Origin of the sequence: Streptomyces sp. NPDC052023 (assembly GCF_044548465.1) — a bacterium.
In the GTDB taxonomy this organism is placed as follows: Bacteria; Actinomycetota; Actinomycetes; order Streptomycetales; family Streptomycetaceae; genus Streptomyces.
On sequence record NZ_JBIUBW010000026.1, the window covers coordinates 1 to 56,416 of the forward strand.

Consider the following 56,416-nt stretch of genomic DNA (forward strand, 5'->3'; position numbering starts at 1 on the left):
GCGAGTACGGACTTGGACGTGCCACTTGCTGCTTCCCTCGATTCCTTACAGGACAACCCTATTGGGTCCCTGTCCGGGATCTTCGGGGCCCCTCAGGGGGAGCTGCGGGAGAACCCGATCACGGCCGTGCGCTGGCAGAAACCGAAGGTGTCCAATCAGGTCGATCCGCGGGTGGTTGCCAATCCCGAGCAGGCTCGGAACCTCCTGGCGGCCGTCTCCTACGTCGGCGGGTACCGGCGTGCTCGTGGCCGTCGACTCGTGGGTCTGTTCGCCGCCATGTACTTCGGTGGCCTCCGGCCGGCGGAAGCGGTCGGCCTCGTCGAGACTGATCTGCACCTCCCCGAACACGGCTGGGGCTCGGCACTGCTCCACCGGACCCGTCCGTCCGTCGGCAAGCAGTGGACCGACTCGGGTGAGACCCATGACGACCGCGGACTCAAGAACCGACCGACGGAGGACGTCCGGCGGGTGCCTATTCCGCCTCACCTCGTCGCCGTGCTCCGTGAGCATCTCGCCACCTTCGGCACTGCCCACGATGGGCGGTTGTTCTTCAGCGAGAAGGGATCGGTCGTCCCCTCGTCGACGTACTACCGCGTTTGGCAGGAGGCCCGGCTCGTCGCGCTGCCGCCGGCCGTCGCGGCTTCACCCCTGGCGAGTCGCCCGTACGACCTCCGTCACTCGGCGCTGTCGACGTGGCTCAACGCTGGCGTCGACCCGACTGAGGTGGCCGAGCGCGCCGGCAACAGCGTGGAGGTCCTGCTGACCCGCTACGCGAAGTGTCTTGACGGACGGCAGGACGTCGCCAACCGGCGTATCGAAGACTTACTTCGCGAATACGAGTGACACGGCCTGCCCAGAGATCGAAGCCCCTGGAGTCTCGTCCAGGGGCTTTGCTGTTCCTGGGCCGTCTCAATCGCCAGGAGCACTGCCGGTCCGTCGAAGCCCGTCTCCAGCTGCGCGACACGCCTGCAACTGCTCTCGCTGAAACGTACGGCATTGGCCGACCGAGGCGCTGAAACTTCGAAGGTCCGCACATGCCTCGCCACCACATGCCACGAAGAGACCCGTGGTCGTCATACTGTCGTCAGTCGCTCGATGCTGGGGGAGAGGCGTGTTCCGAATCCTGTTCTACCTTGCTTCATGCACTGCCACTGGCGGCGGTCTCGCAGTCCTGATAGCCAGGGCATCAGGAGCGGCTAACCCGGAAGATACCCCCGCCAGCATCGGGATGGCTGTTGGCTTCCTCGCTGGCCTGGCTTATCTGAAGTTCCGCCACTCGCCGACAGCCACGCTAGCTCGCGCCATGCGCGACGGGGACGGGGCCGCATTTTTGGCCCGCGCACTTGATAGGGGCGCCACCCAACCGATTCCAATGCGGCTCTCCCAACCTTGTGGGCATGGCTCGGACCGCGTCCTGGTTACGACGCGGCTGCTGACGGAGATGCACGACGGGGACATAGCCGTGCAGTCACAGCGGCTGGAGGCTCTGCTGCGGGACGCTGCGAAGGCGGCCCGTGCGGAGAAGGGCTTTGGCGGCTCCACCACCGGGGTGTTCATCTCGCTAGGCTCGTCGGTGACCGTGCCGCTTCGGATCGCCAGCTGGGATGGCTTGGCTGAGGGTCCTGGCGTGATCATCGGGCACGACATGCACTGACGTCTACGGCCATCTCAACCGAGCAACACCACTGTTGCGGGCACCCAGAGTCTCCCCAGCCGTGCTACCAGCACAAGACCTTCTTGCCGGCCTATCCAATGGACTCCCACAGTCCGTCATGCCGATGATCTAAGGAGCGGAGCGCGGCACGATGCCGGGGAGGTCGCCTTCGGCTGCCGTCTCTGGAATCCGACAGTGACCTGCAGTGATGTGCCAAGATCCCGTCCACGCCTCGTCCACAGCCCCCGACATATGCCCGCTCAGAGCGGCATACGGCTGCACATACGCGAAGACCCCGGCCTCAGCGTTTCCGCTGGTGACGGGGTCTTTGGGCACCTCATGAAGGGTGCCCCCGGCAGGATTCGAACCTGCGCACACGGCTCCGGAGGCCGTTGCTCTATCCCCTGAGCTACGGGGGCGTGTTTGTCGCGGTGGTGTGTCTCGCGGCGACGGGTAGAACACTACCAGCTCCGTCGGGGTGTTCATGAACGGGTTTCCTCGTGGTCGTACCGTGGTCAGCGGGGGTGTGGGTCGCCCGGACGGGGTGGAAGTGGGGAAAACCCGGACGCGGTGGCCGGTGCCGACCTACTCTCGAAGTTGTGCCAGGCGCGTCGGGCCGGGTGCTTGTTGTCGACGACAACAAGGTCATCCGGCAGCTGATCAGGGTCAACCTCGAGCTGGAGGGCTTCGAGGTCGTGACCGCGGCCGACGGTGCCGAGTGTCTGGACGTCGTTCATCAGGTGCGGCCCGACGTCGTCACGCTCGACGTCGTGATGCCGCGGTTGGACGGGCTGCGGACCGCCGCCGGGCTGCGGGCGGATCCCCTGACCCGGCATCTGCCCATCGCCATCGTCAGCGCCTGTACGCAATATGAGGTCGACAGCGGTCTTGATCTCGGCGTCGACGCCTTCCTTGCCAAGCCGTTCGAGCCTGCGGAACTGGTCGAGCTTGTGCGGCAGTTGATCGAGCGGGGGGCGGAGCGGCGCCCTGAGGAGGGTGACGCCGGCTTGGGGGAGTGGCTCGGGGCCGCCGAGGCCGGTCGGTCGGGTGGGTGAGGGGTGGGCGGCTCATCCCGGTGCCGAGTCGCCCCTGTGCGATCCCGGTGCCGAGTCGCTCGGGTGCCACCCCGGTGCCGATTCGCCACGGTGCCCATTCGCCCACGTCGACTCACCTCGCCCACGTTCGCCCAAGGTGACGCTCACCCACGGTGGCGCTCTCCCGCGGTGACGTTCACGCACGCTGACACTCACCCACGCTGACGCTCACCCGAGGTGACGTCCCTCCGTCGTGACCCGGGTCCCCCCGTGCCGTGCGTCTGGCCTCGTCCACATCCCGGAACAGCTCCCAAACCGGCTCGCATACCCACCCCCCTCCTCCCCTACGCTTGTCCCGTGACCCCCGTCGAGCTCTCCCGCACCGTGCTGCACGCCGTGCGTCGTGCGGTCGATCAGGGGGAGCTGAGTGTGGTGGTGCCTACGCGAGCCGTGGTGACACCCCCCGGGCCGGGGGGATGGGGCGACTACGCGACCAACATCGCCCTTCAGCTCGCGCGCTCGGCCGGCCAGCCGCCGTTGCGGGTCGCCGAAGTGCTGCGGACGTACATCTCGGGTGCGGAGGGAATCCGCGGAGTCGAGATCACCGGGCCGGGCTTCCTGAACATCGCCCTCGAAGGTGCCGCCGCCGTCGACGTCGTCCAGCGGATCCTGCTCGACGGTGACCGGTACGGGCACAGCGGCGCCCTCGCCGGGCAGGTCGTGCACCTGCACGCGCCCCACGAGGTGCGCGCCCTCGTCGTACTGGACGCCTCGGCCCGCATCCTTCGTACGCAGGGCGCCTTCGTCCGTACCAGCTGCGATGCCCGGCCCGAGCCGGAGTGGGAGGCAGTGCTCGGCGTCCACGTCGACGGATACGGCACTGACGCGAGCCCCGGTGAAAGCGACGCCGTCGTCATCCGGCCCACCGCATCGCCCGCCGCCCCCGCCCCGCTCGGCCGGGACGCCGCACGCTGGGCGCTGCTTCATCCCGCCGGCCACGACCGGCCCCGCATCATTGCCGGCCACCTGGTGCAGCGCGAGAGCAACCCCCTGTTCCGGGTGCGCTACGCCCACGCCCGTACCCGCGCCCTCGTCCGCAACGCCGCCGACCTGGGTTTCAGCGCTGAGCCCGGCCACCTCGGCAGTGCCGGTGCGTCTCCCGTACTCCTCACCCTCCTCACCCTCCTCACCGACCACCCGCGCATCCTCGCCGCCGCCGCCACCCAGCACGCCCCCGACCGGCTCGCCCGGCACCTCGTCAGCGTTGCCGATGCCGTGCTGCCCCTGCTCCACAGCGTTCTGCCGCGTGGCGCGGAGAAACCCTCGGCCACCCACCGGGCCCGGCTCGCGCTCGCCGAAGCCGCCGGGACGGTGCTGGCCGGTGGCCTGTCCCTGCTCGGCGTCGACGCACCCGAACACCTCTGAGAGAGCCGAAAGAGAATGAGCCGTTCCGCACATCCCGCCGGGCCCCGTCACGCCGACGTCCTCACCGAAGGGCACTACAGCGCCCCGCCCGCCGATCTCAACGCCCTCGACGGCAAGGTGTGGGCGCAGACCGTCACCCGCGACGCCGACGGTGTGGTGGCCGTGGGCGGTGTGCCCGTGACGCGGCTGGCCGAGGAGTTCGGCACCCCCGCCTACTTCCTCGACGAGGCCGACTTCCGGGCCCGCGCCCGCGCCTGGCGCACCGCGTTCGGGCAGGACGCCGACGTCTTCTACGCCGGGAAGGCGTTCCTGTCGCGTGCCGTCGTGCGGTGGCTGCACGACGAGGGGCTGAACCTGGACGTGTGTTCCGGGGGCGAGCTGGCCACCGCGCTGTCCGCCGGGATGCCCGCCGACCGCATCGCCTTCCACGGCAACAACAAGTCGACGGACGAGATCAGGCGGGCCGTGGAGGCCGGCGTGGGGCGGATCGTGCTCGACTCGTTCCAGGAGATCGTGCGCGTCGCCCACATCGCCCAGGAGCTGGGCAGGCGGCAGCGGGTGCAGATTCGTGTCACCGTCGGCGTCGAGGCGCACACGCACGAGTTCATCGCCACCGCGCACGAGGACCAGAAGTTCGGTATCCCGCTCGCGGGCGGGCAGGCCGCCGAGGCCGTCCGCCGGGCGCTGCAGCTCGACGGGCTGGAGCTCATCGGCATCCACAGCCACATCGGGTCGCAGATCTTCGACATGTCCGGGTTCGAGGTCGCCGCGCACCGCGTCGTCGGGCTGCTGAAGGCCATCCGTGACGAGCACGGAGTCGAGCTGCCGGAGATCGATCTGGGCGGTGGGCTCGGGATCGCCTACACCAGCGACGACGACCCGCGTGAGCCGCACGAGATCGCCAAGGCCCTCACCGAGATCGTGACCCGCGAGTGCGAGTCCGCCAGGCTGCGGACGCCGCGCATCTCCGTCGAACCGGGGCGCGCCATCGTCGGGCCCACCGCCTTCACGCTCTACGAGGTCGGCACCGTCAAGCCGCTCGACGGGCTGCGGACGTATGTCTCGGTCGACGGCGGGATGTCGGACAATATCCGTACCGCGCTGTACGACGCCGAGTACAGCGTGGCGCTGGTCTCCCGCGCCTCCGACGCCGGGCCGATGCTCGCCCGTGTCGTCGGCAAGCACTGCGAGAGCGGCGACATCGTGGTGAAGGACGCGTTCCTGCCGGCCGACCTGGCGCCGGGTGACCTGATCGCCGTACCGGCCACGGGCGCCTACTGCCGGTCCATGGCCAGCAACTACAACCACGTGACCCGGCCGCCGGTCGTCGCCGTGCGGGACGGCGAGGCGCGTGTCATCGTCCGCCGCGAGACGGAGGAGGACCTCCTGCGACTCGACGTCGGATGAGGCGTCCTGCGCGCCGGACGGTGCCTCGCAGCCCCGGACGGTCGTCTCGGAGCCGGGGCGCCGGGACGGCGGCGAGCCCGTGGAGCCCGGGAAGCGGAAGATCTCCTTCTTCCGCCCCCGCAAAAATGAAATAAACGTCTCACGATCCGGACGAAGGGCAGAAACCACCGTCCGGTGAGTGAGACTGGTCCAACCGTAGACGGTAAGAGGAAACGAGGTCGGATGATGCGTACGCGTCCGCTGAAGGTGGCGCTGCTGGGCTGTGGAGTGGTCGGCTCAGAGGTGGCGCGCATCATGACGACGCACGCCGACGACCTCACCGCCCGCATCGGCGCCCCCGTGGAGCTCGCGGGCGTCGCGGTCCGCCGGCCCGACAAGGTGCGCGAGGGCATCGACCCGGCCCTCGTCACCACCGACGCCACCGCCCTCGTCAAACGCGGCGACATCGACGTCGTCGTCGAGGTCATCGGCGGCATCGAGCCCGCCCGGGCCCTCATCACCACGGCCTTCGAGCACGGCGCCTCCGTCGTCTCCGCCAACAAGGCCCTCCTCGCCCAGGACGGCGCCGCCCTGCACGCGGTCGCCGAGGAGCACGGCAAGGACCTCTACTACGAGGCCGCCGTCGCCGGCGCCATCCCGCTGATCCGCCCGCTGCGTGAGTCGCTCGCCGGCGACAAGGTCAACCGCGTGCTCGGGATCGTCAACGGCACCACCAACTTCATCCTCGACGCCATGGACTCGACCGGCGCCGGCTACCAGGAGGCCCTCGACGAGGCCACCGCCCTGGGGTACGCGGAGGCCGACCCCACCGCCGACGTCGAGGGCTTCGACGCCGCCGCCAAGGCCGCGATCCTCGCCGGTATCGCCTTCCACACGCGCGTGCGCCTCGACGACGTCTACCGCGAGGGCATGACCGAGGTGACCGCGGCCGACTTCGCCTCCGCCAAGGAGATGGGGTGCACCATCAAGCTGCTCGCCATCTGCGAGCGGGCCGCGGACGGCGGTTCCGTCACCGCGCGCGTGCACCCGGCGATGATCCCGCTGACCCACCCGCTGGCCTCCGTGCGCGGTGCGTACAACGCCGTGTTCGTGGAGTCCGACGCGGCCGGGCAGCTGATGTTCTACGGCCCCGGTGCCGGCGGTTCCCCGACCGCCTCCGCCGTCCTCGGCGACCTGGTCGCCGTCTGCCGCAACCGGCTGAGCGACGCGACGGGCCCCGGCGAGTCCGCGTACGCCGCGCTGCCCGTCTCGCCCATGGGCGAGGTCGTCACGCGGTATCACATCAGCCTCGACGTCGCCGACAAACCGGGTGTTCTCGCCCAGGTGGCCACCGTGTTCGCGGAGCACGGGGTGTCCATCGATACGGTTCGGCAGCAGGGCAAGGACGGCGAGGCCTCCCTCGTCGTCGTCACGCACCGTGCCTCCGACGCCTCCCTCACCGGGACCGTCGAGGCACTGCGCAAGCTCGACACCGTGCGGGGTGTCGCCAGCATCATGCGGGTTGAAGGAGAGTAACCAGCAATGACCCACCAGTGGCGCGGAATCATCGAGGAGTACCGGGACCGGCTGCCCGTCTCCGACACCACGCCGGTCGTGACGCTCCGCGAGGGTGGCACGCCTCTCGTGCCCGCGCAGGTGCTCTCCGAGCGCACGGGCTGCGAGGTCCACCTCAAGGTGGAGGGTGCCAACCCGACCGGGTCCTTCAAGGACCGCGGCATGACGATGGCGATCAGCAAGGCCAAGGAGGAGGGCGCCAAGGCCGTCATCTGTGCCTCCACGGGCAACACCTCTGCCTCCGCCGCCGCCTACGGCGTGCGCGCCGGGATGGTCTCGGCCGTGCTCGTGCCGCAGGGCAAGATCGCGCTCGGCAAGATGGGCCAGGCCCTGGTGCACGGCGCGAAGATCCTCCAGGTCGACGGCAACTTCGACGACTGCCTCACGCTCGCCCGCGCGCTCAGCGACAACTACCCGGTCGCGCTGGTCAATTCGGTCAACCCGGTACGCATCGAGGGCCAGAAGACCGCCGCGTTCGAGATCGTCGACATGCTCGGCGACGCCCCCGACATCCACGTCCTGCCGGTGGGCAACGCGGGCAACATCACGGCGTACTGGAAGGGGTACAAGGAGTACGCCGCCGACGGCGTCGCCACCAGGACGCCCCGGATGTGGGGCTTCCAGGCCTCCGGCTCCGCGCCCATCGTGCGCGGCGAGGTGGTCAAGGACCCGTCGACCATCGCCACCGCGATCCGGATCGGCAACCCCGCCTCCTGGCAGCACGCCCTCGACGCGCGCGACGCGTCCGGCGGCCTCATCGACGAGGTGACGGACCGTGAAATCCTGCGCGCCTACCGCCTGTTGGCCGCGCAGGAGGGTGTCTTCGTCGAGCCCGCCTCCGCCGCGTCGGTGGCCGGCCTGCTGAAGGCCGCCGAACTCGGCAAGGTCGACCCCGGGCAGCGCATCGTGTGCACGGTCACCGGAAACGGCCTCAAGGACCCCGACTGGGCCGTCGCCGGCGCACCGCAGCCGGTCACCGTTCCGGTGGACGCGGTGACCGCCGCCGAGCGCCTCGGACTGGTCTGACGTACCGCTTGACCCGGGCCATCGCCCGGCAGGGGTGCACAGAGGGCATACGACACGCATCGTGCGCCTCCTGTGCGCCCTATGTCGCCACAGAACCTTCCTTCGATAGGCTGTACCGAACCCGCCCCCCGCATATGCCTCGCATAGGCAGGGCGCAGCGCCGTCGCCGTGATCCCCGGAGCGACCGGAGGCATCCGGCAACGGCCCGAAGGGTCCGTCGTACGTCCTCGAATGTCTTCGACAGTCACCGATCACGCAGCTCAAGGAGAGTCATCGAGCGATGGCCGGTCCAGCGTTCCGCGCCGCCGCCGTACGGGTGCGCGTCCCCGCCACCAGCGCCAACCTCGGCCCGGGCTTCGACGCCCTGGGTCTTGCGCTGGGGCTCTACGACGACGTGGTCGTCCGGGTGGCCGACTCCGGGCTGCACGTCGACATCGCCGGTGAGGGCAGCGGGACGCTGCCACGTGACGAAAACCACCTTCTCGTGCGCTCTCTCCGTACCGCCTTCGATTCTCTGGGCGGGCAGCCGCGTGGCCTGGAAATCGTCTGCGCGAACCGCATTCCGCACGGCCGTGGCCTGGGTTCCTCCTCCGCCGCCATCTGCGCCGGAATCGTCGCCGCCCGGGCCGTGACCATAGGCGGTGAGGCCCGGCTGGACGACAGGGCCCTGCTGGAACTGGCCACCGAGATCGAGGGCCACCCGGACAACGTCGCGGCCTGTCTGCTCGGCGGTTTCACGCTCTCCTGGATGGAGGCCGGCGCCGCGCGCGCGATCAGGATGGACCCCGCCGATTCCATCGTTCCGGTGGTTTTCGTGCCCGCGAAGCCGGTGCTGACGGAGACCGCGCGCGGACTGCTCCCGCGCACCGTGCCGCATGTCGACGCCGCCACCAACGCGGGCCGCGCCGCGCTGCTCGTCGAGGCCCTGACCAGGCGCCCCGAGTTGCTGCTGCCCGCCACCGAGGACCGGTTGCACCAGGAGTACCGCGCCCCTGCCATGCCCGAGAGCGCGGCACTGGTGGAGCGGCTGCGGGCGGACGGCATCCCCGCGGTCATCTCCGGCGCCGGACCCACCGTGCTCGCCCTGGCCGACGAGGGCACGGCCGACAAGGTGGAACAACTGGCAGGCCCGGGCTGGGCGGCGAACCGGCTGGCCCTGGACGTACCGGGAGCGAGCGTGCTGCCGCTCGCGACGAGCGGCGCCGACATGGCGAGCGTCGAGTAAAAGCACGCGATTGCCGGATTTCGAGAGGGGGAATGTTTGTTGGATCCGGTAGTGTTAACCTCAAGTCTGCACCCGACCCCACCATGGCGAGGTGCCTCGTGTCCCAGTTCGGGACAGACATTCTTCCGGGAGCTCCCCAAGCCGCACTGTGTTTCGTACCTCGTACGCGGGCAGTACGTCGTACGTCGACACTGAGCGGTCCGACGGGCACGCTCCGGAACCGGTGCGACCACGCCACGTGACACTGGGTGCCACGGCTCAAGGAAGCGCCATCACCAGATATTTCCTCCGCCGCTTTGGCGGACCACCGCCCCGGCACGGTTCGGTCAGCAAGAACCGAAGCCGGACAGCACAACCGGTCGCCGAGCCAGACAGGCCGACGTCCGCTCCAGGGAAGGACCCTTCGTGAGCGACACCACCGATCTGATGGGCGCACGTGTCGAGGAGACCGCTGCCGCGCCCGCCACGGACGCCTCCGCGCCTGCCAGCGGTGCCGGCTCCCGGCGGCGCCGCGGTACCGGCCTCGAGGGCATGGTGCTGGCCGAGCTGCAGCAGGTCGCATCCGGCCTCGGCATCAGGGGCACCGCGCGGATGCGCAAGAGCCAGCTGATCGAGGTCATCAAGGAGGCGCAGGCGGGAGGGGGAGCCCCGGCGAAGAACGCCGAGGCCGCCACCGAGACCAAGCCGAAGCGCCGCGCCACGTCCAAGGCGCGCACCGGTGACGAAGCACCTGCCGAGAAGGCCGCCCCGTCGGCCGAGGCGCCCGCCGACAAGGCCGCGGCCCAGCAGCAGATCGAGATTCCCGGCCAGCCCGGTGGCGGCGCGGCCCGCGCGAGCGAGGCCGAGCGTGCGGGGGACGACGCCCCCGAGCGCCGGCGCCGGCGGGCCACCGCCGAGGCGGGCAGCCCCGAGACCGTCGCGGCCGAGGCGAAGAGCGAGCCGAAGGCCGAGTCGCCCGCCCAGCAGGCGCAGGGCGACGGCGACGGCGGCGAGGGCCGGCGTCGCGACCGCCGCGAGCGCGGCCGCGACCGTGAGCGGGGCGACCGGGACAACCGGGACCGCGACCGCCGCGGCAAGGGCGACGACCAGCAGCAGAGCCAGGGCCAGGGCCAGCAGCGTCAGCAGCAGGGCGGCGGACAGGGCCAGAACGAGGACGACTTCGACGGTGGCCGGCGTGGCCGCCGCGGCCGCTACCGGGACCGGCGTGGCCGCCGGGGCCGTGACGAGATGGGCAGCAGCGAGCCGCAGATCGCCGAGGACGACGTCCTGATCCCGGTCGCGGGCATCCTGGACATCCTCGACAACTACGCCTTCATCCGCACCTCCGGCTACCTGCCGGGCCCGAACGACGTGTACGTCTCCCTCGCCCAGGTCCGCAAGAACGGCCTGCGCAAGGGCGACCACATCACCGGTGCGGTCCGCCAGCCGAAGGAAGGCGAGCGGCGCGAGAAGTTCAACGCGCTCGTCCGGCTCGACTCCGTCAACGGCATGGCGCCCGAACACGGCCGTGGCCGCCCGGAGTTCAACAAGCTGACGCCGCTGTACCCGCAGGACCGGCTCCGCCTGGAGACGGACCCGGGCGTGCTCACCACCCGCATCATCGACCTGGTCTCGCCGATCGGTAAGGGCCAGCGCGGTCTGATCGTGGCCCCGCCGAAGACCGGCAAGACCATGATCATGCAGGCGATCGCCAACGCGATCACGCACAACAACCCCGAGTGCCACCTGATGGTCGTCCTCGTCGACGAGCGTCCGGAAGAGGTCACCGACATGCAGCGGTCGGTGAAGGGCGAGGTCATCTCCTCGACCTTCGACCGCCCGGCCGAGGACCACACGACGGTCGCCGAGCTGGCCATCGAGCGTGCCAAGCGCCTGGTGGAGCTGGGCCACGACGTCGTCGTGCTGCTCGACTCGATCACGCGTCTGGGGCGTGCGTACAACCTCGCCGCCCCGGCCTCCGGCCGCATCCTGTCCGGTGGTGTCGACTCGACCGCCCTGTACCCGCCGAAGCGCTTCTTCGGTGCGGCCCGCAACATCGAGGACGGCGGCTCGCTGACCATCCTCGCCACCGCCCTGGTGGACACCGGGTCCCGCATGGACGAGGTGATCTTCGAGGAGTTCAAGGGCACCGGCAACATGGAGCTCAAGCTCGACCGGAAGCTCGCCGACAAGCGCATCTTCCCGGCGGTGGACGTGGACGCGTCCGGCACCCGTAAGGAGGAGATCCTGCTCGGTGCCGAGGAGCTGGGCGTCGTCTGGAAGCTGCGCCGGGTGCTGCACGCGCTGGACCAGCAGCAGGCGATCGAGCTGCTCCTCGACAAGATGAAGCAGACGAAGTCGAACGTCGAGTTCCTGATGCAGATCCAGAAGACGACGCCGACCCCCGGCAACGGCGACTGAGCCTGCCCGGACCGGCCGGCCGGGTCCGGCCCGCTGTGACCTGCCCGCTGTCACCGGCCTGCTGAAGGGCCGCATCCGTCACCTCCATGACGGATGCGGCCCTTCACAGCTTTTGTGCAACCCTGCCCCGAGTTTCACCGTCTGACCGGACGGAGTGACGATGGTGTGGTGCACCGCATGACCATTCCTGATCGCATTCCCGATCTCAGGGGGTACCCGACATCCGACGAGAGCTGAGGAGCACATGCCTGCCGACAGCACGCCGGAGCCCGGTATACCGGGTGAGCCCGGCACACACGGACCGGGCCGACGGGTCAACGACCGACGGCGCAGGCCCAGGGCGAAGGGCCGCAGAGGGCTGCTGATCGCGGCCTGGACGGCGGCGGGCGTAGTCGTCCTCGGCGGCACCGGCTTCGGCTACGTGTACTTCAAGCTCAACGGCAACCTCAAGAGCGTCGACATCGACCAGGTCCTGGGCACCGACCGGCCCGGCAAGGTCGACAACGGCTCCGAGAACATCCTGGTGCTCGGCTCGGACACCCGCGCGGGCGCCAACGACAAGCTCGGCGGCGGCACCGACGACGGCAGCGCCCGCTCGGACACGGCGATGATCGTGCACGTCCACGAGGGCCGGAAGAAGGCCAGCGTGGTGTCCATCCCGCGCGACACCCTCATCGACCGCCCCGCCTGCACGGACGCCGACGGCGGCAGGCACGACGCGGCTTCCCAGGTGATGTTCAACTCCGCGTACAGCACCGGCGGCGCCGCCTGCGCGGTGAAGACCGTCGAGTCCCTCACCGGCATCCGCATGGACCACTACCTGGAGGTCGACTTCGCCGGCTTCCAGCAGCTCATCGACGAGCTGGGCGGCGTCGAGGTGACCACGACGAAGGACATCGAGGACCCCGAGAGCCACCTGGACCTCGACGCGGGCACCCACCGGCTCACCGGTGAGCAGGCCCTCGGCCTGGTCCGCACCCGGCACGGCGTGGGCGACGGCTCCGACCTCGGCCGCATCCAGCTCCAGCAGGCCTTCGTCAAGGCACTGGTCGAGCAGGTCAAGGACATCGGCCTGTTCACCAGCCCCAAGAAGCTGTACGACCTCGCCGACACCGCCACCAACACGGTCACGACCGACTCCTCCCTGGGCTCGGTCGACGCCCTGATGTCCTTCGCGAGCGGCCTCAAGGGCATCAGCGCCTCGAAGATGGACATGGTGACGATGCCGGTCCAGTACGACCCCGCCGACCCCAACCGTGTCCTCCTCGACGAGACCAAGTCCCGGCAGGTCTGGACGGCGCTGAAGAACGACAGGCCGATCCCGGAGTCGGCCACCGAGGGAACGGCAACGGGCGAGGCGAAGGGCGTGGTCAGGGCCCCATGAGGGGGCGCGGGGAACCGCCAGATCGGCCACAGCGGAACGAGCGGCCGCCGGTGGCGATCAAACGCCGTCCCGAGCCGCGCACCCACCCCTCACGCGCACGGAATAGAACACACCATCCCCCGGTTTTGGGGGATGGCCCCAGTCCTGGCAGACTGGTACGTCGGCTCCGGTTCACGCTCCCGCATCCCGCGGCTGCGACCCGGCGCCCTCCCGAACCATAGGAGACACCTTGAAGCGCGACATCCACCCCGAGTACGTCGAGACGCAGGTCAGCTGCACCTGCGGCGCGTCGTTCACCACCCGCAGCACCATCGAGTCCGGCACCATCCGGGCCGAGGTCTGCTCCGAGTGCCACCCGTTCTACACGGGCAAGCAGAAGATCCTCGACACCGGTGGCCGTGTGGCCCGCTTCGAGGCCCGCTTCGGCAAGGCCTCCGGCTCCAAGAAGTAGCGAGCCTCCTTTCGCCGGTCCACGGCCGCGCCCCCCCACGGGCGCGCCGGGACCGGCGTTTTTGGTCGCCCGCCCACTTCACCCCGTACGCATCCACAGGAGCCAAGATGTTCGAGGCCGTCGAGGAACTCGTCGCCGAGCACGCCGACCTGGAGAAGCAGCTCGCCGACCCGTCGGTCCACTCCGACCAGGCCAACGCGCGCAAGCTGAACAAGCGCTACGCCGAACTCACCCCGATCGTCGCCACGTACCGCTCCTGGAAGCAGTCCGGTGACGACATCGAGACGGCCCGCGAACTCGGCGCCGACGACCCCGAGTTCGCCGCCGAGGTCAAGGAGCTGGAGCAGCAGCGCGAGGAGCTCACCGAGAAGCTCCGGCTGCTGCTGGTCCCGCGCGATCCCAGCGACGACAAGGACGTCATCCTGGAGATCAAGGCGGGTGCCGGCGGCGACGAGTCCGCGCTGTTCGCCGGCGACCTGCTGCGCATGTATCTGCGCTACGCCGAGCGGGTCGGCTGGAAGACCGAGATCATCGACGCCACCGAGTCCGAGCTGGGCGGCTACAAGGACGTCCAGGTCGCCGTGAAGACCAAGGGCGGCCAGGGCGCCACCGAGCCCGGGCAGGGCGTGTGGGCGCGGCTGAAGTACGAGGGCGGGGTGCACCGCGTGCAGCGCGTGCCCGCCACCGAGTCCCAGGGGCGTATCCACACCTCCGCCGCCGGTGTGCTGGTCACGCCGGAGGCCGAGGAGATCGACGTCGAGATCAACCCGGGCGATCTGCGCATCGACGTCTACCGGTCCTCCGGCCCGGGCGGCCAGTCCGTGAACACCACCGACTCCGCCGTGCGCATCACGCACATTCCGACCGGAGTCGTCGCCTCCTGCCAGAACGAGAAGAGCCAGCTGCAGAACAAGGAGCAGGCACTGCGTATCCTGCGCTCCAGGCTGCTCGCAGCGGCGCAGGAGGAGGCGGAGAAGGAGGCCGCCGACGCCCGCCGCAGCCAGGTCCGCACTGTCGACCGCTCCGAGAAGATCCGTACGTACAACTTCCCGGAGAACCGCATCTCGGACCACCGCGTCGGCTTCAAGGCGTACAACCTGGACCAGGTCCTTGACGGCGAGCTCGACGCGGTGATCCAGGCCTGCGTCGACGCGGACTCGGCCGCCAAGCTCGCAGCCGCGTAAGGCACTCACGAGTACGACGGAGGACGAGCGTGCAGCCATCTTTTGGGGGGCGACCCCCAGGCCCCCGCAGTCTGCTGCTCGCGGAGGTGGCCCAGGCCACCCAGCGGCTGGCCGACGCCGGCGTGCCCTCGCCGCGCACCGACGCGGAGGAGCTCGCCGCGTTCGTGCACGGCGTGAAGCGGGGCGAGTTGCACTCCGTGAAGGACTCCGACTTCGACGCGCGCTACTGGGAGGTCATCGCGCGCCGCGAGCAGCGCGAACCGCTCCAGCACATCACCGGACGGGCCTTCTTCCGCTATCTGGAACTCCAGGTCGGGCCGGGCGTGTTCGTGCCGCGCCCGGAGACGGAGTCCGTGGTCGGCTGGGCCATAGACGCCGTGCGCGCCATGGACGTGGTCGAGCCGCTGATCGTCGACCTGTGCACGGGCTCCGGCGCCATCGCGCTCGCGCTCGCCCAGGAGGTGCCGCGCTCGCGCGTGCACGCCGTCGAGCTGTCCGAGGACGCGCTGCGCTGGACCCGTAAGAACGTCGAGGGGTCACGGGTCGACCTGCGGCAGGGCGACGCCCTGACCGCCTTCCCCGACCTCGACGGGCAGGTCGACCTCGTCATCTCCAACCCGCCGTACATCCCGCTCACCGAGTGGGAGTACGTCGCGCCCGAGGCCCGTGACTACGACCCCGAGCTGGCCCTGTTCTCCGGCGAGGACGGCCTCGACCTCATCCGTGGCCTGGAACGCACCGCGCACCGGCTGCTGCGCCCCGGCGGCGTCGTCGTCATCGAGCACGCCGACACCCAGGGCGGCCAGGTGCCGTGGATCTTCACCGAGGAGCGGGGCTGGGCCGACGCCGCCGACCACCCCGACCTGAACAACCGCCCGCGCTTCGCCACCGCCCGTAAGGCGCTGCCGTGAGCACCCACCAGACTTCACCCCCGCAGTACGGGCACGAGGAGGACTGCTGAAATGGCACGGCGATACGACACCAACGACGCCACCGACCGTGTGACCGGTCTGCGTGAGGCCGCGTCCGCAGTCCGCCGTGGCGAGCTGGTGGTCCTCCCCACCGACACCGTGTACGGCATCGGCGCCGACGCGTTCTCCTCCGAGGCCGTCTCCGACCTGCTGGCGGCCAAGGGCCGGGGCCGGAACATGCCCACCCCCGTCCTCATCGGCTCCCCGAACACCCTGCACGGTCTGGTCACGGACTTCTCCGAGCTGGCCTGGGAGCTGGTCGACGCGTTCTGGCCGGGCGCGCTGACGCTGGTCGCCAAGCACCAGCCGTCGCTCCAGTGGGACCTCGGCGACACCCGGGGCACGGTCGCCGTGCGCATGCCCCTGCACCCCGTCGCCATCGAGCTGCTCACCGAGGTCGGCCCGATGGCCGTGTCCTCGGCGAACCTCACCGGCCACCCGGCGCCGGAGGACTGCGACGCCGCCCAGCAGATGCTCGGCGACTCCGTCTCCGTCTACCTCGACGGCGGCCCGACCCCCGGCAACGTGCCGTCCTCCATCGTCGACGTCACCGGCCCGGTGCCCGTCCTGCTGCGGGAGGGCGCCCTCTCACCGGACGGGCTGCGCAAGGTCGTACCCGACCTTGAGGTGGCCAATTGACAGCCCCTGACTCGGGGCGTGGCATAGGCAACCGGGAAAGCGCGGCGGAGATCACGACGACCTTCGTGGGGCTGCCGCGTGACAGCTTCCGCATCCTCCACGTCAGCACCGGAAACGTGTGCCGCTCGCCCATCACCGAGCGGCTGACCCGGCATTTCGTGTCGGAGCGGCTCGGTGTCCTCGGCGGCGGGCTGATCGTGGAGAGCGCCGGCACCTGGGGCCACGAGGGGGCGCCCATGGAGGCCAACGCCGAGACGGTGCTGGCCGACTTCGGCGCGGACGCCTCCGGCTTCGTGGGCCGCGAGCTGCTGGACGAGCATGTGATCCGCGCCGACCTGGTGCTCACCGCCACCCGTGACCACCGCGCCCAGGTGATCTCGATGGGGCACTCGGCGGGGCTGCGCACCTTCACGCTGAAGGAGTTCACCCGGCTGGTGAAGGCCATCGACCCGGCGACCCTGCCGCCGCTGGAGGACGGGGTGGTCGCCCGGGCCCGCGCGCTGGTGCGGGCCGCCGCCGCGCTGCGCGGCTGGCTGCTGGCGCCCACCGCCGAGGCCGACGAGGTGTACGACCCGTACGGGGCGCCGCTGACGTTCTTCCGGTCGGTCGGCGACGAGATACACCAGGCGCTGGACCCCGTGGTGACGGCGCTGACGGGGGTGGCGGCCCGGACCTGAGTCCCGGCCGTCACCACGCCGTACGACAGCGGGCGCCCGCGACCGCCCCGGCCTACATTGGACCTACGTCATCGTCGACGCCCGGAGTCCACCATGCCGGTCACCTACGCCCCAGAGGCCGATCTGCTGCGCCGGCAGGATCCCGCGCTCGCCGAGATCCTGCTCGGGGAACTGGACCGGCAGTCCACCACGCTCCAGCTGACCGCCGCCGAGAACTTCGCCTCGCCGGCCGTGCTGGCAGCCCTCGGCTCGCCGCTGGCCAACAAGTACGCGGAAGGGTATCCGGGCGCCCGCCACCACGGGGGCTGCGAGATCGTCGACGTCGCCGAGGGGCTCGCCGTCCGGCGCGCCCAGGCCCTGTTCGGCGCGGAGCACGCCAACGTCCAGTCCCACTCGGGCAGTTCGGCCGTCCTGGCCGCCTACGCCGCCCTGCTGCGCCCCGGCGACACGGTCCTCGCCCTGGGCCTGCCGTACGGCGGCCACCTCACCCACGGCTCGCCCGCCAACTTCTCCGGCCGCTGGTTCGACTTCGTCGGCTACGGCGTCGACGAGGAGACCGGCCTCCTCGCCTACGACCAGGTGCGCACCCTGGCCCGCGCCCACCGCCCCAAGGCGATCGTGTGCGGCTCGATCTCCTACCCACGGCACATCGACTACGCCTACTTCCGCGAGGTCGCCGACGAGGTGGGCGCCTACCTCATCGCCGACGCGGCCCATCCCATCGGGCTCGTCGCCGGGGGAGCGGCGCCGAGCCCGGTGCCGTACGCCGATGTCGTGTGCGCCACCACACACAAGGTGCTGCGCGGTCCGCGCGGCGGCATGCTCCTGTGCGGCGCCGATCTCGCCGAACGTGTCGACCGGGCCGTCTTCCCCTTCACCCAGGGCGGCGCCCAGATGCACACCATCGCCGCCAAGGCCGTCGCCTTCGGCGAGGCGGCAACACCGGCCTACCAGGCGTACGCCCATCAGGTGGTCGCCAACGCCCGGTTCCTGGCCGCCGCGCTCGCCGCCGAGGGGCTCGCCGTCACCACCGGCGGCACGGACACCCACCTGATCACCGCGGACCCGGCCCCGCTCGGCGTCGACGGCCGCGCCGCCCGCGGCCGGCTCGCCGCCGCCGGGATGGTCCTCGACTGCTGCGCCCTGCCGCACGACGCCCGTGGCCTGCGGCTGGGCACCGCCGCCGTCACCACGCAGGGGATGGGGGAGGGTGAGATGGCTCGCATCGCCAAGCTGCTGGCGGAGGTGCTGCGGGACCAGGCCGACAGCCGGCAGGTGCGTGAAGAAGTGCGGGATCTCGCCGGGGGATTTCCGCCCTATCCGCGGTGAGACGGGGTAGCCGGACATCCGTACACAGCCACGCGTGCAACCATCGTCGCTACCCGGAAGTCCCCACCCATATGCGTCCCTCGCTAGGGTGTGGGGCTGAGATGGCCAGCGAGACCTGTGGGGAAGCCCGTGCGTGAATACCTGCTGACGCTCTGCATCACGGCCGCGGTGACGTACCTGCTGACAGGGCCGGTGCGGAAGTTCGCGATCGTGGCCGGGGCGATGCCGGAGATCCGGGCTCGTGACGTGCACCGGGAGCCCACTCCACGGCTCGGCGGGATCGCGATGTTCTTCGGCCTGTGCGCGGGCCTGCTGGTCGCCGACCACCTCACCAACCTCAGCGAGGTCTTCGAGAAGTCCAACGAGCCACGTGCCCTGCTCTCCGGGGCGGCGCTGATCTGGCTCATCGGTGTCCTGGACGACAAGTTCGAGATCGACGCCCTGATCAAGCTGGGCGGCCAGATGATCGCCGCCGGCGTCATGGTGATGCAGGGTCTGACGATCCTGTGGCTGCCGGTACCGGGCGTCGGCACGGTCGCGCTGACCCAGTGGCAGGGCACGCTGCTGACGGTGGCGCTGGTCGTCATCACCATCAACGCGGTCAACTTCGTCGACGGCCTGGACGGGCTGGCCGCGGGCATGGTGTGCATCGCCTCGGCGGCGTTCTTCATGTACGCCTACCGCATCTGGTACTCGTACGGCATCGAGGCCGCCGCCCCGGCCACCCTCTTCGCGGCCGTGCTGATGGGCATGTGCCTGGGCTTCCTGCCGCACAACATGCACCCGGCGCGCATCTTCATGGGCGACTCGGGCTCGATGCTCATCGGCCTGGTGCTGGCGGCGGGCGCCATCTCGGTCACGGGGCAGGTCGACCCGGACCTGATGAACCTGTTCACCGGCTCGGAGCGCAACGCCGTGCACCAGATGGTGCCCGTCTACATCCCGCTGCTGATGCCGCTGACCATCATCGCCATCCCGGCGGCGGACCTGATCCTCGCGATCGTGCGCCGCACCTGGCGGGGCCAGTCGCCGTTCGCCGCGGACCGGGGGCACCTGCACCACCGGCTGCTGGAGATCGGCCACTCGCACAGCCGGGCCGTGCTCATCATGTACTTCTGGTCGGCGCTGATCGCCTTCGGCGCCCTCGGCTACTCCGTGAACTCGGCGTCCATGTGGATCGTGCTGGGTGTGGTCCTGCTCAGCGCCCTCGGCCTGATCCTCCTGCTGCTGCCCCGCTTCACCCCGCGCGCCCCCCTGTGGGCCGAGCACTTCGTGCCGCCGCGCTACCGCAGGCGCCGGGTCGTGACGCAGCCCGCGTCCGGCATCCCCGCCGAGGCACCGGCCGAGGAGGAGGAAGAACAGGAGCGCACTCCTGTGGCCGTGGGGGTCTCAGGTGTCAACGGAGCGACCGCGGTCGGTCCCCGCTCGCGCTTCACAAGGTAAGAATCTGACTAGGGCATTGCCATGCCGTGGGGGAACGAAGGCCCCAATACCAGACAAGTCGGCGCGGAGTCTGCACAGACGCGCACCATCACTCTCATGTGTGACGGTGCGCACACCCCCAGGTAAAGACCTCATCAAATAGTTTGTGATACGGTTCACGAGAACCCCCCGGACAGAGCCGCCGGACCGTGGTGCGACGGTCCACCGGCATGAGGTTCTCTCTCAGCCCGGGACTACGCTCGTCCATGACGACACCCTGCCCCCTGTGAAAGCGGAGTTGCCGCCATGCCGTCCAATGACGCCCGGAACCTTCTGCAGACAGCTGTGCCCTCGGCCGCTGTCGGTGCGGTCACGGTCGCGGTCAGCGGTGCGGTCGCCGGCGGCAAGGGGGCGCTCGGTGCCGGCATCGGCGTTCTGCTCGCCATCCTCTTCATGGGGATCGGCCTGTTCGTCCTGCAGTGGACGGCGAAAACGCTCCCCCAGCTGTTCCAGGCCATGGGGATGATGCTCTACGTCGCCCAGCTCCTGCTGCTCCTCATCTTCGTCGCCCTCTTCAAGGACACCTCTCTCTTCAATCCGAAGACGTTCGCCATCGGTCTCGTCATCGCGACCGTGGTGTGGATGGCCGCGCAGGCCCGTGCGCACATGAAGGCCAAGATCTTCTACGTCGATCCGGATGCCGTGAAGAGCGAGAAGCCCGAGAAGACAGGGCCGTCGTCGTGAGGGATAGGGGCGGGACAAGGGCCGTTGAGATCTCCTGCTATCGTCCGGTGCCAACTGCGGCATCGCGGGCGCGGGCATCCGAGCTGACGCCTGCTCGATCGCGAGGCTTGATGTCCCCCAGCCGCCCCCACATCCGTAACACCAGTCCGGTGCCGACCCGCGGCCTTGTGCCGCGCCGACACAACGAGGTTGCCGTACCCATGCGTCACGCCGAAGGAGCCCGTGGTGAGTGCTGACCAGACCCAGCTCGCCTTTGACTGGAGTTGTCGGATCATGTCCGACAACGGGTGTGGCTTTCCGGCTCCGGGCCTGCACTCGTTCCTCTTCCAGCCGATCACCACGGTGGGGGGGTTCGAGTTCAACAAGGTGATGCTGCTCGCGCTCATCACCACCGTGCTCGTCGTCGGTTTCTTCTGGGCGGCCTTCGGCAAGGCGAAGGTGGTTCCGGGCAAGCTCCAGATGATCGGCGAGGCCGGCTACGACTTCGTACGCCGCGGCATCGTCTACGAGACCCTCGGCAAGCGTGAGGGCGAGAAGTACGTCCCGCTCATGGTCTCGCTCTTCTTCTTCATCTGGATCATGAACATCTGGTCCGTGATCCCGCTGGCACAGTTCCCGGTGTCGTCGATCATCGCGTACCCGATGGTGCTGGCTGCGCTCGTCTATGTCGTCTGGGTCTCGCTGACCTTCAAGCGGCACGGGTTCGTCGGCTTCTTCAAGAACGTCACCGGCTACGACAAGTCGCTCGGCCCGGTGCTGCCGCTCGTCATGATCATCGAGTTCTTCTCGAACCTGCTGGTCCGCCCGTTCACCCACGCCGTGCGACTGTTCGCCAACATGTTCGCCGGCCACCTGATGCTGGTCATGTTCACCGTGGCCTCCTGGTACCTGCTGAACAGCTGGCTGATCCCGGCGGCAGGCGTCTCGTTCCTCATGACGATCGCGATGATCCTCTTCGAGCTTTTCGTGCAGGCCGTCCAGGCGTACGTCTTCGTACTGCTGGCCTGCACCTACATCCAGGGCGCTCTGGCCGAGCACCACTGAGCCCCTACCGCCCGCAAGCCCCAGAACGTCCGGTGGCCAACCCCCGCCGGTCCATGAAAGAGAAGGAAGATTCAGCATGGCTGCCACTGAGACCCTCGCCGCTGTCTCCGGTTCGCTCGGCTCCATCGGCTACGGCCTCGCCGCCATCGGCCCCGGCATCGGCGTCGGCATCATCTTCGGCAACGGCACCCAGGCCCTGGCCCGTCAGCCCGAGGCTGCCGGCCTGATCCGCGCCAACCAGATCCTGGGCTTCGCCTTCTGTGAGGCGCTCGCCCTGATCGGCATCGTCATGCCGTTCGTGTTCGGTAAGTAAGTAACCACCGCTTACCCGACACGTTTCGACGAAAGGCACTGATGTGATCGCCAACCTGGTGCAGCTGGCGGCCGCGGAGGAGCAGAGCCCGCTTCTCCCGCCCGGTCCCGAGCTGCTCGTCGGCACCATCGCCTTCGCCATCGTGTTCTTCTTCTTCTGGAAGAAGCTGCTTCCGAACATCAACAAGGTTCTGGAGGAGCGCCGCGCGGCGATCGAAGGCGGTATTGAAGAGGCCGAGACCATGAAGGTCGAGGCTCAGAGCGTCCTTGAGCAGTACAAGGCCCAGCTCGCCGAGGCCCGGCACGAGGCCGCGCGGCTGCGCCAGGAGGCTCAGGAGCAGGGTGCCGCGCTCATCGCCGAGATGCGCGCGGAAGGCCAGCGGCAGCGCGAGGAGATCGTCGCCGCAGGTCACACCCAGATCGAGGCCGACCGCAAGGCCGCCTCGTCGGCGCTCCGGCAGGACGTCGGCAAGCTGGCCACCGAGCTGGCCGGCAAGCTGGTCGGTGAGTCCCTCGAGGACCACGCCCGCCAGAGCCGTGTGATCGACCGCTTCCTCGACGACCTCGAGGAGAAGGCCGAGGCGTCTCGATGAACGGAGCGAGCCGCGAGGCCCTGGCAGCCGCACGTGAGCGTCTCGACGCGCTGACGGACGCCACGTCCGTGGACACGGCGCGGCTCGCCGACGAGCTGGCCGCGGTGACCGCGCTGCTCGACCGCGAGGTCGGCTTGCGCCGGGTCCTCACCGACCCGGCGCAGGCCGGTGAGAACAAGGCCGAGCTGGTCCAGCGCCTGCTGGGCGCCCAGGTCAGCGGCGAGACCGCGGACCTGGTGTCCGGCATGGTGCGCTCCCGCTGGTCGCAGTCGCGTGACCTGGTGGACGCGCTGGAGGAGTTGGCCAGCACCGCCGACCTCACCGCCGCGCAGCAGGGCGGCACGCTCGACAGCGTGGAGGACGAGCTGTTCCGGTTCGGCCGGATCGTCGCCTCCAGCACCGAGCTGCGTGCCGCGCTGACCGACCGCAAGGCCACCACCGCTGCCAAGCGCGAGCTGCTGCGCAGCCTGCTCGGCGGACGGGCGGCCCCGGCCACCGAGCGTCTGGTGACGCGCCTTGTGACCGCGCCGCGGGGACGTAGCCTGGAAGCGGGACTGGAGTCCCTGTCCAAGCTCGCCGCCGAGCGGCGGGACCGCATGGTGGCCGTCGTCACCTCGGCGGTGCCGCTGAGCGACGTGCAGAAGCAGCGCCTCGGCGCCGCCCTCGCGAAGCTCTACGGCCGTCAGATGCACCTCAACCTCGACCTGGACCCCGAGGTCCTGGGCGGGATCCGGGTGCAGGTCGGTGACGAGGTCATCAACGGCTCCCTCGCGGACCGCATCGCGGACGCCGAGCGCCGGCTGGCGAGCTAGCCGCAACTGAACACGCAAGTCGTAATTACGGCCCGGTTGGGCCGTGCAGAGGATTCACCTCTCTTAGGGGGGAGTCCCCATCCCCCCAAAGTGAAACTTCGGGCCCAACAAGGAGAGCAGGGAACCCAGATGGCGGAGCTCACGATCCGGCCGGAGGAGATCCGGGACGCACTGGAGACCTTCGTCCAGTCGTACAAGCCGGACGCGGCCTCGCGCGAGGAGGTCGGTACGGTCACCCTTGCCGGCGACGGCATCGCGAAGGTCGAGGGTCTGCCCTCGGCCATGGCCAACGAACTGCTGAAGTTCGAGGACGGCACCCTCGGCCTCGCCCTCAACCTCGAGGAGCGCGAGATCGGTGCCATCGTCCTCGGTGAGTTCAGCGGTATCGAGGAGGGGCAGCCGGTCACCCGTACCGGCGAGGTCCTCTCCGTCGCGGTCGGCGAGGGCTACCTCGGCCGCGTGGTCGACCCCCTCGGCAACCCGATCGACGGCCTCGGCGAGATCGAGACCTCGGGTCGTCGCGCCCTTGAGCTGCAGGCCCCCACGGTCATGCAGCGCAAGTCGGTGCACGAGCCGATGGAGACCGGCTACAAGGCCGTCGACGCGATGACCCCGATCGGCCGTGGTCAGCGTCAGCTGATCATCGGTGACCGCCAGACCGGCAAGACCGCCCTGGCCGTCGACACGATCATCAACCAGCGCGACAACTGGCGCACCGGCGACCCGAACAAGCAGGTCCGCTGCATCTACGTCGCCATCGGCCAGAAGGGCTCCACCATCGCGTCGGTCCGCCGCGCGCTGGAGGAGAACGGCGCGCTGGAGTACACGACCATCGTCGCCGCCCCGGCGTCCGACCCGGCCGGCTTCAAGTACCTTGCGCCGTACACCGGTTCGGCCATCGGCCAGCAGTGGATGTACGAGGGCAAGCACGTCCTCATCATCTTCGACGACCTGTCGAAGCAGGCCGACGCCTACCGTGCCGTGTCCCTGCTGCTGCGCCGCCCGCCGGGCCGTGAGGCCTACCCGGGTGACGTCTTCTACCTGCACTCCCGCCTGCTGGAGCGCTGCGCGAAGCTCTCCGACGAGATGGGTGCCGGCTCGATGACCGGTCTGCCGATCGTCGAGACCAAGGCCAACGACGTCTCGGCGTTCATCCCGACCAACGTCATCTCCATCACCGACGGCCAGTGCTTCCTGGAGTCGGACCTGTTCAACGCCGGTCAGCGCCCCGCGCTGAACGTCGGTATCTCCGTCTCCCGAGTCGGTGGTTCCGCGCAGCACAAGGCGATGAAGCAGGTCTCCGGCCGTCTGCGCGTGGACCTCGCCCAGTTCCGTGAGCTGGAGGCGTTCGCCGCCTTCGGTTCCGACCTGGACGCCGCGTCGAAGTCGCAGCTGGAGCGCGGTCAGCGGATGGTCGAGCTGCTGAAGCAGGCTCAGTACCAGCCGATGTCCACCGAGGACCAGGTCGTCTCCGTCTGGGCCGGCACCACCGGCAAGATGGACGAGGTGCCGGTCGCCGACATCCGCCGCTTCGAGAAGGAGCTCCTGGAGTACCTGCACCGCAAGGAGCAGGGCCTCATGACCTCCATCAAGGAGGGCGGCAAGATGTCGGACGACACCCTCACGGCCGTCGCCGACGCCATCGCCGAGTTCAAGAAGCAGTTCGAGACCTCGGACGGCAAGCTGCTCGGCGAGGACGCTCCGTCCGCCGCCAAGTGACGTAAGGAAGGGACCTGACTCATGGGAGCCCAGCTCCGGGTCTACAAGCGTCGCATCCGATCCGTCACCGCGACCAAGAAGATCACCAAGGCGATGGAGATGATCGCCGCCTCGCGTGTCGTCAAGGCACAGCGCAAGGTGGCGGCCTCCACGCCGTACGCGCAGGAACTGACCCGCGCGGTCACGGCGGTCGGCACCGGGTCGAACACCAAGCACCCGCTGACCACCCAGGCCGAGAAGGTCACCCGGTCCGCGGTGCTGCTGCTGACCAGCGACCGGGGTCTGGCCGGTGCGTTCAACTCCAACGCCATCAAGGCGGCGGAGCAGCTCACCGAGCAGCTGGAGCGGGAGGGCAAGCAGGTCGACACGTACATCGTCGGCCGGCGCGGTGTCGCCCACTACAACTTCCGTGAGCGCAGGATCGCGGAGTCGTGGAGCGGCTTCACCGACGAGCCCTCGTACGCGGACGCCAAGAAGGTCGCGGCGCCGCTGATCGAGGCCATCGAGAAGGAGACGGCCGACGGCGGCGTGGACGAGCTCCACATCGTCTTCACCGAGTTCGTCTCGATGATGACGCAGACCGCGCAGGGCGCGCGGCTGCTGCCGCTCAGCCTCGAAGAGGTCGCCGCGGAGGCCAAGCCCAAGGGCGAGATCCTCCCGCTGTACGACTTCGAGCCGTCGGCGGAGGACGTCCTCGACGCCCTGCTGCCGCGGTACGTCGAGAGCCGGATCTACAACGCGCTGCTCCAGTCGGCCGCTTCGAAGCACGCCGCCACCCGGCGCGCGATGAAGTCGGCCACCGACAACGCGGGCGAGCTGATCAACACGCTCTCCCGTCTTGCCAACGCGGCCCGCCAGGCCGAAATCACCCAGGAAATCAGCGAGATCGTCGGTGGCGCGAGCGCCCTGGCCGACGCGACCGCGGGGAGTGACAACTAATGACCACCACTGTTGAGACGGCCACGGCGACGGGCCGCGTCGCGCGGGTCATCGGCCCGGTCGTCGACGTGGAGTTCCCCGTCGACGCGATGCCGGACATCTACAACGCCCTTCACGTCGAGGTGGCCGACCCGGCCAACGCGGGCGAGAAGAAGACGCTGACCCTGGAGGTCGCCCAGCACCTGGGTGACGGCCTGGTCCGCACCATCTCCATGCAGCCCACCGACGGTCTGGTCCGCCAGGCCGCGGTCACCGACACCGGCACGGGCATCACCGTCCCGGTCGGCGACTTCACCAAGGGCAAGGTGTTCAACACCCTCGGCGAGGTGCTGAACGTCGACGAGTCCTACGACGGTGAGCGCTGGTCCATCCACCGCAAGGCCCCGCGCTTCGACGAGCTCGAGTCGAAGACCGAGATGTTCGAGACCGGCGTCAAGGTCATCGACCTTCTCACCCCGTACGTCAAGGGTGGAAAGATCGGTCTGTTCGGTGGTGCCGGCGTCGGCAAGACGGTGCTCATCCAGGAGATGATCTACCGCGTCGCCAACAACCACGACGGTGTCTCCGTGTTCGCCGGTGTCGGTGAGCGCACCCGTGAGGGCAACGACCTCATCGAGGAGATGTCGGACTCGGGCGTCATCGACAAGACCGCGCTGGTCTTCGGTCAGATGGACGAGCCCCCGGGCACCCGTCTGCGCGTCGCGCTGGCCGGCCTCACCATGGCCGAGTACTTCCGTGACGTCCAGAAGCAGGACGTGCTGTTCTTCATCGACAACATCTTCCGCTTCACGCAGGCCGGTTCCGAGGTGTCGACCCTGCTCGGCCGTATGCCCTCCGCGGTGGGCTACCAGCCGAACCTGGCCGACGAGATGGGTCTCCTCCAGGAGCGCATCACCTCGACCCGTGGTCACTCGATCACCTCGATGCAGGCGATCTACGTCCCCGCGGACGACCTGACCGACCCGGCCCCGGCCACCACGTTCGCCCACCTCGACGCGACGACGGTGCTGTCCCGTCCGATCTCCGAGAAGGGCATCTACCCGGCCGTGGACCCGCTGGACTCCACGTCCCGCATCCTGGACCCGCGGTACATCGCGCAGGACCACTACGACGCCGCCATGCGCGTCAAGAACATCCTGCAGAAGTACAAGGACCTCCAGGACATCATCGCGATCCTCGGTATCGACGAGCTCGGCGAGGAGGACAAGCTCGTCGTCCACCGTGCCCGTCGCGTGGAGCGCTTCCTGTCCCAGAACACCCACGTCGCCAAGCAGTTCACCGGCGTGGACGGTTCGGACGTGCCGCTGGAGGAGTCGATCGCCGCGTTCAACGCGATCTGCGACGGCGAGTACGACCACTTCCCCGAGCAGGCCTTCTTCATGTGCGGTGGTCTTGAGGACCTCAAGAAGAACGCCAAGGAGCTGGGCGTCTCCTGACCCGGGCCTCGTCGCTCGTGTCGTGAGGGGGCGGGGTCGTCCCGCCCCCTCTGTCACGCCTATTAGACTTGTAACCAACACCCGGCAGAACCGCCGGGTGGTGACCCGAGGAGCCACCCTTGGCTGCTGAGCTGCACGTCGAGCTGGTCGCTGCCGACCGCCAGGTCTGGTCCGGCGAGGCCACCCTGGTCGTCGCGCGCACCACGTCCGGCGACATCGGCGTCATGCCCGGTCACCAGCCGCTGCTCGGTGTGCTGGAGTCGGGCCCGGTGACCATCCGTACGAGTGATGGTGGAACGGTCGTCGCCGCGGTGCACGGCGGTTTCATCTCGTTCGCGGACAACAAGCTGTCCCTGCTGGCCGAGGTCGCCGAACTGGCCGACGAGATCGACGTCAAGCGTGTCGAGCAGGACCTGGAGCGCGCGAAGGCGGAGGACGACGCGGAGGCCAGGCGCCGCGCGGACGTCCGGCTCCGTGCGGCGACGGCGGCGCGTTGATCCAGCCCGCCGTGCGATGACGTCCCTCAGCCGCGGTCAGCACCGGAGCAATCCGGCGCTGACCGCGGCTGAGGCAGATCTGGGTGTTTTTTACGTTCCGTTACCTAGGAGACGAGGAGGTCGGTGCCGATGGTCCTCGCTCTGACTGTGTGCGGAGTAGTCGTCGCCCTGGTGGTGCTGGGGCTGTTCGTCTTCGGCCTGCGCCGCAGGCTCATCCAGCGCTCCGGCGGTACCTTCGACTGCAGCCTGCGCTGGGACGTCCCCGAGAAACCCGACACCGGGGGCAAGGGCTGGGCCTACGGAGTGGCCCGCTACAACGGCGACCGTGTCGAGTGGTTCCGTGTCTTCTCCTACGCCCCCCGCCCGCGCCGCACCCTGGAGCGCTCCGCGATCGAGGTGGCCGGCCGTCGTCTTCCCGAGGGCGAGGAGGAGCTGGCGCTGCTCTCCGACTCGGTGATCCTCACCTGTCTGCACCGGGGAACGCGTGTCGAACTCGCGATGAGCGAAGACGCGCTGACCGGTTTCCTCGCGTGGCTTGAGGCAGCCCCGCCCGGTCAGCGCGTCAACGTCGCCTAGGACTCAGGTGGCTCGGGCTACTTCAGCCCGTTGCTGATGGCGGTCGCCAGTTCACCGTTGCTGGTGTCGCCGCTGAACTCCCAGAAGAACGCGCCGCCCAGGCCCTGGTTCTTGGCCCAGGTCATCTTCCCGGCGATGGTCGACGGGGTGTCGTACGACCACCAGTTGCTGCCGCAGTGCGCGTAGGCCGTGCCGGCGATGGTGCCGTTCGCCGGGCAGGAGTTCTTCAGGACCTTGTAGTCCTCGATGCCGGGCTCGTAGGTGCCGGGTGCCGCGCCGGTGGCCGAGCCGCCGGGGGCGGACTGGGTGACGCCGGTCCAGCCGCGGCCGTAGAAGCCGATGCCGAGCAGCAGCTTGGCGGACGGGACGCCCTTCGCCTTCAGCTTGGCGATCGCGTCGGCGGAGTTGAAGCCCGCCGCCGGGATGCCGGGGTACGAGGTGAGCGGGGAGTGCGGGGCGGTGGGACCGTCCGCGTCGAAGGCGCCGAAGTAGTCGTACGTCATCACGTTGTACCAGTCGAGGTACTGGGCGGCGCCGCCGTAGTCGGCCGCGTCGATCTTGCCGCCGTTGGAGCCGTCGGCGGTGATGGCCGCGGTGACCAGGTAGTTGGAGCCGAACTCGGTGCGCAGCGCCGACATCAGGTTCCTGAACGCCGCCGGGCCGGAGGTGTCACAGGTCAGACCGCAGGCGTTCGGGTACTCCCAGTCGATGTCGATGCCGTCGAAGACGTCGGCCCAGCGCGGGTCCTCCACGACGGCCTTGCAGGACTTGGCGAACGCGGCCGCGTTCTGCGCTGCCTGGCCGAAGCCGCCGGAGTAGGTCCAGCCGCCGAACGAGTACAGGATCTTGATGTGCGGGTACTTGGCCTTCAGCTGGCGCAGCTGGTTGAAGTTGCCGCGCAGCGGCTGGTCCCAGGTGTCGGCGGCGCCGCTGACGGACTGGTCGGCGGTGTAGGCCTTGTCGTAGGCGGCGTAGGTGTCGTCGACGGTGCACTGACCGTTCCTGACGTTGCCGAACGCGTAGTTGATGTGGGTGATCTTCGAGGCGGAGCCCGAGGTCACCAGGTTCTTCACGTGGTAGTTGCGGCCGTAGACGCCCCACTCGGTGAAGTAGCCGAGGTTGATCTTCGTGCCGGGGCCGGGACCGGGGTCGGTGCCGCCGCCGGTGGTGCGCACCGCGCGGGCGCCGGAGACCGGGCCGGTCTGGTCGGCGGTGTCACGGGCCTGGACGGTGTAGGAGTAGTCGGTGCCGGCGGTCAGGCCGGTGTCCGTCCAGCTGGTACCGGTGACGGTGGCGACCTTGGTGCCGCCGCGCAGGACGTCGTAGTTCTTGACGCCCTTGTCGTCGGTGGCCGCGCTCCAGGACAGCTTCACCGAGGTGTTGGTGATGTCCGAGGCGGAGGGGGTGCCGGGGGCACTCGGCGGGTTGTCACCGGGGACCGAGCCGCCGTCGCAGCTGCCGCCGTTCAGCTTGCAGTTGGCCGGGGCGCCGGAGCCTGTGCCGTTGAACCCGAAGGAGACGGAGGCGCCGGGGGCGAGGGTGCCGTTCCAGGACTTGTTCTTGGCCGTCCAGTGCGTGCCCGACGAGGTGATGTCGGCGTCCCAGCCGGAGGTGACGGACGTGCCGGAGGGGAAGTCCCACTCCACGGCCCAGGAGTTGATGGTGGTGGTACCGGTGTTCTTGACCGTCCACTTGCCCTCGAAGCCGGAGCCCCAGTCCTGGGTCTTGGCGTAGGTGGCAGTGGCTTGGGTGGCCGCCTGGGCGGGGGCGGCGAGGCCGACCAGACCGGCGAAGGGGAGCAGCAGGGTCGCGAACCCTGCCGCGGCTCTGTGTCTGAAGCGCATGCTGCGCCTCCTTATGGGGTTGTCGGGGGCATGACTGAGCCATCAGACCCTCAGTGCCCGCGAGAATAGAAAGGTCTGGACCATAGGTCAATAGGTCTGGACCACTGTCCCCGGTCGGCTGCTAGATCCCCAACTCCTGCGCCAGTACGGCGGCTTGGACCCGGCTGCGCAGCTCCAGCTTCCCCAGCAACCGGCTGACGTGGGTCTTCACCGTCGCCTCGGCCATGTCGAGGCGCGCCGCGATGTCGGCGTTGGACATGCCCTCACCGAGACAGGACAGCACCTCGCGTTCGCGCCGCGTCAGGCAGTCCAGCACGGAGGGGTCGGCCTTCGGCTCCCGCACCGGCTTGGCCGCGAACTCGGCGATCAGCCGGCGTGTGACCGCCGGTGCGATCAGCCCCTCCCCGCGCGCCACCGTGCGCACCGCCTCCAGCAGCTCCCTCGCCTCCGTGTTCTTCAGCAGGAACCCCGAGGCGCCCGCGCGCAGCGCGCCGAACACATACTCGTCGAGATCGAACGTGGTCAGGACGAGGACGTCGGCCAAGCCCTCCGCCACCACCTGCCGGGTCGCCGACACCCCGTCCAGCCGGGGCATCTGAACGTCCATCAGCACCAGGTCGGGCCGGAGCTCACGGGCCAGCGTCACGGCCTGCTCGCCGTCGCGTGCCTCGCCGGCCACCTCGATGTCGGGCGCGCTGCCCAGGATGAGCACGAGCCCGGCGCGCACGGCGGACTGGTCCTCGGCGACGAGCACGCGGATCATGGGGTCTCTCCTTCGGCGGATGTGGCACGGCTGCGGCGCCACGACGGTGCGGGGGCGGACCCGCGGCGGCGGTACGGCGGCCTCATGAGGCGCCTCCGTCCTCCCCGACGGGCAGGGTCGCCCGTACGGCCCAGATCTTGCCCTCGGGGGAGTCCTCCGGCCCGGCCTCGAAGGTGCCGTCCAGGAGGGCGGCCCGCTCCCGCATGCCGACCAGGCCGGCGCCGGACCCGGGCGCCCGTGGCCCGTCGCGGTCGCCGCAGGGGCTGGTCACGGTGATGTCCAGCGAGCCGTTCCGCCGCAGCAGCGCGACCGTGACCCGGCCGGGACCGGCGTGCTTGAGGGCGTTGGTGAGGGACTCCTGCACGATCCGGTACGCGGCCAGCTCGACCGGTGCGGGCAGTGCCTCGCCGTGCCCGGCATCGAGGGTGACGTCGAGGCCGTTGGCCCGGGCGGTCCCGACGAGGGCGCCGAGGCCGTCGAGAGTGGGCGCGACGGGGTTGCCTCCCTGCCCGAGCGAGGCGGAGAGCCCGGTGGGCGACTCGGTGTCGCCGCTGTCGTCCCGCAGGATGCCGATCAGCCGGCGCATCTCCGCGAGCCCCGCGACGCTGTTCTCGCGGATGACCCCGAGGGCCTGCCGGGTGGTCTGCGGTTCGTCGAGGGAGAGCGCGGCCGTGGAGTGGATGGCGATCGCGGAGAGGTGGTTGGCGACCATGTCGTGCAACTCCCTGGCCATCCGGGCGCGTTCCGCCGTGACGGCCTGGACGCGGTCCATCTCGGCCAGCAGCGCCGTCTGCTCGGCACGCAGCCGGGCGGACTCGGCGGCCTCCCGGTGGTTGCGCACGATCAGGCCGGTGGAGGCGGGCGCGAAGGCGACGATGCCGGTGGCCACGCCGATGAGCAGGGCCTCCGGCTCCCGCCACATCGCGAACGGCACGATCGCCCCGGCCACCGTGAGCAGGCCGGTGATCCAGGGGATGCGGCGGGCCGAGGTGGGAGTGCCGTACAGGACGGCCGCGTACATCACGTCGGTGTACATCAGGACGGTGACCAGATTGCCCTCGGTGACGGTGTCCGTGATCAACGCGGCCGTGGCGGTCAGCAGGGCGGTGCGTGGGGCGGCCCGGCGCAGCACCTCGCAGCCCGCCATCACGACGAGCGGCACCAGCAGGGGCCAGGTGCCGGGCAGCAGCACCATGGGCTGGCCGGCCGGGCGGACCCCGAGGCCGATGCCCCACAGCAGCAGGCCGCCGAGCAGGCCGGTCAGCCCGATGTACACGTCGAAGCGGTGCGGGCGGGGGAGTCGTACGGCCATGTCTCCATCCAACACGGCGGACGTGTCCGGTGCCTGATCCCGTGGAAGGGTCCGCGAGTACATCGAAGGATGCAGTGGCGGTTCGTCACCGGCGACGACGCATCCGGCGGGTCCCGGCGGGAGCCTTGAACGGTGACCGAGAGGAGTGAGCCGTGATCGTCACGCTGATCATCGTCTGCGAGGTCGGCTTCTGGGTGCTGCTGGCCGCGGGGCTGTTCTTCCGCTATGTGCTGCGGATGCGCCGTACGGGGCTGGGCCTGCTGTTGCTCGAACCGCTGCTGGAGGTCGTCCTGCTGATCGCCACCGCGGTCGACCTCAAGAACGGCGCCGACCCGAGCTGGAAGCACGGTCTGGCGGCCCTCTACATCGGCTACACCGTCGGGCACGGCCACCGCACCGTGAAGTGGCTCGACGGCCACGCCGCCCACCGCTTCGGCGGCGCCGCGCCGCCCGTGCAGCCGCCGCGCTTCGGGATGGCCCGGGCCCGCCACGAGGGCAAGGTCTGGCTCGGCACGGTCGTCGCCGCCTCGGTGGCCGGCGTGCTGCTGCTGATCGCCATGTGGTACGTGGACGACCCTGGCCGCACCGGCTCACTGGAGAGCTGGATCTTCATCGCCTGGCGCGCGGCGGGCATCCACGGCCTGATCGCCCTGTCGTACGCCCTCTGGCCGAAGAAGGCACCCCGCGAGGAGGGCTCAGCGCTCCCCGCCCGGGACCCACAGAACGTCACCGATGTCCTTGTTGGCCGACCGGGCGAGAATGAAAAGCAGGTCCGATAGCCGGTTGAGATAGGTCGCGGTGAGGGGGTTCATCGTCTCGCCGTGTGCCTCCAGCGCCGCCCAGGTGGAGCGCTCGGCCCGCCGTACGACGGTGCAGGCCTGGTGCAGCAGGGCGGCGCCCGGTGTGCCGCCCGGGAGGATGAAGGAGCGCAGCTTCTCCAGTGGCTCCAGGAAGCGGTCGCAGTCCGCCTCCAGCTTGTCGATGTAGGACTGCTCGACCCGCAGGGGCGGGAACTCCGGCTTCTCCACCACCGGCGTGCACAGGTCCGCACCCACGTCGAACAGGTCGTTCTGCACGCGGGTGAGGACCTTGACGATCTCCTCGTCCAGGTTGCCCAGTGCGATCGCCGTGCCGAGCACCGCGTTGGCCTCGTTGGCGTCGGCGTAGGCCGAGATCCGCGGATCGGTCTTGGCGACCCGGCTCATGTCACCGAGGGCGGTGGTGCCCTGGTCGCCGGTACGGGTGTAGATGCGCGTCAGGTTGACCATGAGGCCAGCGTAGTTACGCCCCGGCGGTTCGGAACACGCGTGTGCCCACCGTCACGGACAGCGCGGCGAGGCCGACGGCCACCAGGACGCCGTACAGCATGGGCGGACCGGCGTAGTCGCCGACGAACGCGGCGCGCACCGCGTCCACCGGACAGCGGAACGGCACGAGGCGCGAGAGCGCGTCGAGCCACGCGGGCCCCAGCGTCATCGGCAGCATCAGGCCCGACAGGAGCATCATCGGCATCGTCATGGCGTTGAGGGCCGGCCCGAACTCCTGCGGGGTGCGGACCTTCATCGCCGGCGCGTACGACAACGAGGCCGGCGACACCGTCGGCAGCCCGACGAACGCCAAGCCGATCAGTACGCCGGGCAGCGGAGCCCTGAGGCCCCTCACCAGCGCCGCCAGGACCAGCAGCACCGCCTGGAAGACGAACACGGTGGCGTCCCGCAGGACGCGTCCGCAGCAGCGGCGCCAGCCGGCTGACCGGAGTCACCCGCATGTGCTCCACCACCCCCTGCCCGTTCTCGATGGTGATCGAGAACCCGGCGAACGACGCGCCGAACAGCCCGAGTTGCAGCAGTAGACCCGGGACCAAGGACCCGCCAGGAACTGCCCCGCACACGAACGGCCGCCAGATTCTCACGGGCCGCGCCCCGGCCGAGGTGTCGCGCCAGATGCTGGTGCTCCTTGACGACATCGAGGAACTGTTGGGGGAGAGGGTGCTCAACTACGCCGTACGAGGCGCCCCGTGAGCCGTGCCGGTGTGATGTCCGTCATGTGAGACGTGACGCGCATTACTTCCCGGTCACACGGACCCTCCCGGGCGCTAGGGTCCGCCGGAGAGCCATACGTAAACAGCAGGTAAGCATCACAAGGGGAGTCGTCAGTGGCACGGAAGCTCGCCGTCATCGGGGCCGGTCTCATGGGTTCCGGCATCGCCCAGGTCTCCGCACAGGCGGGCTGGGACGTCGTCCTGCGTGACGTCACCGACGAGGCACTCAGGCGTGGCACCGACGGCATCAAGGCCTCGTACGACAAGTTCGTGAACAAGGGCAAGCTGGAGGCGGACGCCGCCGAGGCCGCCCTGGCCCGGATCACCGCGACCACCGACATGGACGCCGCCGCGGACGCCGACATCGTCGTCGAGGCCGTCTTCGAGAAGCTGGACGTCAAGCACGAGATCTTCCGCACCCTGGACAAGATCGTGCGCCCGGACGCCGTGCTCGCCTCCAACACCTCCGCCATCCCGATCACCAAGATCGCGGCCGCCACGGAGCACCCGGAGCGGGTCGTCGGCACGCACTTCTTCTCGCCGGTCCCGATGATGCAGCTGTGCGAGCTGGTCCGCGGCTACAAGACCAGCGACGAGACGCTCGCCACCGCGCGGGAGTTCGCCGAGTCGGTCGGCAAGACCTGCATCGTCGTCAACCGCGACGTGGCCGGGTTCGTCACCACCCGGCTCATCTCGGCGCTCGTCGTCGAGGCCGCCAAGCTGTACGAGTCGGGCGTCGCCTCGGCCGAGGACATCGACCTCGCCTGCAAGCTGGGCTTCGGCCACGCGATGGGCCCGCTGGCCACCGCCGACCTCACCGGTGTCGACATCCTGCTGCACGCCACGAGCAACATCTACACCGAGAGCCAGGACGAGAAGTTCGCCCCACCGGAGCTGATGCGCCGGATGGTTGACGCCGGTGACATCGGACGCAAGAGCGGGCAGGGCTTCTACAAGCACTGAAACGGCGCACACCCCTGAGACATCACACCTCGGGTTGAATTCGGTATCGGTTCGCTTACAAGCAGCAACCGCGCCGCCACAGAAGCAGTCAGACGTTGCACAGCCACCGTCATGGAGTACGTCACCGCACTCACGGGAGCGCATATGCACATCAGGGGCGACCACGCCGAGGTGGTCGTCGGGGGCCGCCTCGACGTCCGCACCGCGGCGGACGCCCGTACGGTCCTGCACTCGGCCGTCGACGACGGCGACGGCGACCTCGTCCTCGACCTGTCCGAACTGGACTCGTGGGACGCCACCGGACTCGGGGTCATCATGGGTGCCCACCGGCGGGCCGGCCGCTGCGGCCGGCGGCTGGTGCTGCGCGGCGTACCGCCGCAGATGCAGCGCCTGCTGGTGGCCACCCGGCTGCACCGGATCCTGGCGATCGAGGGCGGCATCGGCGTGGAGTCCCTGCCCCGGGTGTGACCCCCGGCCGGCGGCGTCACCAGCACCGCGGGAGACCGGGCAGCTCGCGGCGAATCGCCCGACGCACCCAATCCTCACAAGACCGTGACGTCTCGGACCCCGTGGCACCCCGGGCTGTCGTGAATACTGACCGACGGTTTAAGGTTCGGTCGCCCGCGTCTGATCCACCCTCGTGCGGGCCCGGACCAGAAGCGACAGCGCGGTGTGCGGCAAGGCCGGGAGGGGCTCTACGCACCCGATGCTTTTGGGGGGCTTGAACCTATGGACCCGAACAACCGGGGACCCGAGGAGTACGGCCACGACGGTGACGGCAACACGCCGCGCCAGCGCCCGCCCAGGGACTCCCTCACAACCGACTTCGGCCAGCACGCGCCCGCACTCGCCCGCACCGTGCAGCTGGTCTCCGGCGACTTCCTGCTCACCGTCAACCCCGTCGACGGCAGCGAGATAGAACTCTGCCCGCCCGGAGAACGCCCCGGCAGACCCGAGAAGCTGACCCCGGCCCAGCGCACCGAGGTCGCCCGCGCGGCCGCCCCACCGGTGCCGCCAGGACCTGGCCGGCCCACCCTGCCGCTCCTCGGCCGCCAGGACGAACGCGAGCGCCTGGTACGGCTGCTCGCCCGCGGCCGCTCCGTGCGCCTCACCGGCCCCGGCGGCTCCGGACGCAGCACACTCCTCGACATCGTCGCCGAGGACTGCGCGGACCTCGCCCCCGACGGCGTCGTCCGCCTGACCGGCTTCCAGCGCACCGCGGCCGATCTGCTGCACGACCTCTTCCACGCCGTCCACGGTGCGCCGCTGCACCGGCCGGAACAGGACGAACTTCTCGCCTGCGTCGGGGAGATCGGGGCGGTCGTCGTCCTCGACGACATCGAGTTCGGCGGCGCGGCGCTCGACGAGCTGCTGGACGCCACCCCCGAGTGCGCCTTCCTCGTCGCCGCCACGCCGGACGTGCCCGCGCCGTCGGCCGAGGCGGCGATCGAGGAGGTCTTCCTCGACGGCCTCGACCGCGCCGGCGGCCTGGAGCTGCTGGAACACGCCGTCGGGCGGCCGCTCACCGAGGACGAGTCCAACTGGGCGGGCGACCTCTGGTTCGAGTCCGAGGGCCTGCCGCTGCGGTTCGTCCAGGCCGGCGCCCTGCTGCGGCAGCGCGACCGGCTGCGCGCCGGCGCCGACGCACTCGACGAGTTCGGCGTCTTCCAGGACATCCCCGTCGACGAGCCCTACGACGCCGTCCCGGGCCCGCCCATCGGCGAGGACGTCCCCCTGCCCTCGCTCGCCGAGGGCGCCGCACCCGCGGCACTGCTGGCCTCCCGGCTCAGCGCCTCCGCCCGCGCCACTCTGCGGTTCGCGGTGGCGCTCGGAGGTGAGGTGCCCCACCAGGCGCACCTGCCCGCCCTGGTCGGCGACACCCACGCCGACGCCGCGCTCGGCGAGTTGCTGGGCTGCGCGCTGGTCTCCCCGGTCGGGGCCCGCTACCGGCTCGCCGCCGGGGTGCAGACCCAGCTGGAGGCCGCCGGATACGCCGACGACCCCCAGGACCACGCCCTGACCGCCACCCGGCACTACGCCTGGTGGGCCGGGCACCCCTCGGTCACCCCGGAGCGGGTGTGCGCCGAGGCGGACGCCGTGCTCACCGCGCTGAGTGCCCTCGTACCGGCGACGGTGGCGCCCGCCGAGGGCGAGGACAGCCCGGCCGTGCAGCTGGCCCGCACCGCCGCGCCCGCCTTCGCCGCGGGCCTGCACTGGAGTGCCTGGGAACGGGCGCTGCGCTCCGGCGCGGAGGCAGCCCGGCTCGCCGGCGACGTCGCCGAACAGGCCTACTTCCACCACGAGCTGGGCATCCTCGCCCTCTGCGAGGGGCGGCTGGAGCGGGCACGCGCCGAGCTGGAGGCGTCCATCGGGCTGCGCGGCGCCCTCGCCGACAAGCGCGGTACCGTGGCCGGCCGTCGCGCTCTCGCCCTGGTGACCGACCGGGAGAGCACGGCCCCCGCTGTCCGGACGCCGCTCACGCTCGGCGCCACCGCCGGCGAAGAGGTGCCCGACGCCCGCCATGAGGAGCCGGTGCCGCCGCCCGGCGGGTTCCCGGCGGTGCCGGCGGACTTCCCGCCGCCGCAACGCCCCGGCAGCGCCCCGGACCTCGTCACCCACCGCTCCACGCCCGGAGCGGCCTCGGGGCGCGGCCGGGGCGGGGGTCTGCGCGGTCTCGCCCGGCGCAACCTCGTCGCGACCGGCGCGGGCGCGCTTCTCGTGGCGGTGCTCGGCACGGTCGTGACGCTCGGCGCCACCTCCGGCAACGACGCCGAGAGCCCTTCCGATCAGGTCGGCGTCAACCCGTCGGCGAGCCAGGGCCCCGGTGACGACAGCCTGGGCGCGGACAAGACGGACAAGGACGACGACGGCGGCAGCGGGGCGACCGGCCGCCCGACGGATCCGGGACCCGACGGCACCTTCGGCACGACGGACGATCCGACGCCACGGGACCCGGATGCGGGTTCGGGAGCGGGGGAGCCGTCCGACGAGCCGAGCGGTACGAGGAACCCCGGCGGGGGCGGGTCCCCGGGGTCGCCGTCGACTTCGCCCACGAAGCCGCCGGCGTCCACCAAGCCCCCGACCGAGACGTCCAGGCCCCCGACGGAGACCTCCGAACCGCCCACCGAGACCACTCCGCCGCCGACGGAGACCTCGGAGCCGCCGACGTCTTCCCCCTCCACCTCCAACAGCGCCAGTTCTCCCATCGAGAGCACCGCGGCCAGCGCCCCGGCGTCCAGCGCCGCGGGCACGCCCAGCAGCCCGGAACAGCTGATCTGAGACCGCCGACACGACGAGGGCCGGGTCCGCACCAACGGACCCGGCCCTCGTCGCGGTGCGGCTTTCCGTACCGGAAGCCGCACGGAAAGCCCTCAGAACAGCCGCAGCTTGTCGTCCTCGATCCCCCGCAGGGCGTCGTAGTCCAGCACCTGGCAGCCGATCCCGCGGTCCGCCGCCAGCACGCGTGCCTGCGGCTTGATCTCCTGGGCGGCGAAGATGCCCCGGACCGGCGCCAGATGGGGATCGCGGTTGAGCAGCTCCAGATAGCGCGTGAGCTGTTCCACGCCGTCGATCTCGCCGCGCCGCTTGATCTCCACCGCGACCGTCCGGCCGTCGGCGTCCCGGCACAGGATGTCGACCGGGCCGATGGCCGTCATGTACTCGCGGCGGATCAGCGTGTAGCCGTCGCCGAGGGTCTCGATGCGGTCGGCGAGCAGTTCCTGGAGGTGCGCTTCCACGCCGTCCTTGATCAGGCCGGGGTCCACGCCCAGTTCGTGCGAGGAGTCGTGCAGGACTTCTTCCATCGTGATGATCAGCTTCTCGCCCGCCTTGTTGACGACGGTCCAGACGCCGGCCTCCTCACCGGTGCCCTCCTTCAGCGTGCAGGGCGGCGACATCCAGTTCAGGGGCTTGTAGGCCCGGTCGTCCGCGTGGATCGAGACGCTGCCGTCCGCCTTGACCAGGATCAGACGGGGGGCGGTGGGCAGGTGAGCGGTGAGCCGGCCCGCGTAGTCGACGGAGCATCGGGCAATGACGAGACGCATGGTCGGCAACGCTACTCGACGGGCTCCTGTGCACGCGATTCGCCCTGGAAGACCCGTGTTCGCCGCTGGCCGATTGTGTGCCCACCGAGATCTGCCTGTGTGTGCATTCTTCTGGTGCGGTCACCGTCCGTTGCCTACCGTATTAAACGGGAGGTCGTGATGCGTGTACACAGCGTGTTCGCTTTGCGTGCTCCCTCATCTGTCCGGCAACCCCTGCTGGTTGGGGGTGCGAGAGGAGAACCCATGTCGCTCGACGTCTCACCGGCCCTACTCGAACAGGCCGAGCGAGGCGAGGTCGACGAAGCTGAATTCGTCGACTGCGTCCGGACCTCCCTGCCCTACGCATGGGAGATGATCAGCTCCCTGGCGGTCCAGCTGAAGGTGGACGGCGGAGAGTTCGCCGACAACCAGACGCCCCCGCCGGACGAGCAGGCACGCGGTCAGCTGCTGCGTGCGCTCGCGAGTGACGCCATCCGCGGTGCCCTGCAGCGGCACTTCGGTGTGCGGCTGGCCTTCCAGAACTGCCACCGTGTGGCGGTGTTCCCGCTGGACGCCTCGGCGGACGAGAGGCTGGCCCGCTTCACCTCGATCCGGGGCCAACTGCTGAACCAGTCCCCGGAGCTGCGGGACTGCTGAGGGGGGTGAACCGCTTGCTTGCCGCTCCGTACGCGGGAGGTGCGATCTGTACCGGAGCGGCAAGCCTCCCGCGCCGCGGAGGCGCTCACGTCAGCTGAGGCAGCACCTCGGCGCCCAGCCGCCGTACGTTCTCCTCCGTGGCCGCCAGGTCGCCGGAGCCCTCGACGAGCAGGGCGAAGCGTGAGACGCCCGTACGCTCGCTGGTCGCCGCCAGCCGGTCGGCGCACAGCCGGGGCGTGCCCACCGGGTGCAGCCCGCAGAGCAGTTCGGTGTACGCCAGCGGATCGCGCATCCGGCGCTCCCTGCCGTCCACCGTGACATGGGCGTCGAGACCCTGTTTCAGCCATCCCGGCATCGCCTTCATCAGCGTCTCCGCCGCGTCGGTGCGACGGTCCGCGATCTGGCAGACGCCGGCCGAGACATGGGCCGCGCCGCGGATCTCGTCGCCCGTCCGCCCCGCCGCGCGCGCGTGCTGCCGCCACAGGGAGACCATCTCGGCCTTTTCCTCGTCCCCGACATGCATGCCGAGCAGCATCGGCAGCCCGCGCTCGGCGGCCATCCGCACGCTCGCCGGGGAGGTGCACGCGACGAGCACCTCCGGTCCCTCGGTCTCCGTCAGGCACTCCGAGGGCCGTGGCACCACGGGGACTTCACGGAAGGCGTACCGGCCGCCGGATCCCTCCACCGCCGGCTCGCGCAGCCAGCGCATGAGCAGATCCAGTGACTGCGGATACTCCTTCTCGTACGCCTCCAGTCCGTTCCCGAAGACCTCCAGGTCCACCCACGGCCCACCGCGCCCGACGCCCAGCGTGAGCCGGCCGCCGCTCGTCACGTGCAACAGCGCGGCCTGTTCACCGAGGGCCACCGGGTGCGTGGTGGGCAGCACACTGACCGCCGTACCGACACGGATACGGTGGGTGCGGCCCAGTACCAGGGCGGCCAGCGTGATCGCCGACGGGCAGGTGCCGTACGGCACGAAGTGGTGCTCGGCCAGCCACACCGAGTCGAGCCCCGCCTCCTCGGTGAGCTCCGCCGAGCGGACCGCCCGGTACAGCGCCTCCCCCTGGCCCTGACCCGGGAACTGGGCCGCCAGCACGAATGTTCCTACGCGCATCGCTCTTCCTGCTTCCTTGGCTCCGACACGGAGCTCCCCCACCCGGCATAACCGTCTGACACGTGCCGAGGACACGGCCTGGCGAAGAGATTTGCGGATTGTCGGCAGAATGAACGGTCGGAGAGGGGGACTTGTCAGGTTCGCCGCTTTCCGCGTACCCCTCTGCGGGCCGCGTAGGCTGGACATGACCCGGTTCCTGTATAGCTCCGTGAGGTGTCCCGTGTCCCCGCGTCGCAACCGCCCGAAGGGTCCCCAGGCCGCCGGCTCGTCCGGCCGGAGCTCCGAGGACGACCCCCGCGGCCGCTACGGGGGCTGGCAGACCTCGCAGGACTGGCAGGGCGAGGACTGGAGCGTGCGCCATGTGGCGGGGGCCAGCTCCGAGGGCAAGACGTACCGCTGCCCCGGCTGCGACCAGCTGATTCCGTCCGCCGTACCGCATGTGGTGGCCTGGCCGGAGCACGCGGGCGTGGACGACCGCCGGCACTGGCACAAGGCGTGCTGGAACGCGCGGGACCGCCGCACCACGCGGGTGCAGCGGCCCCGTAACGCGCCGAAGTTCTAGCGGACTCGGTCCTGTGTTCCAGGGGTCGTTCCGGGCGCCGTACGGCACCCGGAGCCGCCCGCCGTCCTACACGTCCCGCTTCTCCAGCAGGGCGTAGGCGCCGGCGAACGCGGCGGCCGTCACACCGAGCATGATCCACAGCGGGTCCCAGCCGGACGGGCCGGACTCGGTCAGCGAGTTGGCGTAGAAGATGCTCAGCTGGTTCGGGATGGAGTACTCGAACAGGGCCTGGCGGACGTCCTCCAGCGAGGACGCGAACATGAACATCGCGATGACCAGCGGGGCCAGCACCGCCGCGATCATGATGGTGATGGCGCCCGCCGAGTGCCGGACGATCGAGCCGACGAGGAGCGAGAGCAGTCCGAGCAGCGCGATGTACAGCGAGACGCCGACCGTGCCCTTCAGCCACTCCTCGCCCACGGGCTCCCTGGCGGCGCTCACCATGCCGACCTGGACGAAGGCGACGAGGCCGGCGGCGACGAGCGTGACCACGAAGGCGAGCGAGAAGAACACGATCGCCTTCGCCACGAGCACCCGCGAACGCGGCGGGCACGCCGTCATCGTCGTCCGGATCATGCCGGTGCCGTACTCGGAGGCGGTGGTCAGCACGCCCAGCGTGATGATGCACATGCTGCCGAGCAGCAGCCCGAAGAAGCCGAGGGACAGCGCGGACTCCCCGCCGAGCTCCGACTCCGTGGAGGTGTTCGCCGCGACCAGCGCTCCGGCGAGCAGCCCGATGCCGACGACCAGCAGGATGAACACACCCAGCGTCCACATCGTGGAGCGCACCGACTTGATCTTCGTCCACTCCGAGGCGAGCGCGTGCCCGAGATGGGTGCGGACGACCGGGATCGGCGAGGTGTAACCGGAGTACTGCGCGCCGGGCGCGGCCTGCGGCATGGGGGGCTGGGGCGTGCTCATCGGGCGTCCTCGGGCTTGGTCTCGTGGGAGGGGGCGGCGGGGGAGGAGGCGGGCGGCTGGGCGGCGGGCGCGGCAGCCGGGGGCTGCCCCGGCGTCGCGGATTGGGCGGCGTACGGCTGCGGGGCGGCCTGTGCGGCCGCCTGCGGCGCCTGCTGGGCGTACGGGTTCTGCGGGCCCGCGCCGGGGGCCGAGGGAGCGCCGTACGGCCCCGGCGGCATCGCGAAGGGCTGCCCGCCCTGCTGGGGCGGCGGCGGGGCGTACCAGCCCGGCTGGCCCTGGCCCGGCACCGGCATCGGCGGCTGCGCGCCCTGCGGCGACGGCTGCTGAAGCCCGGCCCGCTGGTCGACCGTCGAGCGGTAGTCGACGGCGGCCTGGGTCATCCGCATGTACGCCTCCTCGAGCGAGGCCTGGTGCGGCGACAGCTCCCACAGCCGGACATCGGTCTCGTGCGCGATGTCGCTGATCCGCGGCAGCGGCAGGCCGGTCACCCGCAGCGCGCCGTCCTGCTCGGGCAGCACATGGGCGCCCGCCTCGGCGAGCGCCGAGGACAGCTTCTCGCGCTGCTGGGGCTCGGTGTCGGGCGTGCGCACGCGCGCGAAGCCCGCGGAGTTGGCCGCGATGAAGTCCCGCACGCTCATGTCGGCGAGCAACTGCCCACGCCCGATGACGATGAGGTGGTCGGCGGTCAGCGCCATCTCGCTCATCAGGTGCGAGGAGACGAAGACGGTACGGCCCTCCGCCGCGAGCGCCTTCATCAGGTTCCGCACCCAGAGGATGCCCTCGGGGTCGAGGCCGTTGACCGGCTCGTCGAAGAGCAGCACCTGCGGGTCGCCGAGCAGTGCGGCGGCGATGCCGAGCCGCTGGCCCATGCCGAGGGAGAAGCCCTTGGAGCGCCGCTTGGCCACGTCCTGCAGGCCGACCACGCCGAGCACCTCGTCGACCCGCCGGGCCGGGATGCCGGACAGCTGGGCCAGGGACAGCAGGTGGTTGCGGGCGGTCCGGCCGCCGTGCACCGCCTTGGCGTCCAGCAGGGCGCCGACATGACGGGGCGCGTTCGGCAGCTTGCGGTAGGGGAAGCCGCCGATGGTCACCTTCCCCGCCGTCGGATTGTCCAGCCCGAGGATCATCCGCATCGTCGTCGACTTGCCCGAGCCGTTCGGCCCGAGGAAGCCGGTGACGGCACCGGGCCGCACCTGGAAGGAAAGGTTGTACACCGCGGTCTTGTCACCGTAGCGCTTGGTCAGGCCGTCTGCCTCGATCATGCTCCGCACCCATCGAATGGTTCAGGACAGCGGGGCACACGCCCCCGTAAGGGTTAGGAGGATACCGAGGCGCTGACGGTTCCCTCCAAGTCCGGGTAAAAAACGGGGCGAACCTCAGGGGTCGCTACGCGTCCCGCCGCTTCAGCAGCACGTAACCGCCGATCAGCGCCGCGATCACCCACAGCACCATGATCCCCAGCCCGCCCCAGGGGCCGTACGGACTGTCGTCCCCCACCGGGGGCACCACCTGCATGATCTTGCTGCCGGCCTGGTCGGGCAGGTACCGGCCGAGCTTCTTCGTCGCCGAGACGTTGCCGAGGATGTTGGAGATCAGGAAGAAGAACGGCATCAGGATGCCCAGCGACAGCATCGGCGAGCGCAGCATCGCGGCGACGCCCATCGAGAACATCGCGATGAGGGTCATGTACAGCCCGCCGCCGATCACCGCGCGCAGCACCCCCTGGTCGCCGAGGTCCGCCCGCAGGTCGCCCAGCATGGCCTGCCCGAGGAAGAAGGCGGCGAAGCTGGTGGCCATGCCGACGGCCAGGGCGAGCAGCGTCGCGACGGCGATCTTGCTGAACAGGAAGGTGCCGCGCTGCGGCACGGCGGCCAGCGAGGTGCGGATCATGCCGGAGCTGTATTCGTTCGACACGACGAGCACCCCGAAGACGATCATCGCCAGCTGACCGAGGCTCATGCCCGCGAAGCTGATGAACGTCGGGTCGAAGGAGAGCCGGCCGGCCTCGTCCATCTTCTCGAACTCGCTCCTCGACAGTGCCGAGATCAGCATGCCGAGCGCGATCGTGACGACCACGGCGAGGGACAGCGTCCACACCGTGGACGCGACGGAGCGGATCTTCGTCCACTCCGACCGGATGACCTGGGTCGCCGCCATGTCAGTCCTTCCTCCAGCCGTCGCCCCACTGCTGCCCGGCCGCCGAGTCGGAGTGCGCGTGGTACTCCACCGACTCCGCCGTCAGCCGCATGAACGCCTCCTCCAGCGAGGCCTGCTGGGTGCTCAGCTCGTGCAGCACGATCTGGTGCTGTGCCGCCAGTTCCCCGATCCGCTCCGGTTTGGCGGCGTCCACCTCGAAGGCCCCGCTGCCGGTCTCCACCACCGTCAGCCCGGCGCCGTGCAGCACATCGAGGAGCCTCTCCCGCTGCGGGGTGCGGATCCGGACACAACTGCGCGAGTTCCGCGCGATGAAGTCGGCCATGGACAGGTCCGCGAGCAGCCGGCCCTGGCCGATCACGACGAGATGATCGGCCGTCAGCGCCATCTCGCTCATCAGGTGGGAGGAGACGAAGACCGTGCGGCCCTGGGCGGCCAGCGTCTTCATCAGCGTGCGGATCCAGTGGATGCCCTCGGGGTCGAGCCCGTTGACCGGCTCGTCGAACATCAGGATCCGCGGGTCGCCGAGCAGCGCGCCCGCGATGCCGAGCCGCTGCCCCATGCCCAGGGAGAAGCCCTTGGCCTTCTTCCTCGCGACCGCGGTGAGGCCGACGGTGTCGAGCACCTCGTGCACCCGCCGGCTGGGGATGCCGTTGGCCTGGGCCAGGCACAGCAGATGGTGGTAGGCGGAGCGGCCGCCGTGCACGGCCTTGGCGTCGAGCAGGGCGCCGATGTACCTCATCGGGTCCTTGAGCTGGTCGTAGTGCTTGCCGTCGATCCGCACGTCGCCGGCGGTCGGATGGTCCAGGCCCAGAATCATGCGCATGGTGGTGGACTTGCCCGCGCCGTTGGGACCGAGGAAGCCGGTGACGATGCCCGGTCTGACGGCGAAGGTCAGCTGGTTCACCGCCACCTTCTCGCCGTACCGCTTGGTCAGCCCGGTCAGCTCGATCATGCGGCCACGCTAAAACGGCACAAAGCCCTCTGCCACCTCAGTGGCAGAGGGCTCCGCAGGTGTTCAGCAGCTGTATGCCGGGTGGTTACCGGGACTGCTGCGCGGGCACTCCCCGGGAGACCGGCTCGTCCTCGGCGGGCGTACCGGCCGCGGCCACCGCGGCGCCGGTGAGCGTGGCGAGCATCTCGCGCACGTTCGTCAGCTGGGCGTTGATCGAGTCGCGGCGGTTGGTGAGGGCGGCCAGCTCGCGCTCGGATTCCGAACGGATGCGGTCGGCCTTGGCGTTGGCGTCGGCCACGATGTCCTCGGCCTGGCGCTGAGCCGTCTCCACCGTCTGGCGGGCGCGGCGCTCGGCGTCGGTGCGCAGCTTCTCGGCCTCCAGGCGCAGCTGCTCGGCGCGGTGCTCGATCTCGGCGAGGCGCTTCTCGGCCTTGGCCTGACGGGACGCAAGGTCACGCTCGGACTGCTCGCGGCGCTTGGCGAGGTTCGTCTCGAAGTCGGCGGCGGCCTGCGCGGCCTTCGCACGGGTCTCCTCGAAGAGCGCGTCCGCCTCCTCGCGCTTGGACTGCGCGTCCTTCTGCGCCTCGGCGCGCAGCTGGGAGGCTTCGCTCTTGGCCTTCTCGACGATCCGGACGCCCTCGTCCTCGGCCTTGGCCTTGCGCTCCGCCGCGAACGACTCGGCGTCGTTGCGCACCTGCTGGGCCGCCGACTCGGCGAGTTCGCGGTGCTGCTCGGCCGCGCGCCGGGCCTCCTCGCGCAGGTCCTTGGCCTCTTCCTCGGCGAGGCGGAGGATCTTCTCGACACGCGCGCCGAGACCGGCGTACGACGGCTCGGCGTCGGTGACGGCGGCCTGGGCGTTCTGCGTCTCGAGGTGGAGCTCCTCGATGCGCTTTTCCAGAGCGGTGATGCGGGAGAGAGCGCTGTCACGGTCGGAGACGAGCTTGGAGATACGTTCGTCCACCTGAGCGCGGTCGTACCCACGCCGCACAAGCTCGAAGCCGTAGGGGGAAGTGTCGCTCATGGGGTTCCTGTCGAATGAGACCGGTGAGGTGATAGGTGGAATCCTAGGGGCCGAAGCGGTGTGTCATCGAGCGGATGCGTGTTTGATCTGGAGAATGACACCCCTTTTGAGTGGCTAACCGCAGGAGTGCTTGCCAAAGGACAAGTCAAAGTCTTGGTCAAAGCACCCGGAACGCACCAGAATCGCCCCTCGGAGGCTAGCCTTCCGGCGACTTGCCACCCGATCGGGGGGCACCGACCGTCGCGCCGGCCTTGACCGTGCCGTCCTTGCCCGCTGACGGCGTCTCAAAGGACTCCAGCGCCTCCAGCACGTCCTGCACGCGGGAGATCTCGGCGTTGATGTCCTCGCGGCGGCGCACCAGGACCTCCAGCTCGCGCTGGCCCTCCTCGACCGTGCGCTTGGCCTCCTGGATCGCCTCGGCCTTCAGCTCCTCGGCCTCCTTCACGAGCGCCGACTTCTTCTGCTCGGCCTCCTTCAGCAGGCCCTCCGCCTTCTTGACGGCGGCGATGCGCACCTTGCCGGCCTCGGAGTTGGCCTCCGACACCAGCTCCTTGGCCTTCGCCTGCGCCTTGGCGAGCTGCTCCTCGGCGGCCTTGATGAGCGCGTCGCAGCGGTCGCCGGTCGACTTCATGGTCTCGGCGGCCTCCCGGCGGGCGCGCTCGTGCAACTCCTCGATCTCCGCGGTGATCCGCGCCCGCAGCTCCTCCGCCCGCTCCCTTATGGCGGTCGCGTCCCGGCGCGCGCCGACGAGCAGTTCGTCGGCGTCCGTACGGGCCTTCTCCACCCGCCCGTTGCCCTCGACCGTGGCCTCGGACACCAGCCGGTCGGCCTCCTTGCGGGCCGCGCCCACCATGGTGTCGGCCTGCGCCTCGGCGTCCGCTGTCGTCTTCAGCGCCTGCTGCTGCGCCTCGGTGAGCAGCTTGTCGGCCTCGGCGGTGGTCTCCGTGATGAGCGTGTCGACCTGCTCGGCCGCCTCGGAACGCCGCTTGTTGGCGTCCTTGCGCGCCTCGTCCAGCGTGCGTTCGGCCTCCTCGCGCGCCGCAGTCGTGACCCGCTCCGCCTCCTGGGCGGCCTCCGCCCTGACCCGCTCGGCCTCGGTGCGGATCCGCTCGGCGTGCTGCTGCGCCGACCCGACCGTCGCCGCGGCCTCGGCCCGCAGCCGCTCCGCCTCGCCGCTCGCGTCCCCGACCAGCTTCTCGGCCTTCGTGAGCGCCTCGGTGCGTACCCGCTCGGCCTCGGCGACGGTCTCCGACTGCAGCCGCTCGGCCTCGTTGCGCGCCTCGGTGATGAGGGTGTCCACCTGCGTCGCGGCGTCCGACCGGATGCGGTTGGCGTCCTCGCGGGCGTCCGCACGCGTGCGTGCCGCCGCCTGGTCGGCCTCGGCGATCGCGTCCGACGCCTCGGTGCGCAGCCGCTGGGCGTGCTCGGCCGCTTCGGCGCGCAGCCGCTCGGCCTCGGCGATCGCCTCCGTCATGGTGCGCTCGGCCAGCGCCTTGGCGGCCTCCGACTCCTCGTTCGCCTCCCGCCGGACCCGGCCCGCGTCCTCGGTGGCGCGCTCCCGCTCGGCGTAGGCGTCGGCCCGGACCCGGTCCGCCTCCTCCTGCGCCTCCCGGCGGGTGCGGTCCGCCGCGTGCTCCGCGGCGTTGCGCAGTCCGGCGATCTCCTCGTGCGCCTGCTCGTGCAGCCCGGTGACCGAGTCGCGCACCTGCTGGGCGTGGAGCTCCGCCGCCGACACCATCTCGGTGGCGCGCCGGTCGGCCTCCTCCACCAGGCGTACGGCCTCCGTCTGCGCCTCTTCCACGCGCTTGCGCGCCGAGGCCAGCAGCTCCTCGCTCTGCTCGCGAGCCCGCTCGCGCTCCTGGTCGGCCTCCTGGCGGGCCGCGCCGAGGAGTTCCTCGGCCTCGCGGCGGCGCCGGGCGGCCTCCTCCTGCGCGGCGGCCAGCGTCTCGGAGGCCTCCTGCGCCAGCCGCTCGGCCGCGGCCTGCGCCTCGGCCCGCACCCGGTCGGCGGTGTCCTGCGCGTCCGACTTCAGCCGCTCGGCCTCCGAAGCGGCCTCCGAGCGCAGACGTACGGCGACGGCCTCGCCCTCGGCCCGGGAGGCGGACGCGTCGGACGCCGCCTCGGTGCGCAGCCGTTCGGCCTCCGCCTCGGCCTGTGCACGCAGCGTGCGGATCCGCTCGGCCGACTCGGCGCGCAGCCGCTCGCCCTCCTCAGCGGCCTCGCGGCGGATCCGCTCGGCCTCCTCGCGGGCGTCGGTCAGCGCCTGCTCGGCGGCGGCGAGCCGGGTCTCCGCCTCCGTGTGCAGCCGCGTCAGCTCCTCGGCGGCCTCCGTGCGGCGGGCCTCCACGGCCCGCTCGGTCTCCTCGCGCAGCTCCCGAGCGGCCTGCTCGGCGTCGTTGCGGATGCCCTCGGACTGCTCCAGGACCTCCGCGCGGTGCCGCTCGGCCTCGTTGCGGGTGCGCTCCAGCGTCTCCTCGGCCTGCCGGCGCAGCGTGGTCGCGCGCTCGATCGCCTCGGTGCGGACCTTCTCGCTGTCGGTGGTCGCGCTCTGCCGCAGCTCGTCGGCGTCGGCCTTCGCCTTGGCGAGCAGCTCCTCGGCGGTCCTGGCCGCCTCCTCGATCTGCGCCACGGCCTGCTTGCGGGCCTCCGCGCGGATCTTCTCGCCCTCGTCGACCGCCTCGGCGCGCAGCTGCTCGGCCTCGCCCCGCAGCCGCCGTGCCTCCTCCTGGAGCTCGACGGTCTTGGCGCGGTACTCCTTGGTGTCGTCCTTCGCCGCGCCCTTGAGCTGCTCGGCGATGTCGTGCGCCTCGGCGCGCAGCCGGTCCGCCTCGGTCTCCGCCTCGCGGCGGATGCGCTCGGCCTCCTCGGTGGCCGCCCTGGTGGTCTTCTTCGCGTCCTCCGACGCCTTGTTGAGCACCTCCTCGGCGGTCCTCGCCGCCTTGGACAGCTGGCTCGCGGTCTCCTCGGCGGTGGCCGAACGGGCCTTCTCGCCCGCCTCCGCGACGATCTTCTCGGCCTCGGCGCGGGCGTCCGCGACGACCTGCTCGGCCTCCGCCTTGGTGGCCTCCGCCTCCTTGGTCGCCTCGCTGACGAGCCGGGCGACCTGCTCCTTGGCGGTGCGCGTGCGCGTCTCGTTCGCCGCCTCGGCGCCGGAGAGGGCCCTGGCCGCGGCCTCCTTGGCCTCGGTGACCAGCTTCTCCGCCTCGGACTGCGCTTTGCGCAGCGCCTCCTCGGCCTCGGTCATCCGTGCCTCGGCGGCCCGGCTGAGCTCGGCGGCCTGGCGACGGGCCGCGTCGGACTCCGAGACGGTCGACGTCCGCAGCTGCTCGGCGTGCTCGGTGGCCTCCTGGGCCTGCGTCGAGGCGGCGTTCAGCAGCCGCTCGGCATCCGTACGGGCCCGGCGCAGCAGTTGCTCGGCCTCCGCGCGGGCGGCCTCGGCCTCGCTCTGCAGACGCTGGCGGGCCTCGGCGGTCAGCCGCTCGGCCTCCGCACGCGCGGCGGCCATGGCCTGCTCGGCCTCGGTCCTGGACTCCTCCAGCAGGCGCCGGGCCTGCTGCTCGGTGCGGGAACGCAGCTGCTCGGCCCAGGCCACGTTCTCGTTGACGTGGGACTCTACGGTCTGGCGGCGCTCGGCGAGCTCTTGGTCGAGCTGCTGCCGGCGGGAGACGGCCTCGGCGTGCAGCTCGGCCTGGAGCCGGGCCGCCTGCTCGGCGTGCTCCTGGAGGATCCGCTGGGTCTGCGCCCGGGCCTGACTCAGCTCCCGGTCGGCGTCCGCCCGGATCTGGTCCGCCTGCATCTGGGCATTGCGCAGCAACTGCTCGGCCTGGTAGCCGATGTCGGCGCTGTCATAGGCAGGCCGCGTCATGAGCGTGCGCCGCGCCTCGTGCAGCTTGGCGCGCAGCACCTCGACCTGGTAGCCGAGGTCCTCGGCGTGCTGGATGGCCTTTTCCCGCTCGGTCCTCAGCCGTTTCATCTCGGCTTCGAACCGAGTGAGGTGATCGACGTCAGCCGCCGGCTCTCGCTCCTGGCTCTCGTAGCCCCGCACTGCGCGGTCCCATCCGTCCCCTGGTCGCAAGTCTCTCCAAACGAGCTCCGTCCATCCGCCGAACGGGGCCCCCGGGGAATGGTGTCAGATCAACGACGGAGCATGGGCTGCTGCCCCGACGCTCGTCCCCCGAAACCCGGACCCCGGCGGTCCTGCCGTCACAGGCGACAGGACCCGGTCGCCCGTCTGGAAGCGACGACCGCCCCCAACCCTACCGGCCCCTATGTACGAGCATCAGTGCTCAGGTGACTCAACAGGCGCCGATGTGACCAGTTCTGTCAGTACACCGTGACAATCCTTGGGGTGCAGGAAGGTGATCCGTGACCCCATGGAGCCGCGCCGGGGCTCCTCGTACAGAACGCGTACGCCCTTGTCCTTGATCGCGGCCGCGTCCCCGTCGACATCCGCCGTACCGAAGGCGATGTGGTGCACGCCCTCGCCGTTCTTGGCGAGCCACTTCGCGACGGTGGAGTCCTCCCGGGTCGGCTCCAGGAGCTGCAGGTACGAGGAACCGCCGTCGGACGTATCGTTGATCTTGAGCATGGCCTCGCGTACGCCCTGCTCCTCGTTGATCTCGGTGTGGAACACCTCGAAGCCGTAGGTGTTCCGGTAGAACTCGACGGTCGCGTCGAGGTCGTGGCAGGCGATCCCGATGTGGTCGATTCGCGTCAGCATGGATTCAGTGCAGCGCTCCGGAGGTGGTTACGCAACGTGCGCGCGATCACACCGACGGCCCGATGACGGGGTGGAGTACCGCTCAGTACATTCGAAGTAAACCCTCGTTCACTCCTCGGCCAGTGCAGGCCGGAAGGGGATCGCAGCTCATGTCTTCTGCAAAGAACGGCTCGACGTCCGTCATCGTCGCGGGTGCCCGCACCCCGATGGGTCGGCTGCTCGGTTCGCTGAAGTCCTTCTCCGGAGCCGACCTCGGCGGCTTCGCGATCAAGGCCGCCCTCGACCGTGCGGGTATCGGCGGCGACCAGGTGCAGTACGTGATCATGGGCCAGGTGCTCCAGGCCGGGGCGGGGCAGATCCCGGCACGCCAGGCCGCGGTCAAGGCCGGCATCCCGATGAGCGTCCCGGCGCTGACCATCAACAAGGTGTGCCTCTCCGGCCTCGACGCCATCGCCCTCGCCGACCAGCTCATCCGCGCCGGCGAGTTCGACGTGGTCGTGGCGGGCGGCCAGGAGTCCATGACGAACGCCCCCCATCTGCTGCCGAAGTCCCGCGAGGGCTACAAGTACGGCGCCGTGCAGATGCTCGACGCGATGGCCCACGACGGCCTGACCGACTCCTTCGAGAACATCGCGATGGGCGAGTCGACGGAGAGGCACAACACCCGGCTCGGCATCGCCCGCCCGGAGCAGGACGAGATCGCCGCGCTGTCCCACCAGCGCGCCGCCGCCGCACAGAAGAACGGCGTCTTCGAGGCCGAGATCACCCCGGTCGAGATCCCGCAGCGCAAGGGCGAGCCGGTCCTCTTCAGCCAGGACGAGGGCATCCGGGGCGACACCACCGCCGAGTCGCTGGGCAAGCTGCGCCCGGCGTTCGCCAAGGACGGCACGATCACCGCGGGCTCGTCCTCGCAGATCTCGGACGGCGCGGCCGCGGTCGTGGTGATGAGCAAGGCCAAGGCCGAGGAGCTCGGCCTGGAGTGGATCGCGGAGATCGGCGCGCACGGCAATGTCGCCGGCCCCGACAACTCGCTCCAGTCCCAGCCGTCCAACGCCATCCGGCACGCCCTGAAGAAGGAGGGCATGGAGGTCTCGGACCTCGACCTGATCGAGATCAACGAGGCCTTCGCCGCGGTCGCCGTGCAGTCGATGAAGGACCTCGGGGTGTCCACCGAAATGGTGAATGTCAACGGAGGGGCCATCGCGCTGGGTCACCCGATCGGGATGTCCGGCGCCCGTCTCGTACTCCACCTGGCGCTGGAGCTGAAGCGGCGCGGCGGCGGGGTCGGCGCGGCCGCGCTGTGCGGTGGCGGCGGCCAGGGTGACGCGCTGATCGTGCGGGTACCGAAGTCCTGAACGGACGTAGGTCTGTCGGTCTGTCGAGTCGGTGATCTGAACGGAGCTGTGATGCAGGACGTCCCCACGCTGGTGGCCCAGGCGAGGGAGGGCCGGCCGCGTGCCGTGGCCCGCCTCATCTCCCTGGTGGAGGGGGCGTCCCCACAGCTCAGGGAGGTCATGGAGGCGCTGGCCCCGCTGACCGGCGGGGCGTACGTGGTCGGCCTCACCGGCTCCCCGGGCGTCGGGAAGTCCACCTCGACGTCGGCGCTGGTGACGGCGTACCGCAAGCAGGGCAAGCGGGTCGGCGTCCTCGCGGTCGACCCGTCGTCCCCCTTCTCCGGGGGCGCCCTGCTGGGTGACCGGGTCCGGATGTCGGAGCACGCCTCCGACCCCGGCGTCTACATCCGTTCCATGGCCACCCGCGGCCACCTCGGCGGCCTCGCCTGGGCCGCGCCGCAGGCGATCCGCGTACTGGACGCGGCGGGCTGCGACGTGGTCCTGGTCGAGACGGTGGGCGTGGGCCAGTCGGAGGTGGAGATCGCCTCGCAGGCCGACACCTCCGTCGTCCTCCTCGCGCCCGGCATGGGCGACGGCATCCAGGCGGCCAAGGCCGGAATCCTGGAGATCGGCGACGTCTACGTCGTCAACAAGGCGGACCGCGACGGCGCCGACGCCACGGCCCGCGAGCTGAACCACATGCTCGGCCTCGGCGAATCCCGCGCACCCGGCGACTGGCGCCCACCGATCGTCAAGACGGTCGCGGCACGGGGTGAGGGAGTCGACGAGGTCGTGGAGGCGCTGGAGAAGCACCGCGCCTGGATGGAGGAACGCGGCGTCCTGACGGAGCGCCGCCGGTCCCGGGCCTCCCGCGAGGTCGAGACCATCGCGGTCACGGCCCTGCGCGAACGCATCGCGGACCTGCACGGCGACCGCCGCCTCAGCGCGCTGGCGGAGCGGATAGTGGCCGGCGAGCTGGACCCCTACCGGGCGGCGGACGAACTGGTGGCGGGGGTGACGGACGGGGCGTGAGCGCAGGGCCGGGCGGGCGTCTCCAGGCCGGCCCGGGCCCACGGCCCGTCCGGCGCCTGAGGACGAGGCCCGTTCAGGGCCGTAGGCGGGCGTCCTCCGGGGGCGGCCCCCCCGGAGGACGCCCGCCCCACGGACGGTCAGTCGTCCGCGCGGTCGTCACCCTGGTCGCCGGCGTGGTCGTCCGCGCCGTCGTCGCCCCGGTCGCCGGACTTGTCGTCCGCACGGTCGTCGGCCTGGTCGTCACTCCGGCCGTCTCCGCTGTCGTCGTCCCGGTCCGCCGTGACCTTCCCCGACTTCAGGTCGACGTTCCAGTCGTCGTGCTTGCCGTCGGTGCCGCGGGTCTCCACGCCCCACGACGCCGCCCGGTCGTCGTCATCGAGGTCGACCGAGGTGACGAACCCCTTCGCGGACGCGGCGTTCGCCGCCTCCACCGCGGTGACCTGGGCGCCCTTCAGCGCGGCCCGGTCGTCCCGGTCGTCGTCCTGGTCGTCGTCACGGTCGGCCGAGGTGCCGAGCACCTTCCCCGACGCCGGGTCCACGTGCACCGTGTACGAGGTCGTGCCCTGGCCGAGCACCTCGACCTCCCAGCCCCGCCGGTCGTCGCCGTCGTCGCTGTCGTCGTCCGTGTCGAGGTCCACCGACACCGCCGTACCCGGCTGAGCCTTCAGCGCCGCCTCGACGGCCTGCGCGGCCGTCACCTTCGGGTTCGCGCCCCGCGCGCCGGCACCGTCGTCGTCCCGGTCGTCGCCGTCGTCGTCGCGCTGACCGGCGTGCACCGCGTCGGCGGACGCGGGGGCCTTCGGCGTACCCGGCGTTTCGCCGCCGCTGCCCGCGAACGCCAGTGTCGTACCACCGCCGATCACGGCGGTCGCGACCACGGCGGCGATGGCGATGTTGCGCTTCATGGGATTCCTCCCCGGATTGGGTGCGCCCGGATCGGGCTTGTCGTTCCGACGTCCACCACGCTGCCGTCCGCCCCCTGAAGCCACGCTGAAGCCGCCTGAAGATCGCTTCAGGTTCCGTTTGGGACCCTGGGGGCATGCGGCTGCTGATCGTGGAGGACGAGAGACGTCTCGCGCTGTCCCTGGCCAAGGGCCTGACGGCAGAGGGTTACGCGGTGGACGTCGTGCACGACGGCCTGGAGGGCCTGCACCGGGCGGCCGAGTCGCCGTACGACCTGATCGTCCTCGACATCATGCTGCCCGGCATGAACGGCTACCGGGTCTGCTCCACCCTGCGCGCCGCCGGCAACGACGTACCGATCCTGATGCTCACCGCCAAGGACGGGGAGTACGACGAGGCGGAGGGTCTGGACACGGGCGCCGACGACTATCTGACCAAGCCGTTCTCGTACGTCGTCCTGGTCGCCCGTGTCCGGGCCCTGCTGCGCCGCCGTGGCCAGCACGGGGCCTCGCCGGTCCTCGCGGTCGGCCCGCTGCGCGTCGACACCGCCGCCCGCCGGGTGACCCGGGACGACGACGAGATCGCCCTGACCGCCAAGGAGTTCTCCGTGCTGGAGCAGCTCGCGGTGCGGGCCGGCGAGGTGGTCTCCAAGGCGGAGATCCTCGAGCACGTCTGGGACTTCGCGTACGAGGGCGATCCGAACATCGTCGAGGTGTACGTCAGTGCGCTGCGGCGCAAGCTGGGCGCCGGGCTGATCCGGACGGTCCGGGGCGCCGGATACCGGCTGGAGGCGCCGCGATGAGACGCCTGTTCGGTTCCGTGCGGGCGCGGGCCACGCTCGGTGCCACCCTCGTCGTCGCCGTGGCGCTGGTCGCCGCGGGCGCGGCCGTACTGCTGTCCCTCTACTCCAACCTGACCGAGCAGGCCGGCACCGAGGCGGAGCGCTCCGCGCGGGCGGTCGCGGCCGACCTGGCCGGCGGCAAGCGCGCCGGCAGGCTGTCCCTGGACGACGACGACCGCCCCGTCCAGGTCGTCGCCGAGGACGGCACCCTGGTCGCGGCCAGCGAGGACCTGGAGCACATCAGCGGCACGGGCACCGACGCCGTAAGGCCGCGGCCGCAGACGCCACCGACGCGGGAACCGGGCGCCGGTTCCGGTGACGACGACGGGGACGACTCCGGCCCATCCGATGATTCCGACGATTCCGACGACGTCGCGGGAGCCACCCTCCAGCCGGGCGAGATCGCCGAGGAGGCGTCCCTCACGGACGGCTCAGCGACCATCGACGGCGAGCAGGCGGACTACCGGTTCGCCGAGGTGCGGGTCGAGGTCCCCGGCCAGGGCACCTACACCGTGTACGCGGGCGGTCCGCTGGCCGCCGAGCAGAACGCCGTGAGCACCGCGCAGACCGTGATGCTGATCGGCTTCCCACTGCTGCTCGGCGTGGTGGCGGGGGTGACCTGGCTCGTGACCGGACGCGCCCTGCGCCCGGTGGAGGGGATCCGCAGCGAGATGGCGGAGATCACCGCCTCCGAGGACCTCTCCCGGCGGGTCCCCGAACCGGGCACCCACGACGAGGTCGCCCGGCTGGCCCGGACCACCAACGAGACGCTGGCCGCGCTGGAGAGCTCGGTGGAACGCCAG

The 56,416-nt window shown here is 70.6% G+C and carries 50 protein-coding genes, 1 tRNA gene and 3 pseudogenes (1 of these 54 cut by a window edge); 38 read left to right on the forward strand and 16 right to left on the reverse strand.

What is annotated here, in order from left to right:
* A partial coding sequence (locus ACIHCM_RS33510) for a tyrosine-type recombinase/integrase (RefSeq protein ID WP_399904439.1) occupies window positions 1-843 on the forward strand: 843 nt, incomplete at its 5' end.
* A 268-nt stretch (window positions 844-1,111) separates the two neighbouring features.
* Window positions 1,112-1,654 (forward strand): hypothetical protein, encoded by a 543-nt coding sequence (locus ACIHCM_RS33515; protein WP_399904442.1) that lies wholly within the window; start codon window positions 1,112-1,114, stop codon window positions 1,652-1,654.
* A 347-nt stretch (window positions 1,655-2,001) separates the two neighbouring features.
* Here the strand turns inward: ACIHCM_RS33515 and ACIHCM_RS33520 are convergent.
* Window positions 2,002-2,073 (reverse strand) — tRNA-Arg (locus tag ACIHCM_RS33520).
* Window positions 2,074-2,138: 65 nt separating this feature from the next.
* Here ACIHCM_RS33520 and ACIHCM_RS33525 point away from each other — a divergent pair.
* The 25 genes and pseudogenes from ACIHCM_RS33525 to ACIHCM_RS33645 all read left to right on the forward strand — a co-directional run bounded on the left by ACIHCM_RS33525 (window position 2,139) and on the right by ACIHCM_RS33645 (window position 28,454).
* Window positions 2,139-2,709 (forward strand): annotated as a pseudogene (locus ACIHCM_RS33525) (response regulator).
* 336 nt (window positions 2,710-3,045) lie between these two features.
* Window positions 3,046-4,113 (forward strand): ArgS-related anticodon-binding protein NrtL, encoded by a 1,068-nt coding sequence (gene nrtL / locus ACIHCM_RS33530; protein WP_399904445.1) that lies wholly within the window; start codon window positions 3,046-3,048, stop codon window positions 4,111-4,113.
* Between the two features lie 15 nt (window positions 4,114-4,128).
* On the forward strand, window positions 4,129-5,520 hold the full coding sequence (gene lysA, locus ACIHCM_RS33535) for a diaminopimelate decarboxylase (RefSeq protein ID WP_399904448.1): 1,392 nt from the start codon (window positions 4,129-4,131) through the stop codon (window positions 5,518-5,520).
* 222 nt (window positions 5,521-5,742) lie between these two features.
* Complete coding sequence (locus tag ACIHCM_RS33540; protein WP_399904451.1) at window positions 5,743-7,035, forward strand: homoserine dehydrogenase; 1,293 nt, start codon at window positions 5,743-5,745, stop codon at window positions 7,033-7,035.
* Window positions 7,036-7,041: 6 nt separating this feature from the next.
* Complete coding sequence (thrC, locus tag ACIHCM_RS33545; RefSeq protein ID WP_399904454.1) at window positions 7,042-8,100, forward strand: threonine synthase; 1,059 nt, start codon at window positions 7,042-7,044, stop codon at window positions 8,098-8,100.
* Window positions 8,101-8,380: 280 nt separating this feature from the next.
* Window positions 8,381-9,325: a homoserine kinase gene (gene thrB / locus ACIHCM_RS33550; RefSeq protein WP_399904457.1), complete on the forward strand. Its 945-nt coding sequence runs from the start codon at window positions 8,381-8,383 to the stop codon at window positions 9,323-9,325.
* A gap of 405 nt (window positions 9,326-9,730) precedes the next feature.
* The gene (rho, locus tag ACIHCM_RS33555; protein ID WP_399904460.1) at window positions 9,731-11,725 is read left to right on the forward strand and encodes a transcription termination factor Rho; all 1,995 of its coding nucleotides are present in this window, start codon (window positions 9,731-9,733) and stop codon (window positions 11,723-11,725) included.
* A gap of 244 nt (window positions 11,726-11,969) precedes the next feature.
* Complete coding sequence (locus ACIHCM_RS33560) at window positions 11,970-13,109, forward strand: LCP family protein (protein ID WP_399904463.1); 1,140 nt, start codon at window positions 11,970-11,972, stop codon at window positions 13,107-13,109.
* A gap of 229 nt (window positions 13,110-13,338) precedes the next feature.
* A complete protein-coding gene (gene rpmE / locus ACIHCM_RS33565) occupies window positions 13,339-13,560 on the forward strand; it encodes a 50S ribosomal protein L31 (protein ID WP_393105289.1) in 222 nt (73 codons plus the stop codon).
* Between the two features lie 107 nt (window positions 13,561-13,667).
* Window positions 13,668-14,744, forward strand: coding sequence for a peptide chain release factor 1 (gene prfA, locus ACIHCM_RS33570; protein ID WP_399904467.1), 1,077 nt, complete (start codon window positions 13,668-13,670; stop codon window positions 14,742-14,744).
* A 71-nt stretch (window positions 14,745-14,815) separates the two neighbouring features.
* Window positions 14,816-15,655, forward strand: coding sequence for a peptide chain release factor N(5)-glutamine methyltransferase (gene prmC / locus ACIHCM_RS33575; RefSeq protein WP_399904655.1), 840 nt, complete (start codon window positions 14,816-14,818; stop codon window positions 15,653-15,655).
* 51 nt (window positions 15,656-15,706) lie between these two features.
* Window positions 15,707-16,354 carry an L-threonylcarbamoyladenylate synthase gene (locus ACIHCM_RS33580; RefSeq protein ID WP_399904470.1) on the forward strand — a complete coding sequence of 216 codons (648 nt, stop codon included), beginning with the start codon at window positions 15,707-15,709 and terminating at the stop codon, window positions 16,352-16,354.
* On the forward strand, window positions 16,351-17,031 hold the full coding sequence (locus ACIHCM_RS33585; protein ID WP_399904473.1) for a protein-tyrosine-phosphatase: 681 nt from the start codon (window positions 16,351-16,353) through the stop codon (window positions 17,029-17,031). The genes ACIHCM_RS33580 and ACIHCM_RS33585 overlap by 4 nt, the downstream gene beginning before the upstream one ends.
* 93 nt (window positions 17,032-17,124) lie before the next feature.
* Window positions 17,125-18,360, forward strand: coding sequence for a serine hydroxymethyltransferase (gene glyA, locus ACIHCM_RS33590; RefSeq protein ID WP_399904476.1), 1,236 nt, complete (start codon window positions 17,125-17,127; stop codon window positions 18,358-18,360).
* Window positions 18,361-18,489: 129 nt separating this feature from the next.
* The gene (locus tag ACIHCM_RS33595; protein WP_399904479.1) at window positions 18,490-19,803 is read left to right on the forward strand and encodes an MraY family glycosyltransferase; all 1,314 of its coding nucleotides are present in this window, start codon (window positions 18,490-18,492) and stop codon (window positions 19,801-19,803) included.
* 285 nt (window positions 19,804-20,088) lie between these two features.
* The gene (locus ACIHCM_RS33600) at window positions 20,089-20,526 is read left to right on the forward strand and encodes a hypothetical protein (RefSeq protein WP_399904482.1); all 438 of its coding nucleotides are present in this window, start codon (window positions 20,089-20,091) and stop codon (window positions 20,524-20,526) included.
* Window positions 20,527-20,799: 273 nt separating this feature from the next.
* The gene (atpB, locus tag ACIHCM_RS33605) at window positions 20,800-21,570 is read left to right on the forward strand and encodes a F0F1 ATP synthase subunit A (RefSeq protein ID WP_399904658.1); all 771 of its coding nucleotides are present in this window, start codon (window positions 20,800-20,802) and stop codon (window positions 21,568-21,570) included.
* A 76-nt stretch (window positions 21,571-21,646) separates the two neighbouring features.
* Window positions 21,647-21,883 (forward strand): ATP synthase F0 subunit C, encoded by a 237-nt coding sequence (atpE, locus tag ACIHCM_RS33610; RefSeq protein ID WP_093768138.1) that lies wholly within the window; start codon window positions 21,647-21,649, stop codon window positions 21,881-21,883.
* Window positions 21,884-21,926: 43 nt separating this feature from the next.
* On the forward strand, window positions 21,927-22,475 hold the full coding sequence (locus tag ACIHCM_RS33615; protein WP_399904485.1) for a F0F1 ATP synthase subunit B: 549 nt from the start codon (window positions 21,927-21,929) through the stop codon (window positions 22,473-22,475).
* On the forward strand, window positions 22,472-23,287 hold the full coding sequence (locus ACIHCM_RS33620) for a F0F1 ATP synthase subunit delta (protein WP_399904488.1): 816 nt from the start codon (window positions 22,472-22,474) through the stop codon (window positions 23,285-23,287). The genes ACIHCM_RS33615 and ACIHCM_RS33620 overlap by 4 nt, the downstream gene beginning before the upstream one ends.
* Before the next feature lie 129 nt (window positions 23,288-23,416).
* Window positions 23,417-25,006, forward strand: a complete 1,590-nt coding sequence (gene atpA, locus ACIHCM_RS33625) for a F0F1 ATP synthase subunit alpha (protein ID WP_393105270.1) — start codon at window positions 23,417-23,419, stop codon at window positions 25,004-25,006.
* A 21-nt stretch (window positions 25,007-25,027) separates the two neighbouring features.
* A complete protein-coding gene (locus ACIHCM_RS33630) occupies window positions 25,028-25,945 on the forward strand; it encodes a F0F1 ATP synthase subunit gamma (protein ID WP_399904492.1) in 918 nt (305 codons plus the stop codon).
* Window positions 25,945-27,381, forward strand: a complete 1,437-nt coding sequence (gene atpD, locus ACIHCM_RS33635; protein WP_399904494.1) for a F0F1 ATP synthase subunit beta — start codon at window positions 25,945-25,947, stop codon at window positions 27,379-27,381. The genes ACIHCM_RS33630 and atpD overlap by 1 nt, the downstream gene beginning before the upstream one ends.
* Window positions 27,382-27,500: 119 nt before the next feature.
* A complete protein-coding gene (locus tag ACIHCM_RS33640) occupies window positions 27,501-27,878 on the forward strand; it encodes a F0F1 ATP synthase subunit epsilon (protein ID WP_399904497.1) in 378 nt (125 codons plus the stop codon).
* Between the two features lie 129 nt (window positions 27,879-28,007).
* Window positions 28,008-28,454, forward strand: coding sequence for a DUF2550 domain-containing protein (locus tag ACIHCM_RS33645; protein ID WP_399904500.1), 447 nt, complete (start codon window positions 28,008-28,010; stop codon window positions 28,452-28,454).
* A gap of 17 nt (window positions 28,455-28,471) precedes the next feature.
* Here the strand turns inward: ACIHCM_RS33645 and ACIHCM_RS33650 are convergent, their stop codons facing one another.
* The 3 genes from ACIHCM_RS33650 to ACIHCM_RS33660 all read right to left on the reverse strand — a co-directional run bounded on the left by ACIHCM_RS33650 (window position 28,472) and on the right by ACIHCM_RS33660 (window position 32,373).
* Complete coding sequence (locus ACIHCM_RS33650; protein WP_399904502.1) at window positions 28,472-30,298, reverse strand: glycosyl hydrolase family 18 protein; 1,827 nt, start codon at window positions 30,296-30,298, stop codon at window positions 28,472-28,474.
* 121 nt (window positions 30,299-30,419) lie between these two features.
* Window positions 30,420-31,061, reverse strand: coding sequence for a response regulator (locus tag ACIHCM_RS33655; RefSeq protein ID WP_399904504.1), 642 nt, complete (start codon window positions 31,059-31,061; stop codon window positions 30,420-30,422).
* An 82-nt stretch (window positions 31,062-31,143) separates the two neighbouring features.
* Window positions 31,144-32,373, reverse strand: coding sequence for a sensor histidine kinase (locus tag ACIHCM_RS33660; protein ID WP_399904508.1), 1,230 nt, complete (start codon window positions 32,371-32,373; stop codon window positions 31,144-31,146).
* A gap of 152 nt (window positions 32,374-32,525) precedes the next feature.
* On the opposite strand from ACIHCM_RS33660, the gene ACIHCM_RS33665 reads away from it, so the two are divergent.
* Window positions 32,526-33,152, forward strand: a complete 627-nt coding sequence (locus ACIHCM_RS33665) for a hypothetical protein (protein WP_399904510.1) — start codon at window positions 32,526-32,528, stop codon at window positions 33,150-33,152.
* On the opposite strand, the gene ACIHCM_RS33670 is transcribed toward ACIHCM_RS33665, so the two are convergent.
* Window positions 33,069-33,641: a cob(I)yrinic acid a,c-diamide adenosyltransferase gene (locus tag ACIHCM_RS33670; protein ID WP_399904513.1), complete on the reverse strand. Its 573-nt coding sequence runs from the start codon at window positions 33,639-33,641 to the stop codon at window positions 33,069-33,071. The two genes, ACIHCM_RS33665 and ACIHCM_RS33670, sit on opposite strands and share 84 nt — an antisense overlap.
* A gap of 13 nt (window positions 33,642-33,654) precedes the next feature.
* Window positions 33,655-34,259, reverse strand: a pseudogene (locus tag ACIHCM_RS33675) (ABC transporter permease); the annotation flags it as partial.
* 27 nt (window positions 34,260-34,286) lie between these two features.
* Between ACIHCM_RS33675 and ACIHCM_RS33680 the strand changes: the two are divergent.
* From ACIHCM_RS33680 to ACIHCM_RS33695, 4 genes and pseudogenes are all read left to right on the forward strand, one after another.
* Window positions 34,287-34,394, forward strand: a pseudogene (locus ACIHCM_RS33680) (TetR/AcrR family transcriptional regulator); the annotation flags it as partial.
* A 134-nt stretch (window positions 34,395-34,528) separates the two neighbouring features.
* Window positions 34,529-35,377, forward strand: coding sequence for a 3-hydroxyacyl-CoA dehydrogenase family protein (locus tag ACIHCM_RS33685; RefSeq protein WP_399904516.1), 849 nt, complete (start codon window positions 34,529-34,531; stop codon window positions 35,375-35,377).
* A gap of 144 nt (window positions 35,378-35,521) precedes the next feature.
* Window positions 35,522-35,845 carry an STAS domain-containing protein gene (locus ACIHCM_RS33690; RefSeq protein WP_365452203.1) on the forward strand — a complete coding sequence of 108 codons (324 nt, stop codon included), beginning with the start codon at window positions 35,522-35,524 and terminating at the stop codon, window positions 35,843-35,845.
* A 261-nt stretch (window positions 35,846-36,106) separates the two neighbouring features.
* Window positions 36,107-38,656, forward strand: a complete 2,550-nt coding sequence (locus ACIHCM_RS33695; RefSeq protein ID WP_399904519.1) for an ATP-binding protein — start codon at window positions 36,107-36,109, stop codon at window positions 38,654-38,656.
* 92 nt (window positions 38,657-38,748) lie between these two features.
* On the opposite strand, the gene nucS is transcribed toward ACIHCM_RS33695, so the two are convergent.
* Entirely contained in the window at window positions 38,749-39,420 is a 672-nt protein-coding gene (gene nucS, locus ACIHCM_RS33700; RefSeq protein ID WP_399904520.1) for an endonuclease NucS, read from the reverse strand.
* A gap of 243 nt (window positions 39,421-39,663) precedes the next feature.
* Here nucS and ACIHCM_RS33705 point away from each other — a divergent pair, with 243 nt between their 5' ends.
* The gene (locus tag ACIHCM_RS33705) at window positions 39,664-40,056 is read left to right on the forward strand and encodes an SCO5389 family protein (protein WP_393105241.1); all 393 of its coding nucleotides are present in this window, start codon (window positions 39,664-39,666) and stop codon (window positions 40,054-40,056) included.
* Window positions 40,057-40,141: 85 nt separating this feature from the next.
* On the opposite strand, the gene ACIHCM_RS33710 is transcribed toward ACIHCM_RS33705, so the two are convergent.
* Window positions 40,142-41,170: an LLM class flavin-dependent oxidoreductase gene (locus tag ACIHCM_RS33710; RefSeq protein ID WP_399904523.1), complete on the reverse strand. Its 1,029-nt coding sequence runs from the start codon at window positions 41,168-41,170 to the stop codon at window positions 40,142-40,144.
* 220 nt (window positions 41,171-41,390) lie between these two features.
* On the opposite strand from ACIHCM_RS33710, the gene ACIHCM_RS33715 reads away from it, so the two are divergent.
* Complete coding sequence (locus ACIHCM_RS33715; RefSeq protein ID WP_399904526.1) at window positions 41,391-41,732, forward strand: ATP/GTP-binding protein; 342 nt, start codon at window positions 41,391-41,393, stop codon at window positions 41,730-41,732.
* A gap of 66 nt (window positions 41,733-41,798) precedes the next feature.
* Here the strand turns inward: ACIHCM_RS33715 and ACIHCM_RS33720 are convergent, their stop codons facing one another.
* The 7 genes from ACIHCM_RS33720 to mce form a co-directional block, all read right to left on the reverse strand.
* Window positions 41,799-42,653 carry an ABC transporter permease gene (locus tag ACIHCM_RS33720; protein WP_399904529.1) on the reverse strand — a complete coding sequence of 285 codons (855 nt, stop codon included), beginning with the start codon at window positions 42,651-42,653 and terminating at the stop codon, window positions 41,799-41,801.
* On the reverse strand, window positions 42,650-43,915 hold the full coding sequence (locus tag ACIHCM_RS33725; RefSeq protein ID WP_399904531.1) for an ABC transporter ATP-binding protein: 1,266 nt from the start codon (window positions 43,913-43,915) through the stop codon (window positions 42,650-42,652). Before ACIHCM_RS33725 ends, ACIHCM_RS33720 begins: the two co-directional genes overlap by 4 nt.
* 124 nt (window positions 43,916-44,039) lie before the next feature.
* Window positions 44,040-44,810 carry an ABC transporter permease subunit gene (locus ACIHCM_RS33730; protein ID WP_399904533.1) on the reverse strand — a complete coding sequence of 257 codons (771 nt, stop codon included), beginning with the start codon at window positions 44,808-44,810 and terminating at the stop codon, window positions 44,040-44,042.
* A gap of 1 nt (window position 44,811) precedes the next feature.
* Complete coding sequence (locus ACIHCM_RS33735; RefSeq protein ID WP_399904536.1) at window positions 44,812-45,762, reverse strand: ABC transporter ATP-binding protein; 951 nt, start codon at window positions 45,760-45,762, stop codon at window positions 44,812-44,814.
* An 85-nt stretch (window positions 45,763-45,847) separates the two neighbouring features.
* The gene (locus tag ACIHCM_RS33740) at window positions 45,848-46,783 is read right to left on the reverse strand and encodes a cellulose-binding protein (RefSeq protein WP_399904538.1); all 936 of its coding nucleotides are present in this window, start codon (window positions 46,781-46,783) and stop codon (window positions 45,848-45,850) included.
* A 196-nt stretch (window positions 46,784-46,979) separates the two neighbouring features.
* Complete coding sequence (scy, locus tag ACIHCM_RS33745; RefSeq protein ID WP_399904541.1) at window positions 46,980-50,828, reverse strand: polarized growth protein Scy; 3,849 nt, start codon at window positions 50,826-50,828, stop codon at window positions 46,980-46,982.
* Window positions 50,829-51,062: 234 nt separating this feature from the next.
* Window positions 51,063-51,503, reverse strand: a complete 441-nt coding sequence (mce, locus tag ACIHCM_RS33750; RefSeq protein ID WP_399904544.1) for a methylmalonyl-CoA epimerase — start codon at window positions 51,501-51,503, stop codon at window positions 51,063-51,065.
* 149 nt (window positions 51,504-51,652) lie between these two features.
* Between mce and ACIHCM_RS33755 the strand changes: the two genes are divergently transcribed.
* Window positions 51,653-52,858: an acetyl-CoA C-acetyltransferase gene (locus ACIHCM_RS33755; RefSeq protein ID WP_399904547.1), complete on the forward strand. Its 1,206-nt coding sequence runs from the start codon at window positions 51,653-51,655 to the stop codon at window positions 52,856-52,858.
* A gap of 51 nt (window positions 52,859-52,909) precedes the next feature.
* Window positions 52,910-53,869 (forward strand): methylmalonyl Co-A mutase-associated GTPase MeaB, encoded by a 960-nt coding sequence (meaB, locus tag ACIHCM_RS33760; RefSeq protein WP_399904550.1) that lies wholly within the window; start codon window positions 52,910-52,912, stop codon window positions 53,867-53,869.
* Window positions 53,870-54,006: 137 nt separating this feature from the next.
* On the opposite strand, the gene ACIHCM_RS33765 is transcribed toward meaB, so the two are convergent.
* A complete protein-coding gene (locus ACIHCM_RS33765) occupies window positions 54,007-54,774 on the reverse strand; it encodes a PepSY domain-containing protein (protein ID WP_399904554.1) in 768 nt (255 codons plus the stop codon).
* A 134-nt stretch (window positions 54,775-54,908) separates the two neighbouring features.
* Here ACIHCM_RS33765 and ACIHCM_RS33770 point away from each other — a divergent pair, with 134 nt between their 5' ends.
* Both ACIHCM_RS33770 and ACIHCM_RS33775 read left to right on the forward strand, forming a co-directional pair.
* Window positions 54,909-55,574, forward strand: a complete 666-nt coding sequence (locus tag ACIHCM_RS33770) for a response regulator transcription factor (protein ID WP_399904557.1) — start codon at window positions 54,909-54,911, stop codon at window positions 55,572-55,574.
* Window positions 55,571-56,416: the 5' portion of a sensor histidine kinase gene (locus ACIHCM_RS33775; protein ID WP_399904560.1), read on the forward strand. The gene runs 615 nt beyond the window's last position; the window shows 846 of its 1,461 coding nt (coding positions 1-846); it begins with the start codon at window positions 55,571-55,573; its stop codon lies beyond the right edge, outside the window. The genes ACIHCM_RS33770 and ACIHCM_RS33775 overlap by 4 nt, the downstream gene beginning before the upstream one ends.

What these genes read in the sequence shown, in the direction of transcription:
- atpB (WP_399904658.1), top strand. Translation starts at nt 20,800, where the DNA reads ATGTCCGACAACGGGTGTGGCTTTCCGGCTCCGGGCCTGCACTCGTTC.
- atpE (WP_093768138.1), top strand. Translation starts at nt 21,647, where the DNA reads ATGGCTGCCACTGAGACCCTCGCCGCTGTCTCCGGTTCGCTCGGCTCC.
- ACIHCM_RS33690 (WP_365452203.1), top strand. Translation starts at nt 35,522, where the DNA reads ATGCACATCAGGGGCGACCACGCCGAGGTGGTCGTCGGGGGCCGCCTC.
- thrC (WP_399904454.1), top strand. Translation starts at nt 7,042, where the DNA reads ATGACCCACCAGTGGCGCGGAATCATCGAGGAGTACCGGGACCGGCTG.
- ACIHCM_RS33660 (WP_399904508.1), bottom strand. Translation starts at nt 32,373, where the DNA reads ATGGCCGTACGACTCCCCCGCCCGCACCGCTTCGACGTGTACATCGGG.
- ACIHCM_RS33735 (WP_399904536.1), bottom strand. Translation starts at nt 45,762, where the DNA reads ATGATCGAGCTGACCGGGCTGACCAAGCGGTACGGCGAGAAGGTGGCG.
- ACIHCM_RS33705 (WP_393105241.1), top strand. Translation starts at nt 39,664, where the DNA reads ATGTCGCTCGACGTCTCACCGGCCCTACTCGAACAGGCCGAGCGAGGC.
- ACIHCM_RS33720 (WP_399904529.1), bottom strand. Translation starts at nt 42,653, where the DNA reads ATGAGCACGCCCCAGCCCCCCATGCCGCAGGCCGCGCCCGGCGCGCAG.
- atpA (WP_393105270.1), top strand. Translation starts at nt 23,417, where the DNA reads ATGGCGGAGCTCACGATCCGGCCGGAGGAGATCCGGGACGCACTGGAG.
- ACIHCM_RS33670 (WP_399904513.1), bottom strand. Translation starts at nt 33,641, where the DNA reads ATGGTCAACCTGACGCGCATCTACACCCGTACCGGCGACCAGGGCACC.
- meaB (WP_399904550.1), top strand. Translation starts at nt 52,910, where the DNA reads ATGCAGGACGTCCCCACGCTGGTGGCCCAGGCGAGGGAGGGCCGGCCG.
- prfA (WP_399904467.1), top strand. Translation starts at nt 13,668, where the DNA reads ATGTTCGAGGCCGTCGAGGAACTCGTCGCCGAGCACGCCGACCTGGAG.
- lysA (WP_399904448.1), top strand. Translation starts at nt 4,129, where the DNA reads ATGAGCCGTTCCGCACATCCCGCCGGGCCCCGTCACGCCGACGTCCTC.
- atpD (WP_399904494.1), top strand. Translation starts at nt 25,945, where the DNA reads ATGACCACCACTGTTGAGACGGCCACGGCGACGGGCCGCGTCGCGCGG.
- thrB (WP_399904457.1), top strand. Translation starts at nt 8,381, where the DNA reads ATGGCCGGTCCAGCGTTCCGCGCCGCCGCCGTACGGGTGCGCGTCCCC.
- ACIHCM_RS33730 (WP_399904533.1), bottom strand. Translation starts at nt 44,810, where the DNA reads ATGGCGGCGACCCAGGTCATCCGGTCGGAGTGGACGAAGATCCGCTCC.
- ACIHCM_RS33765 (WP_399904554.1), bottom strand. Translation starts at nt 54,774, where the DNA reads ATGAAGCGCAACATCGCCATCGCCGCCGTGGTCGCGACCGCCGTGATC.
- ACIHCM_RS33540 (WP_399904451.1), top strand. Translation starts at nt 5,743, where the DNA reads ATGATGCGTACGCGTCCGCTGAAGGTGGCGCTGCTGGGCTGTGGAGTG.
- ACIHCM_RS33560 (WP_399904463.1), top strand. Translation starts at nt 11,970, where the DNA reads ATGCCTGCCGACAGCACGCCGGAGCCCGGTATACCGGGTGAGCCCGGC.
- ACIHCM_RS33600 (WP_399904482.1), top strand. Translation starts at nt 20,089, where the DNA reads ATGCCGTCCAATGACGCCCGGAACCTTCTGCAGACAGCTGTGCCCTCG.
- ACIHCM_RS33655 (WP_399904504.1), bottom strand. Translation starts at nt 31,061, where the DNA reads ATGATCCGCGTGCTCGTCGCCGAGGACCAGTCCGCCGTGCGCGCCGGG.
- ACIHCM_RS33770 (WP_399904557.1), top strand. Translation starts at nt 54,909, where the DNA reads ATGCGGCTGCTGATCGTGGAGGACGAGAGACGTCTCGCGCTGTCCCTG.
- ACIHCM_RS33650 (WP_399904502.1), bottom strand. Translation starts at nt 30,298, where the DNA reads ATGCGCTTCAGACACAGAGCCGCGGCAGGGTTCGCGACCCTGCTGCTC.
- mce (WP_399904544.1), bottom strand. Translation starts at nt 51,503, where the DNA reads ATGCTGACGCGAATCGACCACATCGGGATCGCCTGCCACGACCTCGAC.
- ACIHCM_RS33695 (WP_399904519.1), top strand. Translation starts at nt 36,107, where the DNA reads ATGGACCCGAACAACCGGGGACCCGAGGAGTACGGCCACGACGGTGAC.
- ACIHCM_RS33580 (WP_399904470.1), top strand. Translation starts at nt 15,707, where the DNA reads ATGGCACGGCGATACGACACCAACGACGCCACCGACCGTGTGACCGGT.
- ACIHCM_RS33645 (WP_399904500.1), top strand. Translation starts at nt 28,008, where the DNA reads ATGGTCCTCGCTCTGACTGTGTGCGGAGTAGTCGTCGCCCTGGTGGTG.
- ACIHCM_RS33710 (WP_399904523.1), bottom strand. Translation starts at nt 41,170, where the DNA reads ATGCGCGTAGGAACATTCGTGCTGGCGGCCCAGTTCCCGGGTCAGGGC.
- ACIHCM_RS33755 (WP_399904547.1), top strand. Translation starts at nt 51,653, where the DNA reads ATGTCTTCTGCAAAGAACGGCTCGACGTCCGTCATCGTCGCGGGTGCC.
- ACIHCM_RS33620 (WP_399904488.1), top strand. Translation starts at nt 22,472, where the DNA reads ATGAACGGAGCGAGCCGCGAGGCCCTGGCAGCCGCACGTGAGCGTCTC.
- ACIHCM_RS33740 (WP_399904538.1), bottom strand. Translation starts at nt 46,783, where the DNA reads ATGAGCGACACTTCCCCCTACGGCTTCGAGCTTGTGCGGCGTGGGTAC.
- nucS (WP_399904520.1), bottom strand. Translation starts at nt 39,420, where the DNA reads ATGCGTCTCGTCATTGCCCGATGCTCCGTCGACTACGCGGGCCGGCTC.
- ACIHCM_RS33630 (WP_399904492.1), top strand. Translation starts at nt 25,028, where the DNA reads ATGGGAGCCCAGCTCCGGGTCTACAAGCGTCGCATCCGATCCGTCACC.
- ACIHCM_RS33725 (WP_399904531.1), bottom strand. Translation starts at nt 43,915, where the DNA reads ATGATCGAGGCAGACGGCCTGACCAAGCGCTACGGTGACAAGACCGCG.
- glyA (WP_399904476.1), top strand. Translation starts at nt 17,125, where the DNA reads ATGCCGGTCACCTACGCCCCAGAGGCCGATCTGCTGCGCCGGCAGGAT.